The 56474-nt window shown below is 64.1% G+C and carries 55 protein-coding genes, 1 tRNA gene and 1 pseudogene; 38 read left to right on the forward strand and 19 right to left on the reverse strand.

Features of this window, described 5'->3' with window-relative positions:
• The 7 genes and pseudogenes from EYW47_RS41470 to EYW47_RS35805 form a co-directional block, all read right to left on the reverse strand.
• Nucleotides 1-310, reverse strand: a pseudogene (locus EYW47_RS41470) (hypothetical protein); the annotation flags it as partial.
• A 28-nt stretch (nt 311-338) separates the two neighbouring features.
• Nucleotides 339-1370: a glycosyltransferase family 4 protein gene (locus EYW47_RS35780; RefSeq protein ID WP_133199535.1), complete on the reverse strand. Its 1032-nt coding sequence runs from the start codon at nt 1368-1370 to the stop codon at nt 339-341.
• Nucleotides 1371-1429: 59 nt separating this feature from the next.
• Nucleotides 1430-2383 carry a UDP-2,3-diacylglucosamine diphosphatase gene (locus EYW47_RS35785; protein WP_133199536.1) on the reverse strand — a complete coding sequence of 318 codons (954 nt, stop codon included), beginning with the start codon at nt 2381-2383 and terminating at the stop codon, nt 1430-1432.
• Between the two features lie 309 nt (nt 2384-2692).
• Entirely contained in the window at nt 2693-3202 is a 510-nt protein-coding gene (locus tag EYW47_RS35790) for an RDD family protein (protein WP_133199537.1), read from the reverse strand.
• A 327-nt stretch (nt 3203-3529) separates the two neighbouring features.
• On the reverse strand, nt 3530-4345 hold the full coding sequence (locus EYW47_RS35795) for a DUF3106 domain-containing protein (protein WP_133199538.1): 816 nt from the start codon (nt 4343-4345) through the stop codon (nt 3530-3532).
• A gap of 17 nt (nt 4346-4362) precedes the next feature.
• A complete protein-coding gene (locus EYW47_RS35800) occupies nt 4363-4800 on the reverse strand; it encodes a DUF3619 family protein (protein ID WP_133199539.1) in 438 nt (145 codons plus the stop codon).
• Nucleotides 4797-5360: an RNA polymerase sigma factor gene (locus EYW47_RS35805; RefSeq protein WP_133199540.1), complete on the reverse strand. Its 564-nt coding sequence runs from the start codon at nt 5358-5360 to the stop codon at nt 4797-4799. Before EYW47_RS35805 ends, EYW47_RS35800 begins: the two co-directional genes overlap by 4 nt.
• Nucleotides 5361-5817: 457 nt before the next feature.
• Between EYW47_RS35805 and EYW47_RS35810 the strand changes: the two genes are divergently transcribed.
• From EYW47_RS35810 to EYW47_RS35835, 6 genes are all read left to right on the forward strand, one after another.
• The gene (locus EYW47_RS35810; protein WP_133199580.1) at nt 5818-7593 is read left to right on the forward strand and encodes an acetolactate synthase 3 catalytic subunit; all 1776 of its coding nucleotides are present in this window, start codon (nt 5818-5820) and stop codon (nt 7591-7593) included.
• A 115-nt stretch (nt 7594-7708) separates the two neighbouring features.
• Nucleotides 7709-8200 carry an acetolactate synthase small subunit gene (ilvN, locus tag EYW47_RS35815; protein WP_028210418.1) on the forward strand — a complete coding sequence of 164 codons (492 nt, stop codon included), beginning with the start codon at nt 7709-7711 and terminating at the stop codon, nt 8198-8200.
• A gap of 121 nt (nt 8201-8321) precedes the next feature.
• Nucleotides 8322-9338 (forward strand): ketol-acid reductoisomerase, encoded by a 1017-nt coding sequence (ilvC, locus tag EYW47_RS35820; protein WP_133199541.1) that lies wholly within the window; start codon nt 8322-8324, stop codon nt 9336-9338.
• Between the two features lie 139 nt (nt 9339-9477).
• On the forward strand, nt 9478-10131 hold the full coding sequence (locus tag EYW47_RS35825) for a phosphatidylserine decarboxylase (RefSeq protein ID WP_133199542.1): 654 nt from the start codon (nt 9478-9480) through the stop codon (nt 10129-10131).
• 11 nt (nt 10132-10142) lie between these two features.
• Nucleotides 10143-11021 carry a CDP-diacylglycerol--serine O-phosphatidyltransferase gene (gene pssA, locus EYW47_RS35830; protein WP_133199543.1) on the forward strand — a complete coding sequence of 293 codons (879 nt, stop codon included), beginning with the start codon at nt 10143-10145 and terminating at the stop codon, nt 11019-11021.
• Between the two features lie 314 nt (nt 11022-11335).
• Complete coding sequence (locus EYW47_RS35835; protein WP_133199544.1) at nt 11336-12880, forward strand: 2-isopropylmalate synthase; 1545 nt, start codon at nt 11336-11338, stop codon at nt 12878-12880.
• Between the two features lie 134 nt (nt 12881-13014).
• Here the strand turns inward: EYW47_RS35835 and EYW47_RS35840 are convergent, their stop codons facing one another.
• Entirely contained in the window at nt 13015-13485 is a 471-nt protein-coding gene (locus EYW47_RS35840) for a hypothetical protein (RefSeq protein ID WP_133199581.1), read from the reverse strand.
• A gap of 270 nt (nt 13486-13755) precedes the next feature.
• Between EYW47_RS35840 and EYW47_RS35845 the strand changes: the two genes are divergently transcribed.
• From EYW47_RS35845 to EYW47_RS35980, 28 genes are all read left to right on the forward strand, one after another.
• Nucleotides 13756-15060 carry a branched-chain amino acid ABC transporter substrate-binding protein gene (locus tag EYW47_RS35845; protein ID WP_133199545.1) on the forward strand — a complete coding sequence of 435 codons (1305 nt, stop codon included), beginning with the start codon at nt 13756-13758 and terminating at the stop codon, nt 15058-15060.
• 201 nt (nt 15061-15261) lie between these two features.
• Nucleotides 15262-15531, forward strand: coding sequence for a 30S ribosomal protein S15 (gene rpsO, locus EYW47_RS35850; protein WP_027795476.1), 270 nt, complete (start codon nt 15262-15264; stop codon nt 15529-15531).
• A gap of 358 nt (nt 15532-15889) precedes the next feature.
• Nucleotides 15890-18037 carry a polyribonucleotide nucleotidyltransferase gene (gene pnp / locus EYW47_RS35855; protein WP_133199546.1) on the forward strand — a complete coding sequence of 716 codons (2148 nt, stop codon included), beginning with the start codon at nt 15890-15892 and terminating at the stop codon, nt 18035-18037.
• Nucleotides 18038-18161: 124 nt separating this feature from the next.
• Nucleotides 18162-19178 carry an NAD(P)H-quinone oxidoreductase gene (locus tag EYW47_RS35860; RefSeq protein WP_133199547.1) on the forward strand — a complete coding sequence of 339 codons (1017 nt, stop codon included), beginning with the start codon at nt 18162-18164 and terminating at the stop codon, nt 19176-19178.
• 180 nt (nt 19179-19358) lie between these two features.
• Nucleotides 19359-20141 carry a triose-phosphate isomerase gene (gene tpiA / locus EYW47_RS35865; protein ID WP_133199548.1) on the forward strand — a complete coding sequence of 261 codons (783 nt, stop codon included), beginning with the start codon at nt 19359-19361 and terminating at the stop codon, nt 20139-20141.
• A 101-nt stretch (nt 20142-20242) separates the two neighbouring features.
• Complete coding sequence (gene secG, locus EYW47_RS35870; protein WP_133199549.1) at nt 20243-20641, forward strand: preprotein translocase subunit SecG; 399 nt, start codon at nt 20243-20245, stop codon at nt 20639-20641.
• A 111-nt stretch (nt 20642-20752) separates the two neighbouring features.
• Nucleotides 20753-20837 (forward strand) — tRNA-Leu (locus EYW47_RS35875).
• Between the two features lie 161 nt (nt 20838-20998).
• A complete protein-coding gene (locus EYW47_RS35880; RefSeq protein WP_133199550.1) occupies nt 20999-21358 on the forward strand; it encodes an NADH-quinone oxidoreductase subunit A in 360 nt (119 codons plus the stop codon).
• A 72-nt stretch (nt 21359-21430) separates the two neighbouring features.
• Complete coding sequence (locus EYW47_RS35885; RefSeq protein WP_027819582.1) at nt 21431-21910, forward strand: NuoB/complex I 20 kDa subunit family protein; 480 nt, start codon at nt 21431-21433, stop codon at nt 21908-21910.
• A gap of 22 nt (nt 21911-21932) precedes the next feature.
• Complete coding sequence (locus EYW47_RS35890; RefSeq protein ID WP_133199551.1) at nt 21933-22538, forward strand: NADH-quinone oxidoreductase subunit C; 606 nt, start codon at nt 21933-21935, stop codon at nt 22536-22538.
• A gap of 9 nt (nt 22539-22547) precedes the next feature.
• Nucleotides 22548-23801: an NADH-quinone oxidoreductase subunit D gene (locus EYW47_RS35895; RefSeq protein WP_133199552.1), complete on the forward strand. Its 1254-nt coding sequence runs from the start codon at nt 22548-22550 to the stop codon at nt 23799-23801.
• 152 nt (nt 23802-23953) lie between these two features.
• Complete coding sequence (gene nuoE / locus EYW47_RS35900) at nt 23954-24439, forward strand: NADH-quinone oxidoreductase subunit NuoE (RefSeq protein ID WP_028218515.1); 486 nt, start codon at nt 23954-23956, stop codon at nt 24437-24439.
• Nucleotides 24436-25764: an NADH-quinone oxidoreductase subunit NuoF gene (gene nuoF / locus EYW47_RS35905; protein WP_133199553.1), complete on the forward strand. Its 1329-nt coding sequence runs from the start codon at nt 24436-24438 to the stop codon at nt 25762-25764. Before nuoE ends, nuoF begins: the two co-directional genes overlap by 4 nt.
• A 109-nt stretch (nt 25765-25873) precedes the next feature.
• Nucleotides 25874-28207 carry an NADH-quinone oxidoreductase subunit NuoG gene (gene nuoG / locus EYW47_RS35910; RefSeq protein ID WP_133199554.1) on the forward strand — a complete coding sequence of 778 codons (2334 nt, stop codon included), beginning with the start codon at nt 25874-25876 and terminating at the stop codon, nt 28205-28207.
• A complete protein-coding gene (gene nuoH, locus EYW47_RS35915; RefSeq protein ID WP_133199555.1) occupies nt 28208-29272 on the forward strand; it encodes an NADH-quinone oxidoreductase subunit NuoH in 1065 nt (354 codons plus the stop codon).
• 12 nt (nt 29273-29284) lie between these two features.
• On the forward strand, nt 29285-29773 hold the full coding sequence (nuoI, locus tag EYW47_RS35920; RefSeq protein WP_133199556.1) for an NADH-quinone oxidoreductase subunit NuoI: 489 nt from the start codon (nt 29285-29287) through the stop codon (nt 29771-29773).
• A 174-nt stretch (nt 29774-29947) separates the two neighbouring features.
• Entirely contained in the window at nt 29948-30631 is a 684-nt protein-coding gene (locus EYW47_RS35925) for an NADH-quinone oxidoreductase subunit J (protein WP_133199557.1), read from the forward strand.
• Nucleotides 30632-30651: 20 nt separating this feature from the next.
• Nucleotides 30652-30957, forward strand: coding sequence for an NADH-quinone oxidoreductase subunit NuoK (gene nuoK, locus EYW47_RS35930; protein WP_006052894.1), 306 nt, complete (start codon nt 30652-30654; stop codon nt 30955-30957).
• Nucleotides 30958-30969: 12 nt separating this feature from the next.
• Entirely contained in the window at nt 30970-33006 is a 2037-nt protein-coding gene (gene nuoL, locus EYW47_RS35935) for an NADH-quinone oxidoreductase subunit L (protein ID WP_133199558.1), read from the forward strand.
• A 20-nt stretch (nt 33007-33026) separates the two neighbouring features.
• A complete protein-coding gene (locus EYW47_RS35940; protein WP_133199559.1) occupies nt 33027-34526 on the forward strand; it encodes an NADH-quinone oxidoreductase subunit M in 1500 nt (499 codons plus the stop codon).
• Between the two features lie 24 nt (nt 34527-34550).
• The gene (nuoN, locus tag EYW47_RS35945; RefSeq protein WP_133199560.1) at nt 34551-36023 is read left to right on the forward strand and encodes an NADH-quinone oxidoreductase subunit NuoN; all 1473 of its coding nucleotides are present in this window, start codon (nt 34551-34553) and stop codon (nt 36021-36023) included.
• The gene (locus EYW47_RS35950; RefSeq protein WP_028218506.1) at nt 36023-36331 is read left to right on the forward strand and encodes a DUF2818 family protein; all 309 of its coding nucleotides are present in this window, start codon (nt 36023-36025) and stop codon (nt 36329-36331) included. Before nuoN ends, EYW47_RS35950 begins: the two co-directional genes overlap by 1 nt.
• Nucleotides 36332-36425: 94 nt before the next feature.
• Nucleotides 36426-37019 (forward strand): NUDIX domain-containing protein, encoded by a 594-nt coding sequence (locus EYW47_RS35955; RefSeq protein WP_133199561.1) that lies wholly within the window; start codon nt 36426-36428, stop codon nt 37017-37019.
• A 285-nt stretch (nt 37020-37304) separates the two neighbouring features.
• The gene (locus EYW47_RS35960) at nt 37305-37763 is read left to right on the forward strand and encodes a DUF1178 family protein (RefSeq protein ID WP_133199582.1); all 459 of its coding nucleotides are present in this window, start codon (nt 37305-37307) and stop codon (nt 37761-37763) included.
• Nucleotides 37764-37830: 67 nt separating this feature from the next.
• The gene (locus tag EYW47_RS35965) at nt 37831-39027 is read left to right on the forward strand and encodes an acyl-CoA dehydrogenase family protein (protein WP_133199562.1); all 1197 of its coding nucleotides are present in this window, start codon (nt 37831-37833) and stop codon (nt 39025-39027) included.
• A gap of 11 nt (nt 39028-39038) precedes the next feature.
• Nucleotides 39039-40160 carry an acyl-CoA dehydrogenase family protein gene (locus EYW47_RS35970; RefSeq protein WP_133199563.1) on the forward strand — a complete coding sequence of 374 codons (1122 nt, stop codon included), beginning with the start codon at nt 39039-39041 and terminating at the stop codon, nt 40158-40160.
• A 63-nt stretch (nt 40161-40223) separates the two neighbouring features.
• On the forward strand, nt 40224-40712 hold the full coding sequence (locus EYW47_RS35975; RefSeq protein ID WP_133199564.1) for a MaoC family dehydratase: 489 nt from the start codon (nt 40224-40226) through the stop codon (nt 40710-40712).
• Nucleotides 40709-41179, forward strand: a complete 471-nt coding sequence (locus tag EYW47_RS35980; protein ID WP_133199565.1) for a MaoC family dehydratase — start codon at nt 40709-40711, stop codon at nt 41177-41179. Before EYW47_RS35975 ends, EYW47_RS35980 begins: the two co-directional genes overlap by 4 nt.
• A gap of 90 nt (nt 41180-41269) precedes the next feature.
• On the opposite strand, the gene EYW47_RS35985 is transcribed toward EYW47_RS35980, so the two are convergent.
• From EYW47_RS35985 to EYW47_RS36010, 6 genes are all read right to left on the reverse strand, one after another.
• The gene (locus EYW47_RS35985; RefSeq protein WP_133199566.1) at nt 41270-41986 is read right to left on the reverse strand and encodes a glutathione binding-like protein; all 717 of its coding nucleotides are present in this window, start codon (nt 41984-41986) and stop codon (nt 41270-41272) included.
• 172 nt (nt 41987-42158) lie between these two features.
• The gene (locus EYW47_RS35990; protein ID WP_133199567.1) at nt 42159-43418 is read right to left on the reverse strand and encodes an acyl-CoA dehydrogenase family protein; all 1260 of its coding nucleotides are present in this window, start codon (nt 43416-43418) and stop codon (nt 42159-42161) included.
• A gap of 88 nt (nt 43419-43506) precedes the next feature.
• Nucleotides 43507-44622 (reverse strand): phosphotransferase, encoded by a 1116-nt coding sequence (locus EYW47_RS35995; protein ID WP_133199568.1) that lies wholly within the window; start codon nt 44620-44622, stop codon nt 43507-43509.
• Between the two features lie 34 nt (nt 44623-44656).
• Complete coding sequence (locus EYW47_RS36000; protein WP_133199569.1) at nt 44657-45376, reverse strand: histidine phosphatase family protein; 720 nt, start codon at nt 45374-45376, stop codon at nt 44657-44659.
• A complete protein-coding gene (locus EYW47_RS36005; protein WP_133199570.1) occupies nt 45376-46164 on the reverse strand; it encodes an oxepin-CoA hydrolase, alternative type in 789 nt (262 codons plus the stop codon). The genes EYW47_RS36000 and EYW47_RS36005 overlap by 1 nt, the downstream gene beginning before the upstream one ends.
• Nucleotides 46161-47732 (reverse strand): 3-hydroxyacyl-CoA dehydrogenase, encoded by a 1572-nt coding sequence (locus tag EYW47_RS36010; protein ID WP_133199571.1) that lies wholly within the window; start codon nt 47730-47732, stop codon nt 46161-46163. The genes EYW47_RS36005 and EYW47_RS36010 overlap by 4 nt, the downstream gene beginning before the upstream one ends.
• Nucleotides 47733-47840: 108 nt before the next feature.
• Here EYW47_RS36010 and EYW47_RS36015 point away from each other — a divergent pair, with 108 nt between their 5' ends.
• Nucleotides 47841-48482: a glutathione S-transferase family protein gene (locus EYW47_RS36015; protein ID WP_133199572.1), complete on the forward strand. Its 642-nt coding sequence runs from the start codon at nt 47841-47843 to the stop codon at nt 48480-48482.
• 284 nt (nt 48483-48766) lie between these two features.
• On the forward strand, nt 48767-49768 hold the full coding sequence (locus EYW47_RS41475) for a fimbrial protein (protein ID WP_205710213.1): 1002 nt from the start codon (nt 48767-48769) through the stop codon (nt 49766-49768).
• A gap of 3 nt (nt 49769-49771) precedes the next feature.
• Here the strand turns inward: EYW47_RS41475 and EYW47_RS36025 are convergent, their stop codons facing one another.
• Nucleotides 49772-50965: a pyridoxal phosphate-dependent aminotransferase gene (locus EYW47_RS36025; protein WP_133199573.1), complete on the reverse strand. Its 1194-nt coding sequence runs from the start codon at nt 50963-50965 to the stop codon at nt 49772-49774.
• Nucleotides 50966-51113: 148 nt separating this feature from the next.
• Complete coding sequence (locus EYW47_RS36030) at nt 51114-51638, reverse strand: putative toxin-antitoxin system toxin component, PIN family (RefSeq protein ID WP_133199574.1); 525 nt, start codon at nt 51636-51638, stop codon at nt 51114-51116.
• 65 nt (nt 51639-51703) lie between these two features.
• Here EYW47_RS36030 and yaaA point away from each other — a divergent pair, with 65 nt between their 5' ends.
• Both yaaA and EYW47_RS36040 read left to right on the forward strand, forming a co-directional pair.
• Nucleotides 51704-52498 (forward strand): peroxide stress protein YaaA, encoded by a 795-nt coding sequence (gene yaaA / locus EYW47_RS36035; RefSeq protein ID WP_133199575.1) that lies wholly within the window; start codon nt 51704-51706, stop codon nt 52496-52498.
• Nucleotides 52499-52563: 65 nt separating this feature from the next.
• Nucleotides 52564-53727, forward strand: a complete 1164-nt coding sequence (locus EYW47_RS36040; RefSeq protein WP_133199576.1) for a M14 family metallopeptidase — start codon at nt 52564-52566, stop codon at nt 53725-53727.
• Between the two features lie 108 nt (nt 53728-53835).
• Here EYW47_RS36040 and EYW47_RS36045 read toward each other — a convergent pair whose 3' ends face one another.
• The 3 genes from EYW47_RS36045 to EYW47_RS36055 form a co-directional block, all read right to left on the reverse strand.
• A complete protein-coding gene (locus EYW47_RS36045) occupies nt 53836-54579 on the reverse strand; it encodes a BspC domain-containing protein (RefSeq protein WP_133199577.1) in 744 nt (247 codons plus the stop codon).
• A gap of 253 nt (nt 54580-54832) precedes the next feature.
• Nucleotides 54833-55507: an energy-coupling factor ABC transporter permease gene (locus EYW47_RS36050; RefSeq protein WP_133199584.1), complete on the reverse strand. Its 675-nt coding sequence runs from the start codon at nt 55505-55507 to the stop codon at nt 54833-54835.
• 10 nt (nt 55508-55517) lie between these two features.
• Complete coding sequence (locus EYW47_RS36055; protein WP_133199578.1) at nt 55518-56456, reverse strand: LuxR family transcriptional regulator; 939 nt, start codon at nt 56454-56456, stop codon at nt 55518-55520.
• Nucleotides 56457-56474 lie beyond the last annotated feature (18 nt).

Raw genomic sequence — 56474 nt, forward strand, 5'->3', positions numbered from 1 at the left:
CGCTCGCGCGCGGCGCGTTCGCGGCGGCGCCCGCATGCACGGGCGCCGCGCCGTCGCGCGCGTCCTGGCCTGCGCCTGGACGTGCGCTCTGGCGTGCGCTTTGGCGTGGATCGGGGCGAGCGGGTTGTGGCGCGTCGCTATCGCGCGGCGTGGCGGACGCTTTGGAGGATGACGAAGGACGTGGGGCCATAACAATCGGAGTCGATGCCGCAGTATCGCATGCGTCCTGCCCCGCTGCGCGGGGCGTGGCTGCAAGCGTCTGGCCGCCTTCGTCTTCGTCGGTGCCGGGTGCGGAGGTGGGGCGTGTCATCGGCTTCGTTGCGGGCCGCAAGCCGCGCTCAGGCGGTTGCACCCGATTCCTGCATCGTCGCGCTCGAGCGCGGCTTCAGGTGCGACGCGAACTGCTCGGAGGCAGCCGTCCACGAAAAGCGCTCGGCCCATGCGCGCGCCGTGGCGCGGTCGATCTTGAGCGCTTCGAGGCAGGCTTCGCGCAGGTCCTCGTTCATCGCGCCCGCGCTGCCCGTGCCGAGCACGTCGATCGGACCCGTGACGGGGTAGGCGGCCACCGGCGTGCCGCAGGCGAGCGCCTCGAGCAGCACGAGGCCGAACGTGTCGGTGCGGCTCGGGAACACGAACACGTCCGCGGCGGCATAGACCTTGGCGAGCTCGGGCTGGCTCAGCACGCCCAGGTAGTTGGCCTGGGGGTAGCGCGACTTGAGCTCGGCGAGCGCGGGGCCTTCGCCGCAGACCCACTTCGAGCCCGGCAGATCGAGCTTGAGGAAGGCTTCGACGTTCTTCTCCACGGCGACGCGCCCCACATAGAGGAAGATCGGGCGCGCGGTGTTGAGCACCTTCGACTCCATCGGCTCGAAGATCTCGAGATCGACGCCGCGCGTCCACAGCACGACGTTCGTGAAGCCGAACTTCTCGAGGTCGGTCTTCACGACGGGCGTGGGCGCCATCACCGCGAGCGAGGGCTTGTGGAACCAGCGCAGGAAGCGGTAGGTGGCCGAGAGCGGAATGCCGAAGCGCGCCTGCACGTATTCGGGAAAGCGCGTGTGATAGGCGGTCGTGAACGGCAGGTCGTGGTCGATCGCGTAGCGGCGCGCGGCGAGCCCGAGCGGGCCTTCGGTGGCGATGTGGATCGCGTCGGGGCGAAAGGCGTCGATGCGCGTGTGCAGATGGCGCTTCGGCAACAGGGAGAGTCTGATTTCCGGGTACGTCGGGCAGGGTATGGTGCGGAACTCGAGCGGCGTGAGCAGTTCGACCTGATGCCCGAGCGCGATGAGCTCGCGCGTGGTGTTCTTCAGTGTTCGTACCACGCCGTTGACTTGCGGCTCCCATGCATCGGTCACGATCATGACTTTCATCGGTCGTCGGCCCTCGGGTTGTGTGTGTTGGGATGGCTCGCGCTGTTCACTCAGGCGGCTCAGGCCGCGCTCACGCGCGTCTTGCGTGTCACGCCCTGCGCCTCGGGGGCTTGCATCACCGTCCAGTAGACGATGCGCAGCTCCCCCTCGAAGGTTTCGACGAGCGCCGAGAGGCTTTCCACCCAGTCGCCGTCGTTGCAGTAGAGCATGCCGTCGATCTCGCGGATCTCGGCTTTGTGGATATGGCCGCAGACCACGCCGTCGCAGCCGCGGCGGCGCGCTTCGTCGGTCATCACGCGCTCGAACGACGAGATGAAGTTCACGGCGTTCTTGACCTGGTGCTTGAGGTACTGGGAGAGCGACCAGTACTGGAATCCCAGCTTCGCGCGCACCCGGTTGAACCAGCGGTTCAGCACGAGGATCACCGTGTAGGCGGAGTCGCCGAGATAAGCGAGCCACTTCGCGTGCTGGATCACGCCGTCGAACAGATCGCCGTGCACGACCCACAGGCGCTTGCCGGCGAGCGTCGTATGGAACGCTTCCTCGCGCACGTGGATGTCGCCGAACGCGAGGTTGCAGAACTGGCGCGCGCCTTCGTCGTGGTTGCCGGGGATGTAGGTCACCTGGGTGCCCTTGCGCGCCTTGCGCAGGATCTTTTGCACGACGTCGTTATGCGCCTGCGGCCAGTTCCAGCCCTTGCGCAACTGCCAGCCGTCGATGATGTCGCCCACCAGATACAGATACTCCGACTCGTTGTGGCGCAGGAAGTCGAGCAGATAGTTCGCCTGGCAGCCGTTGGTGCCGAGATGAATGTCGGAGAGCCAGATCGTGCGGTAACGATGCGGGGCGGGATGATCGTCGTCGTGGGCACTCGGAGAAGGCGCGCCATTCAGGGGCAAGGGCAGGGGCATGGTGGGCGTCGCGGCGCCCGGACCGGGATGGAAGGCGGCGGGTTCGGCGCCCGGACCGGTGGTCTGCCGGAGTAGTGGGGTCGCGGACGTCTTCTGGGCCATGGCTCACGCGGCAGGTTGCAATACGCGCATTGCGCCATGGGGGCATGACGTCGCCGTGACAGTCACAAGAAGGTCTTGTTACGCAGTCCTTGCGAGATGCGAGCGGGGCGCGCGAAGCCGCGTGGGGGCGGGCGGCTGCGCGATTGCCGCGCGCGAGCGGTGGCGCTCTCGCGCTGTGCAGTGACGGTTTGATGACGTGGCGGCGCGCCGACACTCGACTGCGTTCGACTGCGCGCGATTGCGTGTGAGTGCGCTTGATTGCCCTTGATTGCGCGCGGCGATCTGTGCTGGCCCTGCGGCTCTCCTTGCTTACCTCGGCGCGGCGACGATGCGCGTCCCGGCGATACGGTCGTGCAGGAACTGGCGCCCGGGTGCGAAGCGCGCGCTGGCGGTCCACACCACGAACCATACGGCCTCGAGCACGAGCGTGTGCGGCACCGTGAGATTCAGGAGCGGGTGCAGCGCGAGCGGCGGCAGGAACCACAGCCAGGCAGCGAGGTAGCGCAGCGTGGCGCGGGCGACCGAGGGCGGGGCGCCGTCGGGGCCGACTACGCGCAGGCGCCACGTCTTCATCGGCAGCGTCTGCCCGCCGCGATGCCACAAGCCGACGAAATAGATACCGGCCACGAGGGCGATCCATGCGGCCATCAGCCGATGGTGGGTGTAGCCGTTGCGTTGCTGCAGGACGAGGCTGAACGTGAGGCCCGCGACAAAGATCACGCCGAACAGCAGCACGCTCTCGTAGAGGAGCGCGGCGAGCCTGCGGCGCACGGTGACGGGCGGTAAGGCTGAAGCGGGTGTTTCGGCTGGCGCTCGCAAGCCGTGCTCTGCGCACGCGAGCGGCGATGCATCAGGCGGCGCTCCATTTGCGGATGGCGAGCGTCGCGCAAGGCTCGCGGCGGGCTCGGTGGCACTGACGTGTTCGGTCACGGGGCGGCGTCGCACTGGCAGAAAGGCGATAAGGGACGGGACACCGTGAGGATAACCGCAAGTGGCGGCCACCGCGAAGGGCAGCGGCGAGGATCGCGGGAAAGTGCGGGAAAGCGCGGGAAAACACGCAGGGAGCGGTGCGAGAGACGATGTGCGCGGGCGAGCCCGAAAACACGCAAGCGCAACGCGCGCCGGGAAGCGCCGCGAGAATTGCGCTCAGGACCCCTTGAATGCCGCGGGCGCTTCGGCGGGCGACACGGGCACGGGAATGGCCGGCTCGAAGCTGCCTGCCCCGGGGATGCTGGCCGCGAATGCCGAGGCGGGCGGCGTGGCGAGCTGTCCGGAGGTGCCGGGCTGACCCGGCATTGCGGGCGCGGACGAGGGCACGCCGGGCGCGCCCGATGCGCCGGAAGCCGTGCGCGCACGCACCCGGTGCTCGCGTTCGTTCACGAGCCGCTCGATGTCGCGGATTTCGCTCTTGTTGCCGCTCGGCGGCGCGCTGACCACGGTGCGGCGCTTGCGCTCGCTGGCCGCGAGGCGCTCTTTCTGTTCTTCGGAGAGTTGCTGGTAGGCCTTCCAGGCGCGCTGCCGCGCCTGCGCGGTCAGCTCCTTGGACACCTGATAGTTCTCGCGCGCGACGCGCCGTTGCTCGGGCGTCATGCGGACCCATTCGGTCATGCGTTCCTGCAGGCGCTTTTGCTCTTCAGGCGACATCTTCGGGTAACGCGCGGCGATCCTCAGCCATTTGCGCTTGCGCGCGTCGCTGAAGGTGTCCCATTCGCTGGCAAAGGGCGCGAGTGCGGCGCGCTGGGCGTCCGAGAGGCGCGCCCAGGAGAGCGGACTGCCATTGCCTGGCAACGGTGCAGCCGCTGTGGTTTCTGCGGTGGGGGCAGGGGATTGCAAGGGCGCCGCCACCGCCGCAGGGGCCTCGGCAGCCGGCTCGGGATGAAAGCGCGGATACGTCGCCACATACGACACGAGTGCCGCGACCACAGATCCAATGACAACGGCCAGGCCGCGCTTGTAACTCACCCCGTGAATCTCCCGCTTCAGTGCGCGCGTGACAGGTACGCGTTAAACCCATGATCGAGGTAGGCCGTGAGCGGCAAGTCATCGCTCAGCATGGCCGCGTCGATATCGGCGAGTTCCGCGGTGCGTTGTTGGTCTTCGAAATACGCAATGGCGAACAGGCCCGCCACGAGTGCCGCGAGCGGCCAGGCAAGCGCGAAGCGCGCGAGCGCCGAGCGCCGGCGCGGCACCTCGAGCCCGCCCTGCATGGCGCCTGGGAGCGTGCCCACACCCGCCGCGGCGAACGACGGCACGCGCACGAACACAGGCTGCTCGGCCTTCTTGCGAGCAAGCGCGGCCTTGCGGGCGCCGGCGAGACGGTCAGTGGTGGCAGCGGGCAGGCTCGCGGCGCTCTCGTCGAGCGCGCGGCGCATCGCCTGCACGAACTCTAAATCTTTATTTTCGAGGGCGGAGCTCATAGCGTGATTCCTTTGGCCTTGAGCGCTTGAGCCAGCGTGTGGGTGGCCCGCGAACAGTGCGTTTTCACGCTCCCTTCGGAACAACCCATGGCGGCGGCGGTTTCGGCGACATCCATATCTTCCCAGTAACGCATGAGAAACGCCTCCCGTTGACGTGCCGGTAATTTCTGGATCTCCGCGTCGATCAGGTTGAGCACCTGCGCGCGCTCGATCTGCTGCTCACTGCTTTCCGCGCCCGCCGATCCCGACTCCGCCTCGAAGGTCTCCAGCAGGTCGAATTCCTCGTCCTCCGAGTTGCCAAGCGAGGAAAAGAGGCTCACCCATGTATTGCGTACTTTCTGCCGACGAAAATAGTCGTGCATCGTATTTTGCAGAATACGCTGGAAGAGGAGGGGGAGTTCGGCGGGGGGGCGGTCTCCGTATTTTTCCGCGAGCTTGATCATCGCGTCCTGCACGATATCGAGCGATGCGTCGTCGTCGCGCACGGCGTAAACCGTTTGCTTGAACGCGCGTCTTTCGACGCCCGCCAGAAAATCGGCGAGTTCCTTGTCTGATGCCATCCGTTGCAGGGTGCCGCCAAGCGGTACGCGTAATCGTTTGAAAAATGTCGTAAAACTCGCGGATCCTAGCAAATTTTCACGTCACAGGGGTAGCCGGCGACATGTGCGCTACATCAAGCCGCCGTGCCGGAAGCCGTGCGACAGCCGCTGGCACGGGCTGTTGCGGGCCTGGCTTGCGCAAGTCGGCGAGCGGAAAGAGCGCCGGTTGGGCGCGAATTGGGCACGAATTGGGCATATACGCAACGTTTATGCCCGCTGCTCCGAAAAGCGGCAATAATCGCTTGACCGAACCATGCTGAAACGATATCTTCGATGGTTCGCAACATAAGTGACTTGTCTCAATTCAGGTGTGGCCCATGAGGCTCATCTGTCAACTGGACGCGCCGCTTGAACCCGAGCCACAAGCCCGGCAGAGAGCACCCGATCAATTTTTTGCCGAAAATTCGAAAGGTGAATGATGAATATGCCCAGCGCGGAATTCTCCACGTCGGTCCCCTCTTCGCAAGAATCTGACCCCCAAGCTCATACCTCCATCGGCGGAACCGTGCTGATGAAGGCGCTCGCTGACGAGCAGGTCGAATTCATCTGGGGTTATCCCGGCGGCTCGGTACTCTACATCTACGACGAGCTGTACAAGCAGGACAAAATTCAGCACGTCCTCGTGCGCCACGAACAGGCAGCCGTGCACGCGGCCGATGCCTACTCGCGCTCGACCGGCAAGGTCGGCGTGTGTCTCGTGACCTCGGGGCCTGGCGTCACCAATGCGGTGACGGGCATCGCGACGGCCTACATGGACTCGATCCCGATGGTGATCATCAGCGGCCAGGTGCCTACCGCCGCGATTGGTCAGGACGCCTTCCAGGAGTGCGATACGGTCGGCATCACGCGTCCTTGCGTGAAGCACAACTTCCTCGTGAAGGACGTGCGCGATCTCGCCGCCACCGTCAAAAAAGCTTTCTACATTGCGCGCACCGGCCGTCCCGGCCCCGTGCTGATCGACATTCCGAAGGACGTGTCGAAGACGCCGTGCGCGTATGAGCCGGTCAAGAGCGTAACGCTGCGCTCGTACAACCCGGTCACCAAGGGCCATTCGGGGCAGATCCGCAAGGCGGTCTCGCTGCTCCTCTCGGCCAAGCGCCCGTACATCTACACCGGCGGCGGCATCATCCTCGCGGATGCGTCGCGCGAGCTGAACCAGTTCGCCGACCTGCTCGGCTATCCGGTCACGAACACGCTGATGGGGCTGGGCGGCTACCGCGCGAGCGACCGCAAGTTCCTCGGCATGCTCGGCATGCACGGCACGTACGAAGCCAACATGGCGATGCAGCACTGCGACGTGCTGATCGCGATCGGCGCGCGCTTTGACGACCGCGTGATCGGCGACCCGCATCACTTCGCCTCGCGTCCGCGCAAGATCATTCACATCGACATCGACCCGTCGTCGATCTCGAAGCGCGTGAAGGTGGATATCCCCATCGTCGGCGACGTGAAGGAAGTGCTCAAGGAGCTCATCGAGCAGCTCCAGCACGCCGAGCACGGCCCCGATACGGCAGCGCTCGCCGAGTGGTGGAAGGACATCGAAGGCTGGCGCGAGAAGAACTGCCTGAAGTTCGACCGCGGCAGCGAGATCATCAAGCCGCAGTACGTGGTGGAAAAGGCGTGGGAGCTCACGGGCGGCAACGCGTTCGTGTGCTCGGACGTGGGTCAGCACCAGATGTGGGCCGCACAGTTCTATCGCTTCAACGAGCCGCGCCGCTGGATCAACTCCGGTGGCCTCGGCACGATGGGCTTCGGCCTGCCGGCGGCGATGGGCGTGAAGATGGCGCACCCCGACGACGACGTGCTGTGCATCACGGGCGAAGGCTCGATCCAGATGTGCATTCAGGAGCTGTCGACCTGCAAGCAGTACGACACGCCCGTGAAGATCATTTCGCTGAACAACCGCTACCTCGGCATGGTCCGCCAGTGGCAGCAGATCGAATACAGCAAGCGCTATTCGCATTCGTACATGGATGCGCTGCCCGACTTCGTGAAGCTCGCCGAAGCGTATGGCCACGTTGGCATGCGGATCGAAAAGACGGCGGACGTCGAGCCGGCGCTCAAGGAAGCGCTGCGCCTGAAGGACCGCACGGTGTTCCTCGATTTCCAGACCGACCCTTCCGAGAATGTCTGGCCGATGGTACAGGCCGGCAAGGGCATCACCGAGATGCTGCTCGGCTCGGAAGACCTGTAACGGTATTTGCACGGCGCCGCTCCAACCTCGCGCGGCACGCGTCCACACAACGGGCGCGCGGGTTCGCGGGGAAGGGCGGCAGCCTCGTCAAACTGGATAAATCGCGGAACCCATCATGAGACACATTATTTCCGTTTTGCTGGAAAACGAGCCGGGCGCACTCTCGCGCGTGGTCGGCCTCTTCTCCGCACGCGGCTACAACATTGAAACCTTGACGGTGGCGCCGACCGAAGACCGTTCGCTGTCGCGCATGACCATCGTTTCCATTGGCTCGGACGACGTGATCGAACAGATCACGAAGCATCTGAACCGCCTGATCGAGGTGGTGAAAGTGGTCGACCTTACCGAGGGCGCCCACATCGAACGCGAGCTGATGCTGATCAAGGTAAGGGCGGTCGGCAAGGAACGTGAGGAGATGAAGCGGATGGCGGACATTTTCCGCGGCCGCATCATCGACGTCACCGAAAAGACTTATACGATCGAGCTGACGGGGGCGAGCGACAAGCTCGACGCGTTCATCGAAGCGCTCGACGCCACCGCGATTCTCGAAACCGTCCGCACGGGCAGTTCGGGCATCGGGCGCGGAGAGCGCATTCTGAAGGTGTGACCCGGCCACAGTCGATCTTGCACCGGAACTTGACCGGATGCTGCGCCCCCGGGCGATGCATCCGGTTCAGCAAAGCTAATAGCAGTAACGAATTCACCCAGTATCTCGCCAAGGAACCAACATGAAAGTTTTCTACGACAAGGACGCCGATCTCTCCCTCATCAAGGGCAAGCAGGTCACGATCATCGGTTACGGCTCGCAAGGCCACGCCCACGCGCTGAACCTGAAGGACAGCGGCGTGAACGTGACGGTCGGTCTGCGCAAGAACGGCGCATCGTGGAGCAAGGCTGAGAACGCCGGCCTGCAGGTCAAGGAAGTGGCCGAAGCGGTGAAGAACGCCGACGTCGTCATGATGCTGCTGCCCGACGAGCAGATCGCCGATGTCTACGCGAAGGAAGTCCACGCGAACATCAAGAACGGCGCAGCGCTCGCGTTCGCGCACGGCTTCAACGTCCACTACGGCGCGGTGATCCCGCGTGCGGATCTGGACGTCATCATGATCGCCCCGAAGGCCCCGGGCCACACGGTGCGCGGCACCTACTCGCAAGGCGGCGGCGTGCCCCACCTGATCGCTGTCCACCAGGACAAGTCGGGCGCAGCGCGTGACATCGCGCTGTCGTACGCTGCGGCAAACGGCGGCGGCCGTGCCGGCATCATCGAAACGAACTTCCGTGAAGAAACCGAAACCGATCTGTTCGGCGAACAAGCCGTGCTGTGCGGCGGTACGGTCGAGCTGATCAAGGCCGGCTTCGAAACGCTGGTCGAGGCAGGCTACGCGCCGGAAATGGCTTACTTCGAGTGCCTGCACGAACTGAAGCTGATCGTCGACCTGATCTACGAAGGCGGCATCGCCAACATGAACTACTCGATCTCGAACAACGCCGAGTACGGCGAGTACGTGACGGGCCCGCGCGTCGTCACGGCAGAGACGAAGAAGGTCATGAAGGACGTCCTGAAGGACATCCAGACCGGCGAATACGCGAAGAGCTTCATCCTCGAGAACAAGGCCGGCGCACCGACGCTGCAATCGCGCCGCCGCCTGGGCGCCGAGCACCAGATCGAAACGGTCGGTGCGAAGCTGCGCGCGATGATGCCGTGGATCGCCGCGAACAAGCTCGTCGACCAGTCGAAGAACTAATCTGACGGTGCCGTTCTGGCGCGTGCGTGCGGGTTTATCCCGGCGCACGGCGCTCAGTATCAAAGAAAGCCGCCCAGGTGGGATGAACCCTGGGCGGCTTTTGCTATCCTACGGTTTTTAAAATAACAGCGAAGCCACCATGAATTACCCTCATCCGATCATCGCGCGCGAAGGCTGGCCGTTCATCGCCATTGCGGCCGTCGTCGCGCTCCTGATCCATGCGGTCGCGGGCTTCGGGCTTGCATGGCCGTTCTGGCTGATCCTGGTCTTCGTCGTCCAGTTCTTCCGCGATCCGCCGCGCCCGATTCCCACGCAGGCCAACGCCGTGCTGTGCCCGGCCGACGGCCGCATCGTTGCAGTCGAAACCGCGCACGACCCGTATGCCAACCGTGAAGCGCTCAAGATCAGCGTGTTCATGAACGTGTTCAACGTGCACTCGCAGCGCTCGCCCGTGGACGGCGCCGTCGCGAAGGTCGAATACTTTCCGGGTGCCTACCTGAACGCCGCCATCGACAAGGCCTCGACCGAGAACGAGCGCAACGCCGTCGTGCTCACGATGGCCGACGGCACGGCCGTCACCTCGGTGCAGATCGCGGGCCTGATCGCGCGCCGCATTCTCTGCTATGTGCGCGCAGGCGAGCCGCTCTCGCGCGGCCAGCGCTACGGCTTCATCCGCTTCGGCTCGCGCGTGGACGTCTATCTGCCCGTGGGCAGCCGCCCGCGCGTGTCGATTGGCGAAAAGGTGTCCGCTTCGTCGACGATCCTCGCCGAACTGCCGACGCAGTCCGCATAAGGAGGGCCCCGATGGCCGGACTCAAACCGCGTCGACCCCGCAATCCCGCCGGCGGGCCGCTGCCGCGCCCGTTTCGCCGCAACAAGGCGGGGATTCAGGATCCCGTGGGCGTTGCCGCGAGCCGCCGCGCCGCGCGCCAGGACTTCCTGAAGAAGCGCGGCATCTACCTGCTGCCCAATGCGTTTACCACCGCGGCGCTGTTCTGCGGCTTTTTCGCGGTCGTGCAGGCCATGAACGTGCGCTTCGAGGTGGCGGCCATCGCCATTTTCGTGGCGATGGTGCTCGACGGCATGGACGGGCGCGTCGCGCGCATGACGCATTCGCAGAGCGCGTTCGGCGAGCAGTTCGACAGCCTTTCGGACATGGTCTCGTTCGGCGTCGCGCCCGCGCTCGTGATGTACGAGTGGGTGCTCAAGGACCTCGGGCGCTGGGGGTGGCTTGCGGCCTTCGTCTACTGCTCGGGCGCGGCGCTGCGCCTCGCGCGCTTTAACACCAACATCGGCGTGGTGGACAAGCGCTTCTTCCAGGGCCTGCCGAGTCCGGCCGCGGCGGCGCTGATCGCCGGCTTCGTCTGGCTCGCCACCGACAACCGCGTGCCCGTGAAGCTCTCGTGGTTGCCGTGGGTGGCCTTCGTGCTGACGATCTACGCGGGCGTGACGATGGTCTCGAACGCGCCGTTCTATAGCGGCAAGGCGCTCGATGTGCGGCACCGCGTGCCGTTCGCGGCCACGTTGCTCGTGGTGGTGGCGTTCGTGCTCGTGTCGTCCGATCCGCCGCTGATGCTGTTCGGCCTGTTCGTGCTCTACGGCCTCTCGGGCTATGTGTTCTGGGCCTGGCAGGGCGTGCGCGGGCGCACGAACCCGGCGCGCTCCTTGCCGCGCGAGCGGTAGGGCGCCGACGTCAGGCAAACGGATGAAGGGCCGCGCGCGAGCGCGGCCCTTTTTAATTTCGCTTGTGCGAGTGCAGGTCTGCGCCAATTGCGCTATCGGCGGATTCCGGCTATAGTCGGCCGCATGGACACCATCCAGTTCCCCCTCTTTTCCCTTCAAGCCGGCGCGCATCTAAGCACGCTAGCGCTAGCGCGCCTGCCGCGCTGATCTCGCTCGCCCTCCGTAAGCTTCGTTCATTGTCAGCGTCGCCATCGGTGGCGCGAACACCCAAAATCCGTTTTTAGACACTGAACAAGTCCCCCTGGAGACCCGAAATGGCAGCAGACAAGCTCATCATTTTCGATACGACGTTGCGTGACGGCGAGCAATCGCCCGGCGCGTCGATGACGAAGGAAGAGAAGATCCGCATCGCGAAGCAACTCGAGCGCATGAAGGTCGACATCATCGAAGCGGGCTTCGCGGCCAGCTCGAACGGCGACTTCGACGCGATCCACACGATCGCCGGCATGATCAAGGACAGCACGATCTGCTCGCTCGCCCGCGCGAACGACAAGGACATTCAGCGCGCCGCCGACGCGCTCAAGCCCGCCGACCATTTCCGGATCCACACGTTCATCGCCACCTCGGCGCTGCACATGGAGAAGAAGCTGCGCATGTCGCCCGAGCAGGTGCTCGAGCAGGCCAAGCTGGCCGTGCGTTACGCGCGCAAGTTCACCAACGACGTGGAGTTCTCGCCCGAAGACGGCAGCCGGTCGGACATGGACTTCCTGTGCCGCGTGCTGGAAGCCGTGATCAACGAAGGCGCGACCACGATCAACATCGCCGATACGGTCGGCTACGGCATTCCGGAGCTCTACGGCAACCTCGTGAAGACGCTGCGCGAGCGCATCCCGAACTCGGACAAGGCCGTGTTCTCGGTGCATTGCCATAACGACCTCGGCATGGCGGTCGCGAACTCGCTGGCCGGCGTGCAGATCGGCGGCGCGCGTCAAGTGGAGTGCACCATCAACGGTCTCGGCGAGCGCGCGGGCAATACGTCGCTCGAAGAGATCGTCATGGCCGTGAAGACCCGCAAGGACTACTTCGGCCTCGAGCTCGGCATCGACACCACGCAGATCGTGCCGGCCTCGAAGCTCGTCTCGCAGATCACAGGCTTCGTCGTGCAGCCGAACAAGGCGGTGGTGGGCGCGAACGCGTTCGCGCACGCGTCGGGCATCCACCAGGACGGCGTGCTCAAGGCGCGCGACACCTACGAGATCATGCGCGCGGAAGACGTGGGCTGGAGCGCGAACAAGATCGTGCTCGGCAAGCTCTCGGGCCGCAACGCGTTCAAGCAGCGCCTGCAGGAACTCGGTATTCAGCTCGACAGCGAAGGCGAACTGAACCAGGCGTTTGCGCGCTTCAAGGAACTGGCCGACCGCAAGGCCGAAATCTTCGACGAAGACATCATCGCGATCGTGACGGAAGAGTCGGCCGAGGCGCAGGAGAAGGAGCACTTCAAGTTCGTCTCGCTCGCGCAGCACTCGGAGACGGGCGAGCGTCCGCACGCACGCGTCGTATTCTCGGCTGACGGCAAGGAAGTGACGGGCGAAGCGGCGGGCAATGGCCCGGTGGACGCCACGCTCAACGCCATCGAAACCGAGGTGGGCAGCGGCTCGGAACTGCTGCTGTACTCGGTGAACGCGATCACGACGGGCACCCAGGCGCAGGGCGAAGTGACGGTGCGTCTGTCGAAGGCGGGCCGCATCGTCAACGGCGTGGGTACCGATCCGGATATCGTCGCGGCTTCGGCGAAGGCGTATATCTCGGCGCTCAACAAGCTCTACTCGGGCGACAAGCTCAATCCGCAGCGCTCGTAAGCAGCGGCTGGGCAGCGCGGCGCTTCGCTCTGCTGCCCAGTTTCGCGCCGATCAAATGAAAAGCCCCCGTGCTCGCGAGAGCGCGGGGGCTTTGTCTTGTCTGGCTGGCGATGCGTTGCGAATGCCTTTGGAGCTCAGAAAATGCTGCGCCGGTCGGGATCGTGCAGCGGGTCAGGCGTCTTTTGCGTGAGCCGCAGGATGCCCTGGTCGTCGAAATAGAAGCTGTAGAGCATGTACCAGACGCCGTCTTCGAGGTAGCGATAGGTCCAGGCCTCGCGCTTCATCAGCGGGAAATAGGCGGTCTCTTCCGGGCGGCCGAAGTTCACGAGCACGTCGGTGCGCGTCCATTTGCCGATCTCGGCCTTGTAGAACTCGTTGGGCTGCAGCACCTGGCGCACGCTGACGACTTTGCCGCTGCCGTCGATGTCGGCGGCGACGGTGGTTTCGCCCATCGGCTGGGTGGGCCACATCAGGCGCTTGCCGCCATTGGGCAGGTCGTAGACCTCGCGCGGCTGGCCGAAGCGGGCGACCACGGCCTGGGCGTCGTCGCCTGCATGGAATTGCTGCCACGGCTGCACGCAGCCGGCCAGGGCGAGTGCGCCCATGCCGGCGACGAGCGCCCGGCGCGTGGCGCGCGGCAGGCGCGTCGCGATGGCGGATGAAAGACGGTTGAGCATGAAGTCCCCCCGATTGCACGTATGTGCACGTGTGCGATGGGCGCCGTGCGGATTCGAAGCTGGGTCCGAAGTGCCTGGAACCCTCTCTGGAACCGTTATTTTGACACGTCGGGATGGCGACGGCTTGCGGCCGTGCGCATGGACGTCCTATGATCCGCGCTTCATACGATGCGGCTCACACAGTAGAGGAACAGGCCCATGAAGGGACGATTGACGCGCGCGGCGATGATCTTGCTGGCGGCGACAGGATTCGGCGCGGCACTGACGGCCGGCGGCGCGCACGCCGCGAGCACGCAGGCGAGCGCGGGCAAGCCGATCCAGCTCGCGCTGATCGAGGGCATGTCCGGGCCGTTCGCGGACGCGGGCGCGGCCGTCGAACGCAATCTGCGTTTCGGCGTGGAGCGCGTGAACGCGCGCGGCGGCGTGACGCTGGCGGACGGCCGCCATCCGCTCGAACTGGTCGTGCTCGACAGCAAAGGCAGCACCGAGGCGGCGCTGATGCAACTGCGCGCGGCTGCCGACCGCCACATCGGCTTCATCTTGCAGGGCAACAGCTCGGCGGTGGCGGCGGCGCTAGTGGCGGCCATCGATCGGCAGAACGCGCGCGAGCCGGAGAACCGCGAGGTGTTCCTCAACTATTCGGCGGACGACCCGGCGCTCACCAACGCGAACTGCAGCTTCTGGCATTTCCGCTTCGACGCGCACGCGGGCATGCGTATGGACGCGCTCGCCGATGTGATCGCCGCCGATCAGTCCATCAAAAAGGTCTACCTGCTCAATCAGGACTACAGCTTCGGCCACGACGTGAGCACGCTCGCGCGCGCGGCGCTGGCGAAAGATCGGCCAGACATTGCCGTGGTGGGCGATGAATTCCATCCGATCGGCCGCGTGAAGGATTTCGCGCCGTATATCGCCAAGATTCGCGCGGCGGGCGCGGACGCCGTCATCACCGGCAACTGGGGCAACGACCTCACGCTGCTCGTGAAGGCCGCGCGCGAACAGGGCCTCGACACCAAGTTCTACACGTTTTACGGCAACAGCCTCGGCGCGCCGGCGGCGCTCGGCGAGGCGGGCGTCAAGCGCGTGATCGCCGTGGCCGACTGGCATCCGAACGTGGGCGGCGCAGCCTCCGACGCCTGGTACGCGGCGTTCCGCGCCCGCTACCCGGCGGCGCAGGACGACTATCCGGTGCTGCGCATGGAGATGCTCGTCGAGATGCTCGCCCAGGCCATCACGAAGGCTGGCTCGGCGCAACCCGAGGCCGTCGCGAGGGCGCTTGAGGGTATGCACTTCAAGGGTGACGAAAGTGACTTCCATCCGATGTGGATGCGCGCCGACGACCATCAGGTAATCCAACCCCTTTACGTGATGCAGATGGACAAGCAGGGCACGTCCGGAGTGCGCTACGACAACGAAGGCTCGGGCTATGGCTTTCGCACGGTGCTGGCTCTGCCGGCGCAGCGCACGGCGCCGGCGACCGTCTGCAAGATGAAGCGGCCCTGAGCGTGGTCGTGAGCGCGGCCCGGGTGGGGCCGGCGGTGGCCCCTGTGGCGCCCCGCGAACCGGCGCGCACAGGCCGGGTTCGCGGCGAATTTGGCCTGTGCTACAATACGCCCCTTGTCGTGATCCACGGCAAGTCAGCAACAACCAACCACGGCACGGCCGTTCTTCCGTGACCGCTTGTTTGTATTAAAGGAAAAGCAAATGTCCGTAGCAGATATCAAGAAGTCCGACATCGTCGCGCAATTCGCGCGCGGCACCGGTGACACGGGTTCGCCCGAAGTTCAGGTTGCACTCCTGACGTCGCGTATCAATGAACTGACTGGTCACTTCAAGTCGCACGCGAAGGATCACCACAGCCGCCGCGGTCTGCTGCGCATGGTGAGCCGCCGCCGCAAGCTGCTCGACTACCTGAAGGGTAAGGACGCAGATCGTTACCGCGCACTGATCGAGAAGCTGGGTCTGCGCAAGTAATCGCAAGGTCTTGCAGAAAGATGCCTGTGTCAGTTCCACTGATGCAGGCATTTTGTTTTTTGAACGGTGCGCTTCATGCGATGCGTGCCGCATGGCAGTACAAGCAGCAAAGAACGCAGTAAACATTCAGTAGAAGCGTGCAGTAAGAGCAGCAGGACCGGGCCTCGGGGCAGAGCTTTGTGTCATTCCATCGAATCGCGCGCGACAACAAGTCACGTGCGTGCCGCGTCATCGTCGCAGCCGCGCGATCCGCTGGAATGGCATAACACTCCTCTACCTGCGCGGTGCCGGATTCTGTCTTGCCGTGTCGCTCGCGCGTGCGGGCGGCGCATAACAAATGAGTAAGGAGTGAGTGACCATGACCATGTTCAATAAAGTCGCGAAGGAATTCAAATGGGGCCAGCACAACGTGCGCCTCGAAACGGGTGAGATCGCTCGTCAGGCCGGTGGCGCTGTCATCGTCGACGTCGAGGACACCGTCGTGCTCGCGACCGTCGTCGGCGCGAAGACCGCCAAGCCGGGTCAGGACTTCTTCCCGCTCACCGTCGACTACATCGAAAAGACCTATTCGGCCGGCAAGATCCCGGGCGGCTTCTTCCGTCGCGAAGGCCGTCCGTCGGAAGGCGAGACGCTGATCTCGCGCCTGATCGACCGCCCGCTGCGTCCGCTCTTCCCGGAAGGCTTCTACAACGAAGTCCAGGTCGTGATTCACGTCCTGTCGATCAACCCGGACGTCCCGGCTGACATCCCCGCGCTGATCGGCGCGTCGGCTGCGCTGGCGATCTCGGGTCTGCCGTTCAACGGCCCGGTGGGTGCGGCACGCGTCGCCTACATCAACAACGAGTACGTGCTCAACCCGACGCGCGCGCAGATCAAGGAATCGCGCCTCGACCTCGTCGTGGCCGGTACGGAGCGCGCGGTGCTGATGGTGGAATCGGAAGCCGACCAGCTGCCCGAAGACGTGATGCTCGGCGCGGTCGTGTTCGGCCACGAGCAGATGCAAACGGCCATCGACGCAATCCACGAGCTCGTTCGTGACGGCGGCAAGCCCGAGTGGGACTGGCAGCCGGCGGCGAAGGACGAAGCGCTGATCGCGCGCGTCACGGACATCGCTCACGGCAACCTCCACGCCGCTTACCAGCTGCGTGACAAGCAGCAACGCTCGACCAAGCTGAAGGAAGTCTACGCGTCGACCTCGGCCAAGCTCGAAGAAGAAGCGGCTGCGGCCGGCACGACGGCGGCCGACAAGGCCTCGGTCGGCAACATCCTGTTCGACCTCGAAGCGAAGATCGTCCGCTCGCAGATCCTGAACGGCGAGCCGCGTATCGACGGCCGCGACACGCGCACCGTGCGTCCGATCGAGATCCGTACGGGCGTGCTGCCGCGCACCCACGGCTCGGCGCTGTTCACGCGCGGCGAGACGCAGGCGCTGGTGGTGGCGACGCTCGGCACCAAGGGCGACGAGCAGATCATCGACGCGCTCGAAGGCGAGTACCGCGACCGCTTCATGCTCCACTACAACATGCCCCCGTTCGCGACCGGCGAAACGGGCCGCGTGGGCTCGCCCAAGCGCCGTGAAATCGGCCACGGCCGTCTCGCCAAGCGCGCGCTTGTCGCGTGCCTGCCGAGCGCCGAAGAGTTCGGCTACTCGATCCGTGTGGTCTCGGAAATCACCGAGTCGAACGGTTCGTCGTCGATGGCTTCGGTCTGCGGCGGCTGCCTCGCACTGATGGACGCAGGCGTGCCGATGAAGGCGCACGTCGCGGGCATCGCGATGGGCCTGATCCTCGAAGGCAACAAGTTCGCCGTGCTGACCGACATCCTCGGCGACGAAGATCACCTCGGCGACATGGACTTCAAGGTGGCGGGCACGGAAGCTGGCGTGACCGCGCTGCAGATGGACATCAAGATCCAGGGCATCACCAAGGAAATCATGCAGGTCGCGCTCGCGCAGGCGAAGGAAGGCCGCATGCACATCCTCGGCAAGATGACCTCGGCGGTCTCGGGCGTGAACACGGAACTGTCGGCGTACGCACCGCGCATGATCACCATCAAGATCAATCCGGAAAAGATCCGCGACGTGATCGGCAAGGGTGGTTCGGTGATCCGCGCGCTGACCGAAGAAACCGGCACGACCATCGACATTTCGGACGACGGCGTCGTGACCATCGCGAGCACGTCGAGCGAAGGCATGGCCGAAGCGAAGAAGCGCATCGAGAACATCACGGCCGAAGTGGAAGTGGGCCAGGTGTACGAAGGCGCGGTCCTCAAGCTGCTCGACTTCGGCGCGATCGTGAACCTGCTGCCGGGCAAGGACGGCCTGCTGCACATCTCCGAAATCGCCAACGAGCGCATCAAGGACATCAACGACTACCTGAAGGAAGGCCAGATCGTTAAGGTCAAGGTCATCCAGACGGACGAGAAGGGCCGCGTGCGCCTGTCCGCCAAGGCGCTGCTCAACGAAGCAGCCGCTAACGGCGCACCGCAGGGCGAGCCGCAGCAGTAAGGCGGTTCACAGAAACGGCCGGCACGCGATGAGCGCGCCGGCCGTTTTTTTATGAGAATGTGGGATTGAGCCAGGTGTAACTGAACGCAACTGAAGGCAACTGAAGGCCCTACGGAGACGTGAGATGAAGGCTGTTGAGATTACCGAATTCGGTGCGCCGGACGTGCTCAAGCTGACCGAACGCCCGATGCCCGAGCCGAAGGCCGGCGAGGTGCTGATCAAGGTGAGCGCCTCGGGCGTGAATCGTCCCGACGTGTTCCAGCGCAAGGGGTCGTACGCGCCGCCGCCAGGCATTTCCGACCTGCCGGGGCTCGAGGTGGCGGGCGAGATCGTCGGCGGGACGATCGACGAAAAGAACAATCCGTTCGGGCTGAAGCTCGGCGATCGCGTGTGCGCGCTGATAGCGGGCGGCGGCTACGCAGAGTATGCAGTTGCGCCGCTCGGTCAGTGCCTGCCGGTGCCGAAGGGCCTTACCGACATCGAAGCGGCTTCGTTGCCCGAGACCTTTTTCACGGTGTGGAGCAACGTGTTCCAGCGCGCCCTGCTTGGCAAGGGCGAGGGCGGTGAGAACGAAACCCTGCTCGTGCAGGGCGGATCGAGCGGGATCGGTGTGACGGCGATCCAGATCGCGCATGCGCTCGGCTTTCGCGTCTTCGCGACCGCGGGGTCGGACGACAAGTGCCGGGCCTGCGAGCAACTGGGCGCGGAACGTGCGATCAACTATCGCACCGAAGACTTCGTGGAAGTCGTCAAAGCGCTCACCAATGACCGCGGCGTGGACGTGATCCTCGACATGGTCGCGGGCGGCTATGTGCCGCGCGAGCTCTCAGCGCTCGCCACCGGCGGCCGTATCGTGCTGATCGCGACGCTCGGCGGCTCGAAGGCCGAGGTCAACATGGGTGAGATCCTGCGCCGGCGCCTGACGATTACCGGTTCGACCCTGCGCGCACGCTCGGTCGAGTTCAAGGCGCAGATCGCGCAGGAACTGAAGGCGAAAGTTTGGCCGCTACTCGAAGAGGGCCGGATCAAACCGGTCGTATTCCGCGTCTTTCCCGCTGCCCAGGCCGCCGAGGCGCACGCGTTGATGGAAAGCAGCGAGCACGTCGGCAAAATCATGCTCGATTGGGGGCAGGCGGCCTGATGACGCTGCTAGCCAAGCCCGCTGTACGCCGGTCGTACGGTTCAGCAGCAGGTTCATGCTTGATTTTTCGGGCTTTTTTGCCGCCTTTTTTGCGTGTTCTGAGCGGGCCGGTTTGACCCACTTCGATTTCACGCAGTAAAATTCTCCGTTTTGCGTCCGCTTTTAACAGCAACCGGAACAATGACGAATCAACGATCGAAGCTCGTAGTCGGAAACTGGAAGATGCATGGCCGCCTCGCGGCCAATGCTGCATTGCTCGAAGGCGTCGCGCAGGGCGCGCAGGCGCTGCCGTCGGATGTGCGTGTTGGCGTGTGCGTGCCGTTTCCGTATCTTGCGCAGGCTCAGGCTCTGCTTGGCGGCAGCCGGGTGGTCTGGGGCGCGCAGGACGTGTCAGCGCACGAGCAGGGCGCCTGGACGGGCGAAGTCGCTGCGGGCATGATCGCCGACTTCGAAGCAGGTCTCGCTATCGTCGGTCACTCGGAGCGTCGCGCTTACCACGGCGAAAGCTCCGAGCTCGTCGCGCTGAAGGCGCAGCGCGCGCTCGCGGCCGGCCTTACGCCGATCGTCTGCGTGGGCGAGACGCTGGAAGAGCGTGAAAGCGGCGCGACCGAGCAGGTGGTCGGCGCGCAGCTCGACGCGGTGCTGGCGGCGTTGTCGGTTCAAGAGGCGGCGCGCATCGTCGTCGCGTACGAGCCGGTCTGGGCGATCGGCACGGGCAAGAGCGCGACTTCGGAGCAGGCGCAGCAGGTTCACGCTTTCCTGCGTGCGCGGCTTGCCGCGAAGGGCGCGCAGGTGGCTAACGTGCCGCTGCTGTACGGCGGCAGCGTGAAGCCGGAGAATGCGGCGGAGCTCTTCCGTCAGGCCGATATCGATGGCGGCCTGATCGGTGGTGCGGCGCTGAAGGCAGGGGATTTCCTCGCGATTTGCGTGGCCGCTGCGGCGGGCGCGAGCGTCGCTGGATAAAAACAAGGCATGGGCATGGCGCCTCGCGCGAGGCCTGTGCCCGGCCGCATATGCGCATGCCTCCTGGGAGGCTGTGCTCAACAAGGACTCAGGTGAGTGTGATGCTGTATTTGAAAACGTTGATTATCGTCGTCCAGATTCTGTCGGCGCTCGGGGTGATCGGCCTCGTTTTGCTGCAGCACGGCAAGGGCGCCGATATGGGTGCCGCGTTCGGCAGCGGTGCGTCCGGCAGCCTGTTCGGCGCGAGCGGCTCCGCGAACTTCCTGTCGCGGACCACTGCAGCCCTCGCAACGGTGTTTTTCGTCTCGACGCTTGCATTAACTTACTTGGGGTCGTATCATTCGAAGCCTTCGGCGGGCTTGCTTGGCGCTACGGCTGCGGCTCCGGTCGTTGCTTCGGCTGCAGTTGCTGCATCGGTTCCTGCGGTTTCCACGGCAAGCGCTCCGGCGGCAGCGCCGGCCGCGGCGGCATCGAACCCCGGCAACGACGTGCCGAAATAATTCTGAAAAACTTGTTTTTGTGCATTGAACAAACAGCGGGAACAAGTTAGAATTTAAGTCTTGAAGCGATTCGCGGGTTTCAATAAATTGTTGTCCCGGATTGCATGTAGTGCCGACGTGGTGAAATTGGTAGACACGCTATCTTGAGGGGGTAGTGGCGAAAGCTGTGCGAGTTCGAGTCTCGCCGTCGGCACCAATGTTATCTAAAAAATGCCAGCCGCTTGCTTCAGCTTCGGCTGGCATTTTTGCTTTATACGTCGTGTTCGTTTCGATCGCAGCGCGAAGTACGTAAAGTGATTCCCGCAGAGCGACTTGAAGTTCCTGCGGAACCTCAGAACCAACCGATAGAGGATAGCCTTGAATCTCGCTACCTATTACCCCGTCCTGTTGTTCCTTCTCGTAGGTATTGGTCTGGGCGTAGCGCTGGTCTCAATTGGCAAGATCCTCGGTCCCAACCGGCCCAACAGCGAAAAAGATTCACCGTACGAGTGCGGCTTTGAAGCGTTCGAAGACGCGCGCATGAAGTTCGATGTACGGTACTACCTCGTGGCCATTCTCTTCATCATCTTCGACCTCGAAACGGCGTTCCTGTTTCCGTGGGGCGTTGCCCTGCGCGATATCGGCTGGCCCGGTTTCCTGTCGATGATGCTGTTTCTGCTCGAATTCCTGCTGGGCTTTGCCTACATCTGGAAGAAGGGCGGTCTCGACTGGGAATAAGGGGTTAATCGCCGGATAGCATGGGCGGCACTGCGGGCACCCTGCAGGCCGTCCGTCTGGAGTGGAAAGCACATGAGTATCGAAGGGGTCTTGAAGGAAGGGTTTGTCACCACCACGGCTGACAAGCTGATCAACTGGACGCGCACTGGCTCGCTGTGGCCAATGACGTTCGGTCTTGCGTGTTGCGCGGTCGAGATGATGCACGCGGGCGCGGCCCGCTACGACCTCGACCGTTTCGGTGTGGTGTTCCGCCCGAGCCCGCGCCAGTCCGACGTGATGATCGTGGCCGGCACGCTGTGCAACAAGATGGCGCCCGCGCTGCGCAAGGTCTACGACCAGATGGCCGAGCCGCGCTGGGTGATCTCGATGGGGTCGTGCGCCAACGGCGGCGGCTACTACCACTATTCGTATTCGGTCGTGCGCGGTTGTGATCGCATCGTGCCGGTCGACGTCTATGTGCCGGGTTGCCCGCCGACAGCGGAAGCCCTGGTGTACGGGGTGATCCAGCTGCAGGCGAAGATTCGCCGCACCAGCACCATCGCCCGTCAATAAAGGCCGAGCGCCTCCCCAGAATATGGCAAGCAAACTCGAGACCCTGAAAGCGAACCTCGAAGCGGCCCTCGGTGCTCGCGTCGTCAGCCTCACCGAAGCGCTTGGTGAGTTGACCTTGGTCATAAAATCAGTAGATTACCTCAGCGTGGCCACGGAGCTCCGCGACAATCCGTCGCTTCGCTTCGAGCAGTTGATCGACCTGTGCGGCGTCGACTATCAGACGTTCGGCGACGGCGCGTGGGAAGGCCCGCGCTTCGCGGCGGTGTCGCATCTGCTCTCGATTACGAACAACTGGCGCCTGCGCCTGCGCGTGTTCGCGCCGGACGACGACGTGCCCATCGTCGCCTCGCTCGTCGAGATCTGGAATTCGGCCAACTGGTATGAGCGCGAGGCGTTCGACCTGTTCGGCATCGTCTTCGAAGGCCACCCCGACCTGCGCCGCATCCTGACCGACTACGGTTTCATCGGCCATCCGTTCCGCAAGGACTTCCCGATCTCGGGCTACGTCGAAATGCGTTACGACCCGGAGCAGAAGCGCGTGGTCTATCAGCCGGTCACGATCGAGCCGCGCGAAATCACGCCGCGCGTGATCCGCGAGGATCGCTACGGTGGTCTGAGGAAACACTAAGAGGGTCGCATGTCAGAGATCAAGAACTACACGCTCAACTTCGGCCCGCAGCACCCGGCAGCGCACGGTGTGCTGCGCCTCGTGCTCGAGCTCGACGGCGAGGTGATCCAGCGCGCCGATCCGCACATCGGCCTGCTGCATCGCGCGACGGAAAAGCTCGCCGAGAACAAGACGTTCATCCAGTCGGTGCCGTACATGGACCGTCTCGACTACGTGTCGATGATGGTCAACGAGCACGGCTATGTGCTCGCGATCGAGAAGCTGCTCGGCATCGAGGTGCCGGTGCGCGCGAAGTACATCCGCGTGCTGTTCGACGAAATCACGCGCGTTCTCAATCACCTGATGTGGATCGGCTCGCACGCGCTCGACGTGGGCGCGATGGCGGTGTTCCTCTACGCGTTCCGCGAGCGCGAAGACCTGATGGACGTCTATGAGGCGGTCTCGGGCGCGCGCATGCATGCGGCCTACTATCGTCCGGGCGGCGTGTACCGCGACTTGCCCGACGCCATGCCGCAATACAAGGCTTCGAAGATCCACAACGAGAAGGCGCTCGCCAGGATGAACGAGGCGCGCCAGGGCTCGCTGCTGGACTTCATCGACGACTTCTTCACGCGCTTCCCCGGTTGCGTCGACGAGTACGAAACGCTCCTCACCGACAACCGCATCTGGAAGCAGCGTCTCGTGGGCATAGGCGTGGTGAGCCCGGAGCGCGCCATGCAGCTGGGCCTGACCGGCGCGATGCTGCGTGGCTCGGGCATCGAGTGGGACCTGCGCAAGAAGCAGCCCTACGAGGTCTACGACCAAATGGATTTCGACATCCCGGTGGGCGTGAACGGCGACTGCTACGACCGTTATCTCGTGCGCGTCGAGGAAATGCGTCAATCCACTCGCATTGCGAAACAGTGCATTGAGTGGCTGCGCAAGAATCCCGGCCCCGTGATGATCGACAATCACAAGGTTGCGCCGCCGTCGCGAGTGAACATGAAGTCGAACATGGAAGAGCTGATTCACCACTTCAAGCTCTTCACCGAAGGTTTCCACGTGCCCGAAGGCGAGGCCTACGCAGCCGTGGAGCATCCGAAGGGTGAATTCGGCATCTACCTGGTGTCGGATGGCGCGAACAAGCCGTATCGTCTGAAGATTCGCGCGCCGGGTTACGCCCATCTGTCCGCGCTCGATGAAATGGCGCGCGGTCACATGATTGCCGACGCGGTCACGATCATCGGCACGCAGGACATCGTGTTCGGCGAAATCGACCGCTAAGCAGCAAGCTGCCTGTGCGCCCGGTCAACAAGGGTGCACGGCGAAATACCGGGAACGCCACGTCTGTCGCAGCGAGCAGGTAGGCTAACGCGCGGTGGGTGTTTGTGTGGCGGGAATTGCAACGGTAGGAAATGAAAGAGTCGTGTCTGAAAATGATCTCAGCTGAAGGCCTGAAAGAAATCGATCGCGCGTTGACGAAGTACCCCGCCGATCAGAAACAGTCCGCCGTGATGGCGGCTTTGGCCGTGGCTCAGGAAGAGCATGGCTGGCTGTCGCCCGAACTCATGCAGTTCGTGGCCGACTACCTCGGCATGCCGCCTGTCGCGGTCCAGGAAGTCGCCACCTTCTATACGATGTTCGAGACCCGCCCGGTCGGCAAGTACAAGATCACGCTCTGCACGAATCTGCCGTGCCAGCTCGGCCCGGATGGCGGCGCGGAAGCTACCGCCGACTATCTGAAGCAGAAGCTCGGTATCGACTTCGGCGAAACCACGCCCGACGGCAAATTCACACTGAAAGAAGGCGAGTGCATGGGGGCATGCGGTGACGCGTCGGTGCTGCTCGTGAACAACCATCGCATGTGCAGCTTCATGAGCCGCGAGAAGATCGACCAGTTGCTCGAGGAGCTTTCGAAATGACTTCGTTGCACGACCGTCACATCAAACCCCTGATTCTCGCGGGCCTGAACGGCGAGAACTGGCATCTCGAAGATTACGTCGCGCGTGGCGGCTACAAGCAGCTGCGCCGCATCCTCGAAGAGAAGATCACGCCCGAGCAGGTCATTGCCGACGTGAAGGCTGGCGGCCTGCGTGGCCGCGGCGGCGCGGGCTTCCCGACGGGCCTGAAGTGGAGCTTCATGCCGCGTCAGTTCCCGGGCCAGAAGTACCTCGTCTGCAACTCGGACGAAGGCGAGCCGGGCACGTTCAAGGACCGCGACATCCTGCGCTGGAATCCGCATTCGGTGATCGAAGGCATGGCCATCGGCGCGTACGCGATGGGTATCACCGTGGGCTACAACTACATCCACGGCGAGATTTTCGAGGTCTATCGCCGCTTTGAGGCGGCGCTTGAAGAAGCGCGCCAGGCGGGCTATCTCGGCGACAACATTCTCGGCACGGACTTCTCGTTCCAGCTGCACGCGCACCACGGTTATGGCGCGTACATCTGCGGCGAAGAAACGGCGCTGCTCGAGTCGCTCGAGGGCAAGAAGGGCCAGCCGCGCTTCAAGCCGCCGTTCCCGGCGAGCTTCGGCGTGTACGGCAAGCCCACCACGATCAACAACACCGAGACCTTTGCCGCGGTGCCGTTCCTGTTGAGCGTCGGTCCGCAGACGTACATGGAGCTCGGCAAGCCGAACAACGGCGGCACCAAGATCTTCTCGATCTCGGGTGACGTGGAGCGTCCGGGCAACTACGAAATTCCGCTCGGCACGCCGTTCGCCACGCTCATGGAGCTGGCCGGCGGTGTGCGTGGCGGCAAGAAGCTCAAGGCCGTGATTCCGGGTGGATCGTCGGCGCCGGTCATTCCGGGCGACCTGATGATGCAGACCGACATGGACTATGACTCCATCGCCAAGCAGGGCTCGATGCTCGGCTCGGGCGCGGTCATCGTCATGGACGAGACACGCTGCATGGTGCGCTCGCTGCTGCGCCTGTCGTACTTCTACTATGAAGAGTCGTGCGGCCAGTGCACGCCGTGCCGCGAAGGCACGGGCTGGCTGTATCGCGTCGTGAACCGCATCGAGCACGGCGAGGGCCGCCAGGAAGACCTGGATCTGCTGAACTCGGTGGCGGGCAACATCATGGGCCGGACGATCTGCGCGCTCGGCGACGCGGCGGCCATGCCGGTGCGCGGCATGCTCAAGCATTACTGGGACGAATTTGAATATCACGTGCACAACAAGCGTTGCCTCGTCGGCGGACATGCCGGCTCGCACGCGGCCTCGGAAACGGTGGCCGCCTGACGGGCGGGTTGCAAGGTAACGGCGTGTTGGGCGCGAACCGCGTGGCGGAACGCAACGGGGTAGACCGCTGTGAAATTGAGCGGTAACAGGTTAGGGACGATTAACCATCATGGTTGAACTTGAAATAGACGGCAAGAAGGTGCAGGTGCCCGAGGGCAGCATGGTGATCCAGGCTGCGCAGCGGGTCGACACGTACATTCCGCACTTCTGCTATCACAAGAAGCTGTCCATCGCGGCCAACTGCCGGATGTGTCTCGTCGACGTCGAGAAGATGCCGAAGGCCGTGCCCGCGTGCGCGACGCCGGTGTCGCAAGGCATGGTCGTGCGCACGATGTCGGACAAGGCCGTGCAGGGCCAGCAAGCCGTGATGGAATTCCTGCTGATCAACCATCCGCTCGACTGCCCGATCTGCGATCAGGGCGGCGAATGCCAGCTGCAGGATCTGGCGGTCGGCTACGGCAAGTCGGCGTCGCGCTACAGCGAAGAAAAGCGCGTCGTCTTCCACAAGAATGTCGGTCCGCTCATCTCGATGGAAGAGATGACGCGCTGCATTCACTGCACGCGCTGTGTGCGCTTCGGCGACGAAATCGCCGGCGTGATGGAGCTCGGCATGCTCGGCCGCGGCCAGCATTCGGAAATCACTTCGTTCGTCGGCAAGACGGTGGACTCGGAGCTCTCGGGCAACATGATCGACCTGTGCCCGGTCGGTGCGCTCACGAGCAAGCCGTTCCGCTTCTCCGCGCGCACGTGGGAACTCTCGCGCCGCAAGTCGGTGAGCCCGCACGACTCGACGGGTGCGAACCTCGTCGTGCAGGTGAAGAACAACCGCGTGATGCGCGTGCTGCCGTTCGAGAACGAAGCCATCAACGAGTGCTGGATCTCGGACAAGGACCGCTTCTCGTACGAAGGCCTGAATGCCGAAGACCGCCTCACGCGCCCGATGATCAAGCAGGGCGGCCAGTGGGTCGAGACCGACTGGCAGACCGCGCTCGAGTACGTGGTGAAGGGCATCAAGGGCATCAGCGACGAGCACGGCGAGAACCAGCTCGCGCTGCTCGCGAGCCCGCACAGCACGGCCGAAGAGCTCTATCTCGCGAAGCAGTTCGCGGACGCGATCGGCACGCCGAACGTGGACTTCCGCCTGCGTCAGAACGACTTCTCGGCGCCGCTCGAGGGTGCGCCGTGGCTCGGCGCCAAGATCGCCGAGCTCTCGTATGCCGACTCGGCGTTCGTGATCGGCTCGTTCTTGCGCCGCGATCACGCGCTGCTCGCCGCGCGTCTGCGCCAGGCTGCCAAGGGCGGCGCGCAGGTCTCGTTCCTGCAGGCGTCGGCTGACGGCTCGCTGATCCCGAATGCACAACGCATCGTCGCCGCGCCGTCGGCATGGCTCGACGAGCTTGCTTTGATCGCCGCCGCTGCCGCCGCGGCGAAGGGTGTCGCGCTGCCGGAAGGTTTCGCGGGCGCACAGGCGAACGACGCAGCGAAGCAGGTGGCCGCATCGCTGGCGAATGGAGAGCGCCGCTTCGTGCTGCTCGGCAACGGCGCCGTCCAGCATCCGGAATTCTCGCGTCTGCACGCCGCAGCGCAGTTCATTGCGGAAACGACGGGTGCCACGCTTGGCTTCCTCACGGAAGCCGCCAACACGGTCGGCGCACACCTCGTGGGCGCACTGCCTGGTCGCGACGGCCTGAACGCTCGCGAAGTGTTCGACCAGCCGCGCAAGGGTTATCTGCTGTTCAACATCGAGCCTGAATTCGACACGGCCAACCCGGCCGCCGCGCGCGCCGCGCTCGCGCAGGCCGAGATGGTCGCCGTGTTCTCGCCGTTCAAGACGGGCCTCGACTACGCCGACGTGCTGCTGCCCATCGCGCCGTTCACGGAAACCTCGGGCACGTTCGTCAACGCCGAAGGCACGGCGCAGACGTTCAACGGCGTCGTGCGTCCGTTCGGCGAGACGCGTCCGGCCTGGAAGGTCCTGCGCGTGCTCGGCACGCTGCTCGGTGCGCAGGGCTTCGAGTACGAGACGTCGGAAGACGTGCGCCGCAAGGCGCTCGGCGACGGCAGCTTCGCAGCGCGTCTGTCGAACAAGGTCGCGGCGCAAGTCACGCGCGGCAATCTCGCGAAGGCCGCCGATGGCCGCTTCGAGCGCATCTCCGACGTGCCCATCTATCGCGCCGATCAACTCGTGCGCCGCGGCGAAGCGCTGCAGCTCACGACGGCGGCCCGCGTGGCGAACGCCATCGGCCTGCCGGCTGCGCTCTTCGACCAACTCGGCCTGAAGGAAGGCGACGCCGTGCGCGTGCGCCAGGGCGAGCTGTCGGTGAGCGCGCCCGCGACGCGCGATGCGAATCTTGCGCCGACGGTGGTGCGCGTGTCGGCGGCAACGCCGGCCGCTGCACAGCTCGGCAGCCTGTTCGGTGAACTGCTGGTGGAGAAGGCGTAAATGAGCTTGTTCGATACGATCAATGCAGGCGGCAGCCAGTTGCTCGGCGTGGCGTGGCCCACCGTCTGGGCGCTGGTGCGTATTCTCGTCGTCGCGGTGGTGATCCTGCTGTGCGTGGCGTACCTGATCCTGTGGGAGCGCAAGCTGATCGGCTGGATGCACGTGCGTCTCGGCCCGAACCGCGTCGGCCCCGCGGGGCTGTTGCAGCCGATCGCCGACGTGCTGAAGCTGCTGCTCAAGGAAGTCATCCAGCCGACCCAGGCGAGCCGCTGGGTCTACATGGTCGCGCCGATCATGGTGGTGGTGCCGGCCTTCGCGGTCTGGGCGGTGATTCCGTTCCAGGCGGGCGCGGTGCTCGGCAACATCAACGCGGGTCTGCTCTACGTGATGGCGATTTCGTCCTTCGGCGTGTACGGCGTGATTCTCGCGGGCTGGGCATCGAACTCGAAATACGCGTTCCTCGGTGCGATGCGCGCTGCGGCGCAGATGGTCTCGTATGAAATCGCGATGGGCTTCGCGCTCGTCGTGGTGCTGATGGTTTCGGGCAGCCTGAACCTCTCGGACATCGTCGAAGGGCAGATGCGCGGCATGTTTGCGAACTGGGGCATCACGTTCCTCTCGTGGAACTGGCTGCCGCTCTTGCCGATGTTCGTCGTCTACTTCATCTCGGGCATCGCCGAAACGAACCGCCACCCGTTCGACGTGGTGGAAGGGGAGTCGGAGATCGTCGCGGGCCACATGGTCGATTACTCGGGTATGGGCTTCGCGCTCTTCTTCCTCGCCGAGTACATCAACATGATCGTGATCTCGGCGCTGGCTTCCGTGCTGTTCCTCGGCGGCTGGAGTGCACCGTTTGGCTTCCTCGATTTCATCCCGGGAGTATTCTGGCTGGTGCTGAAGGTTTTCTGTCTCCTGTCGGTGTTCATCTGGGCGCGTGCGACGTTCCCGCGCTACCGCTATGACCAGATCATGCGTCTTGGCTGGAAGATATTCATTCCGGTGTGCGTCGTGTGGCTGATCGTGATCGGCTTCTGGTATATGTCGCCGCTGAGCATCTGGAAATAAGGGGGCGACGAAATGACCGCTATCCAAAACTTCTTCAAGACGTTCTTCCTGACCGAGCTGCTCAAGGGCCTCGCGCTGACTGGCCGTTACGCCTTCAAGCGCAAGTTCACGGTGCAGTTCCCGGAAGAGAAGACCCCGATCTCGCCGCGCTTTCGTGGCCTGCACGCGCTGCGCCGCTACGAAAACGGCGAAGAGCGCTGCATCGCGTGCAAGCTGTGCGAGGCCGTGTGCCCCGCGCTCGCCATCACGATCGAGTCGGAAGTGCGCGAAGACAACACGCGCCGCACGACGCGCTACGACATCGACCTGACCAAGTGCATTTTCTGCGGTTTTTGCGAAGAGAGCTGCCCGGTCGACTCGATTGTCGAGACGCACATTCTCGAGTATCACGGCGAGAAGCGCGGCGATCTGTATTTCACGAAGGAAATGCTGCTGGCCGTGGGCGACCGCTACGAAGCGCAGATCGCGGCAAACAAGGCAGCAGATGCACCGTACCGTTGATCTTCAGTTTGACGCTGCATCGGCCCGCGGTTCGGGCCGGCTGCGGGGAACGCGTGTGCCTGAAAACACCGCGAAGCCGCAGCCTGTGAACCGCGGCGCGACGCTCCCTGGTCTGGCCGCCAGTCTGTGCCGCGCAATCCGCCTTACGATGGCCTCAACGATGAACCAGTAATCATGGAATTCACGACCGTCCTGTTCTACATCTTCGCGCTGTTGCTCACGCTATCAGGGCTGAAGGTGATCACCTCGCGCAATCCTGTCTCGTCCGCGCTCTTCCTCGTGCTCGCGTTCTTCAACGCGGCCGCGGTGTGGATGCTGCTCGAGGCCGAATTCCTTGCGATCCTGCTGGTGCTCGTCTACGTGGGCGCGGTGATGGTGCTGTTCCTGTTCGTGGTGATGATGCTGGACATCAACATCGACGTGCTGAGCCGCGACTTCAAGCGCTTCATTCCGGTGGCGACCATCGTGGGCGCGATCATCGTGCTCGAGACCGCGTTGATCCTGTGGCACGGCTACGGCGCGACCACCTCGCCGGTGCCGGACACCTCGGCCGCGGCTGTCGCATCGGTGTCGAATACGCACCTGATCGGCAAGATCATCTATACCGACTACATCTTCGCATTCGAAATTGCCGGCCTCGTGCTGCTGGTGGCGATCGTCGCGGCCATTTCGCTGACGGTGCGCGAGCCCAAGGATGCGAAGCGTCAGAACGTTTCGAAGCAGGTCCGCGTGCGTCGTGAGGACCGCGTGCGCCTCGTGAAGATGCAAGCCGTCGTGGAAGTGCCGGAAACGCCCGAGGCCGTGGAGGCCGAAGCGGCTCCCGCCGCACCAGGCGCCACGCCGGCGGCGAAGAGCTAAGCGCGAAGGAGCGAATCGACATGTTGACCCTGGCCCATTATCTCGTCCTCGGCGCGATCCTCTTTGCGATCTCGATCGTTGGCATTTTTCTCAATCGGCGCAACGTCATCATCATCCTGATGGCGATTGAGCTGATGTTGTTAGCGGTGAACACGAACTTCGTCGCGTTCTCGCATTACCTCGGTGACGTTCACGGACAGATTTTCGTGTTCTTCGTGCTAACTGTTGCGGCAGCGGAAGCCGCGATTGGTCTGGCTATTCTTGTGACTCTGTTCCGCAGCCTCGACACGATCAATGTCGAGGACCTCGATCAGCTCAAAGGCTAAGGCAGGCTGTATATGGCAACGACACTCAACGAAACCTTATTGCTGGCGGTACCGCTGGCCCCTCTCGCCGGTTCTCTCATTGCCGGTTTGTTTGGCAAGACGGTGGGGCGCGCGGGCGCGCATACGGTCACCATTCTTGGCGTCGCGATTGCGTTCGTGCTCTCGTGCATTACGCTGTTCGACGTGATGAACGGCGCGAGCTTCAACGCGACCGTCTACGAATGGATGTCGGTTGGCGGCCTGAAGTTCGAAGTCGGCTTCCTGATCGACTCGTTGACGGCGCTCATGATGGTCATCGTGACCTTCGTGTCCCTGATGGTGCACATCTACACGATCGGCTACATGGCGGACGAAGAGGGCTACCAGCGCTTCTTCTCGTACATCGCGCTCTTCACGTTCTCGATGCTGATGCTCGTGATGAGCAACAACTTCCTGCAGCTGTTCTTCGGCTGGGAAGCGGTGGGCCTCGTCTCGTACCTGCTGATCGGCTTCTACTTCAAGCGTGAAAGCGCCATCTACGCGAACATGAAGGCGTTCCTCGTGAACCGCGTGGGTGACTTCGGCTTCCTGCTGGGCATTGGTCTTTTGCTCGCGTACGGCGGCTCGCTCAACTACAACGACGTGTTCGCGAAGGGCCACGAAATCGCGGCGCTGACGTTCCCGGGCACCTCGTGGAACCTGCTCACGGTGGCGTGCATCTGCTTGTTCATCGGCGCGATGGGCAAGTCGGCGCAGTTCCCGCTGCACGTCTGGCTGCCGGACTCGATGGAAGGCCCGACGCCGATCTCGGCACTGATCCACGCCGCCACCATGGTGACGGCCGGTATCTTCATGGTCGCGCGCATGTCGCCGCTGTTCGAGCTCTCGGACGCCGCGCTCTCGTTCATCGTCGTGATTGGCGCGATTACCGCGCTCTTCATGGGCTTCCTTGGCGTCGTGCAGAACGACATCAAGCGTGTGGTCGCATACTCCACGCTCTCGCAGCTCGGCTACATGACCGTGGCGCTCGGCGTCTCGGCCTATCCGGTCGCGATCTTCCACCTGATGACGCACGCGTTCTTCAAGGCGCTGCTGTTCCTCGGCGCGGGCTCGGTCATCATCGGCATGCACCATGATCAGGACATGCGCAACATGGGTGGCCTGCGCAAGTACATGCCCATCACGTGGATCACGTCGCTCGTCGGCTCGCTCGCGCTGATCGGCACGCCGTTCTTCTCGGGCTTCTACTCGAAGGACTCGATCATCGAGGCGGTGAAGGCCTCGCACCTGGCCGGTTCGGGTTTCGCTTATTTCGCCGTGGTCGCGAGCGTTTTCGTGACGGCCCTGTACTCGTTCCGCATGTACTTCCTCGTGTTCCACGGTGAAGAGCGCTTCCGCGGTCCGAAGCATCCCGACTCGCCGATGGGCGCGGAAGCCGCGTCGCATCACGGCCACGACGAGCACCATGTGCATGTGCCGCACGAGTCGCCGTGGGTGATCTGGGTGCCGCTGGTCCTGCTCGCGATTCCTTCGGTGATTGCCGGTGCATACGCGATCCAGCCGTTGCTTTACGGTGGTTTCTTCTCGCACGGCGTGGCGTTCCAGGACGTCATCTTCATCGGCCAGAACCATCCGGCGGTGGCCGAGATCGGCGAAGAATTCCATGGCTGGGCCGCGATGGGCGCGCATGCGCTCTCGGGTCTGCCGGTGTGGCTCGCACTCGCGGGTGTGATCGTGGCGTGGTTCTTCTACATGAAGCGCCCGGATCTGCCGGCTGTCGTGTCGCGCACGTTTTCGCCAGTCTACAAGCTGCTGGCAAACGCGTATTACCTCGACAAGATCAACGAAATCGTCTTCGCGCGCGGAGCCGTTGCTATCGGTCGTGGTCTGTGGAAGGAAGGTGATGTCGTCGTGATCGACGGCGTCGTCAACGGGAGCGCCAAGTTTATCGGCTGGTTTGCAACGGTGATTCGTTTCCTGCAATCCGGCTATATCTACCACTACGCATTTGCCATGATCATTGGCATGCTTGGCCTCCTTACCCTGTTTGTAACGCTCGGCGGCAAATAAGAAGGCGAGGAAAAAAACGCATGCACGCAACTCCGATTCTCAGTCTTGCGATCTGGATGCCAATTGTTTTCGGCATCATCGTTCTTGTAGTGGGTTCCCTGCGGAGCTCGAGCGCGGACCGCTGGATCGCGCTCATCGGTTCGGTGCTTAGTTTCCTCGTCACCCTTCCGCTCGTTTCGGGCTTCGACACCACCACGGCTGCGCTGCAGTACGAGGAGAAGTCGGTCTGGATCGAGCGGTTCAATATTTCGTATCATCTCGGCATCGACGGCATCTCGTTGTGGCTCGTGGTGCTCACGGCGCTCATCACCGTGATCGTCGTGATCGCGGGCTGGCAGGTCATCCAGAAGAACGTCGCGCAGTATTATTCGGCGTTCCTCATCCTGTCGGGCCTGATGATCGGCGTCTTTTGCGCCGCCGACGGTCTGCTGTTCTACGTGTTCTTCGAAGCCACACTCATTCCGATGTACATCATCATCGGCGTGTGGGGCGGACCGAACCGCGTGTACGCAGCGTTCAAGTTCTTTCTCTATACGCTGGCCGGCTCGCTGCTGATGCTGGTCGCGTTGCTGTATCTCTACCGCGAGACCGGGACCTTCGACCTCGCCACCTGGCAGAACGCCAAGCTTGCGATGACGCCGCAGATCCTGCTGTTCATTGCGTTCTTCTTCGCGTTCGCCGTCAAGGTGCCGATGTGGCCGGTCCACACGTGGTTGCCGGACGCGCACGTCGAAGCGCCCACGGGCGGCTCGGTGGTGCTGGCCGCCATCATGCTGAAGCTGGGCGCATACGGTTTCCTGCGTTTCTCGCTGCCGGTCACGCCGGACGCGAGTCATTACCTGGCGCCGGTCATCATCACGCTGTCGTTGATCGCGGTGATCTACATCGGCCTCGTGGCGATGGTGCAGTCCGACATGAAAAAGCTGGTCGCGTACTCGTCGATTGCCCACATGGGCTTCGTCACGCTCGGCTTCTTTATGTTCGGCCCGTCGAGCCAGCTGGCCATGGAAGGCGCGATCATCCAGATGATCTCGCACGGCTTCGTCTCGGGCGCCATGTTCCTTTGCATCGGCGTGCTGTATGACCGCATGCACACGCGCGACATCGCCGACTACGGCGGCGTCGTCAACACGATGCCGAAATTCGCGGCGCTGGCCATGCTGTTCGCGATGGCCAACTGCGGCCTGCCGGGCACCTCGGGATTCGTCGGCGAATTCATGGTGATTCTGGCGGCAGTGAAGTTCAACTTCTGGATTGCTTTCGGGGCGGCGTTCACGCTGATCCTGGGCGCGGCCTATACGTTGTGGATGTACAAGCGCGTGTACTTCGGCGCCGTCGCGAACGATCATGTTCGCGAGCTGAAGGACATCAGCAGCCGCGAATACCTCATTCTTGGGGTGCTCGCGCTGCTCACGCTTTTCATGGGCGTCTACCCGAAGCCCTTTACCGATGTGATGCACGTTTCCGTGGAAAACCTCCTCTCCCACGTCGCAGTGTCGAAACTGCCGCTGTCACAGTAATACCGAGCGGAGGACTAATAGATCATGCCAAACGCCCCTTTGAACGCTCTGCTACCCGACGCGCTGCTTATGGCCGGTACCGTCGTTGCGTGGCTCAACGACACGTTCACCGGTCCTTCGGGCCGGCGCACGACCTATTTCATCGCGCTGCTGACGGCGCTCGCAGCCGGCATCTGGTTCGCGGTAATCGCGTTCGATCCACACGTGTACTACTACTTCACGCGCATGTACGTGGTGGACGCGTTCGCGAGCGCCATGAAGGCGGTGGTCACGCTCGGCTACGCGGTCACGATCGTGTACTCGCGCAAGTACCTCGAAGACCGGGACATGTTCAGGGGCGAGTTCTTCCTGCTTGGCATGTTCTCGTTGCTCGGCCAGATCGTGATGATCTCGGGCAACAACTTCCTTACGCTGTACCTTGGCCTCGAGCTGATGTCGCTCTCGCTCTACGCGGTCATCGCACTGCGCCGTGACGCGACGCAGTCGAACGAAGCGGCCATGAAGTACTACGTGCTGGGCGCGCTGGCATCGGGCTTCCTGCTCTACGGCATCTCCATGCTGTACGGCGCGACCGGCTCGCTCGACTTGGGCGACGTGTTCAAGGCCGTGGCTTCGGGCCACATCAACGACATCGTCCTGTTGTTCGGCGTGGTGTTCATCGTCGCGGGCGTGGCGTTCAAGATGGGCGCGGTGCCGTTCCACATGTGGGTGCCCGACGTCTATCAGGGCGCGCCTACGGCCATGACGCTGCTCACCGGCGGCGGACCGAAGGTCGCGGCGTTTGCGTGGGCCGTGCGCTTCCTCGTCATGGGTCTGCTGCCGCTCGCCGTGGACTGGCAGGAAATGCTGATCATCCTGGCCGCGCTCTCGATGATCGTCGGCAACATCACGGGTATCGTCCAGCGCAACGTCAAGCGCATGCTCGCGTACTCGGCCATCTCGAACATGGGCTTCGTGCTGCTCGGCCTGCTCGCCGGCATCGTCGATAACAAGGCGACCGGTGCGGCCAGCGCGTACAGCTCGGCGATGTTCTACAGCATCGTCTACCTGATTACGACGCTTGGCGCGTTCGGCGTGGTCATGCTGCTCGCCCGCCGCGACTTCGAGGCGGAAACGCTCGACGACTTCAAGGGCCTGAACCAGCGCAGCCCGGTGTTCGCATTCGTCATGATGCTCATGATGTTCTCGCTCGCCGGCATTCCGCCGACGGTCGGCTTCTACGCGAAGCTCGCCGTGCTCGAAGCGACCATGAACGCCGGCCTCACGTGGCTTGCCGTGCTTGCCGTCATTACGTCGCTGTTCGGCGCGTTCTACTACCTGCGCATCGTCAAGCTGATGTACTTCGATGCGCCGCAGGACACCGCACCGATCGAGGGCCACGCATTCAACCGTGCGCTGCTGACGGTCAACGGCGTGGCTGTGCTGGTGCTCGGCATCATCCCGGGGCCGCTGATGTCGCTCTGCCTGCAGGCCGTCTCGCATACGCTGCCGCTGTAATGTCGGCAGCAGGGTGGTTTATCGTGTTGTTGGCGCTCGCGGGCGCCAACTTGCCGTTTCTCAATCAACGGTTGTTCGGCATCGTGCCGTTGCCGCTGCGTGCACCGAAGAAGAGCGCGTGGATTCGCATTGCCGAAATGATCGTGCTGTATTTTGTGGTCGGTGCGTTCGGCTTCATGCTGGAGGCGCGCGCCGGCAACCGCTTTGACCAGGGCTGGCAGTTCTACGCCATCACGTTCAGTCTCTTTGTCGTGTTCGCGTTTCCTGGCTTCACCTGGCAATATCTCTTCAAACGCCGTCCGGCGTGATGCATACGCCTCGTCCTCGACGAGGCGTATGCCATTCGATCACATCGCGGCTTTCCCGCGACTTCTCCGTACAGGCGCTCCCCAGAGGTAGAACATGGCTGCTGAACATCAAAAACACGACCCGGCACTCGCCGAGACGTGTGTGGAGAGCACGACGCTCCACGCAGGCAAATTCCTTACGCTCAAATGCGACACGGTCGCCTTGCCGGATGGCAAGCACGCAACGCGCGAGTACGTCCAGCATCCGGGCGCGGTGATGGTGATTCCGCTCTTCGACGACGGCCGCGTGCTGATGGAGCGCCAATACCGCTATCCGCTTTCGCGCGTGATGACCGAATTTCCGGCTGGCAAGCTCGATCCGCAGGAAGGCGCGCTGGCCTGCGCGATCCGCGAACTGAAGGAAGAGACGGGCTATACGGCGCGCGAGTACATCTATCTCGCGCAGATCCATCCGGTGATCTCGTACTCGACCGAATTCATCGACATTTACCTTGCGCGCGGCTTGACTTCCGGCGAGGCGAAGCTCGACGAAGGCGAGTTCCTCGAGACCTTCACGGCGACACTGCCCGAGCTGCTCGAGTGGGTGCGTACCGGCAAGATCACCGACGTGAAGACGATTATCGGCACGTTCTGGCTCGAAAAGGCGCTCTCCGGCGCCTGGCCGCTCGCACAACCCGAGCGGGGCTGAACACCGCGGTGCGGCACTGCGGCGATGGTCGCGGGAAAAAGTGCCGGATCAGAGAAGCAGCGCATTGAAATACGGCGGCCCGCGAGGCCGCCGTATTCACTTGGGGCGTGGCATTTTTGCGTCGAGCGGCCAGCGGCGTGCGGCGCTACAATCGACCACCGGCTAGTCGGCCGTCCGGTGCCACGGTGGCGCTCGAAAACCAGCTGCCGAGCCCATCAAAAAATTTACGAACGGTCGTTCACAAATTTCCGTTTTGCGATACACTCAACGCAAGCCTCGATTCCCATGAAGGTCCTCGATTTACAGTGCCCAGACGGCCATCGGTTTGAAGGCTGGTTCGCTTCCGCTGACGACTTCGAGTCGCAGCTTTCGCGCAAGCTGGTCGAATGCCCGATGTGCGGCGCCACTAATGTGAGCCGCGTGCCGTCCGCGCCCCGACTGAATCTGTCGGGTGCGAGCGAAGCGCAGTCCACTGCCGGTCAGGCGTCACAGGCCGGCCAGATGGCACAGGCAGCGGCGCAATGGCAGGCGCATGCCATGCGCGTGATGCGCGAGGTCCTGGAGAAGACTGAGAACGTAGGCGACCGTTTCGCCGAGGAGGCGCGGCGCATTCACTACAACGAAGCGCCGGCGCGCAACATCCGCGGAGTGGCATCCGCGGAAGATGCGCAAGCTCTCGTCGAAGAAGGCATCGATGTGATGCCGCTGCCGGTTCCGGCCGCGTTGAAGGGTCCGCTGCAATAACGCCAGGCGGGTCTTCGTTGCGGCTTGGGTTCGTTCCCAACCAGCCGCGGCCAGGAGACAAACCCGCATGGATCTCGATTACACCCCCACCGACGACGCGTTTCGCGCCGAAGTCCGCGCCTGGCTCGAGGCCAATCTGCCTCAAGCCGTGCGCGAGAAAGTTCTCAATCACAAACGCCTCAGCCGCGACGACATCGCCGGCTGGCACAAGCTGCTCGGTCAGCGCGGCTGGTCGGCGCCTGCCTGGCCGACCGAATATGGCGGCCCCGGCTGGAGCGAAACGCAACGCCACATCTGGGACGAGGAGTGCGGCCGCATTGGCGCGCCGCCGGTCTTGCCGTTCGGCGTTTCGATGGTCGCGCCGGTGATCATGAAGTACGGCAACGAGGCGCAAAAGCGCCGCTACTTGCCGCGCATCCTTTCCGGCGAAGACTGGTGGTGCCAGGGCTATTCCGAGCCGGGCTCGGGCTCGGATCTCGCCTCGCTGCGCACGCGTGCCGTTCGTGAAGGCGACCACTATGTGGTGAACGGCCAGAAGACCTGGACCACGCTCGGCCAGCACGCCGACATGATGTTCTGTCTCGTGCGCACCGACCCCGCCGCCAAGAAGCAGGAGGGCATCTCGTTCCTGCTCATCGACATGAAGACGCCCGGCATCACGGTGCGCCCGATCATCACGCTCGACGAAGACCACGAGGTCAACGAGGTGTTCCTCGAGGACGTGAAGGTGCCGCTCGAGAACCTCGTCGGCGAAGAAAACCGTGGCTGGACCTACGCGAAATATCTGCTCGGCCATGAGCGCACGGGCATCGCCCGCGTGGGCGCGTCCAAGCGCGAGCTCGAGTTCCTCAAGCATGTCGCACTCGAACAGAAGAAGCACGGCAAGCCGCTTCTGCTCGATCCGGTTTTCGCGGCGCGCGTGGCCGCAGTCGAAATCGAGCTGATGGCGCTCGAGGTGACGGCCGAGCGCGTGATCGCGAGCAGCGGCCACGGTCGCGGTCCCGGGCCTGAGGCGTCGATGCTCAAGATCAAGGGCACCGAAATCCAGCAGGCGCTCACCGAGCTGATGGTCGATGCGGTCGGCCCGCTTGCCGCGCCGTTCGATCCGGCATTCCTCGAGGGCGAGCGCGCACACGCGGCCGGTGGCGACGACGATGCAGCACCGCTCGCGGCTTACTACTTCAACTATCGCAAGACGTCGATTTACGGCGGGTCGAACGAAATCCAGAAGAACATCATCGCGCAGATGATTCTGGGGATTTGAGGAGCGACGCAATGGACTTCAATTTCACCGAAGAGCAACAGCAACTCGCCGACGCGCTGCGTCGCTATCTCGACAAGAATTACGGCTTCGAAGCGCGCCAGGCGATCGTGAAGACGCCTGAGGGCGTATCGGGCGAACACTGGAAGGCGTTCGTCGAGCTCGGGCTCACCGCGCTGCCGGTGCCGGCGGAGCAGGGCGGCTTCGACGGCTCGCCGTTCGACATGCTCGTGGTCATGCAGGAGCTGGGCCGCGCACTCGTGATCGAGCCGTACTGGGCGAGCGCGGTGGGCGTCGAGGCGCTCAAGCTCGCGGGGGCGGATAGCGCCGAAAACGCGCAACTGCTCGAGCGCGTGGCGGTGGGCGAGATCAAGCTCGCCGTGGCGTTTCACGAGCCCCAGGCACGCTACGACCTGTTCGCGCTCGAAACGCTCGCAAAGGAAACTGGCGACGGCTTCGCGCTCACGGGCAGCAAGTCGGTCGTGCAGCACGGCGCGCAAGCGGACTACTGGATCGTGCCGGCGCGCCTCGCGGGCGAAGTCGCGCTGTTCGTGGTGGCGCGCGATGCGAAGGGCGTCGAGGTGAGCGACTACCGCACGATCGACGGCCAGCGCGCCGCCACGCTCAAGTTCGACGGTGCGCACGCGCGCCGTCTTGGCGATGCGGGTGCGGCCACGTGGGAGCAGATCGCCGATTACGCCACCTTCCTGCTGTGCGCGGAAGCCGTGGGCGCCATCGACGCGCTCAATCACGCGAGCGTCGAGTACACGAAGACGCGCCAGCAGTTCGGCGTGCCGATTGCACGCTTCCAGGCGCTCCAGCACCGTATGGCCGAGATGCTGATCCATGGCGAGCAGGCTCGTTCGCTCACGTACCTTGCGGCTGCGCGCTACAGTGGCGCTTCGCCCGATGAGCGGCGCCGCGCCATCTCGGCGGCCAAGGTGCGCGTGGGGCAGGCGGCGCGCTATGTCGGCCAGCAGGCCGTGCAGTTGCACGGCGGCATGGGTGTGACCAACGAAGTCGCGGCGGCACACCTGTTCAAGCGTCTCGCTATCATCGAGACTACGCTCGGAGACGTCGATTACCATCTCGAACGTTTCGCGGCGCTGCCGGGGTTTGCGCAGGCAGCGGCCTGAGGCGCGCGCCGGCAGGTGCGTCCCGCGGCGCGTTGTGAAGCAATTCGAAACGGAGAGTCATCGATGGGAGTGAGTTACGAAGATCTCGAAGTGGGCAAGTCGTATGAAATCGGCTCGCACACGTTCGGGCGCGAAGAGATCGTCCAGTTCGCGAAGCAGTACGATCCGCAGCCGTTTCATTTGAGCGAGGCGGCTGGCGAGGCGTCGCATTTCGGCGGCCTTGTCGCGAGCGGCTGGCATACGTGCTCGGTCATGATGGGCATGCTCGTGCGCAATTTTCTCGATGGCTCCACATCGATGGGCTCGCCCGGCATCGACGAGATCCGCTGGATCAAGCCCGTGCGCGTTGGCGACACGCTCGCGATGACCAACTTCGTCGTGAGCAAGCGCGTTTCGGAGAGCAAGCCGGATCGCGGTATCGTCCAGACGCGCTGGGAAGGCCGCAATCAGCACGGCGAGCTCGTAGTGACGGTGACCTCGAAGGGGCTGTTTGGGCTGGCCCATGCCGGGCTGGCCCATACCGGGCTGCGCCAGCCGGGAGGCGCATCATGAGCGAGGCCGATGTGGTTGAAATTGCAGACGTCGCCGCCTTGCGCGCGCTCGTGGGCGCCGAGCCGTTCGTGAGCGCCTGGCGCGCGGTGAGCGAGGCGAGTGTGCTGGAGTTCGCCGACGCGACCGGCGATCATCAATGGATTCACGTCGACGCGGAGCGTGCGCGGCGCGAGTCGCCGTTCGGCGGCCCGATCGCCCACGGCTTTCTTACGCTCTCGCTCGTGCCGGCGCTGCTCGCGGCAACCGTCACGATGCGCCAGCGCATGGGCGTGAACTATGGGCTCAACCGGGTGCGCTTCACGTCGCCGGTGCCTGTGGGGGCGAGGGTGCGCGCGCGCATCGGTGTGAAGGAAGTGACCGACGTGGAAGGCGGTGGCGCGCAGGTCGTCTGGAACATCGGCATCGAATGCGAGGGCAGCGAGCGGCCCGCGTGCGTGGCCGAATTCATTTCGCGGCACTACTTCTGAATCGCCGCGCGCGTTTGCGCATTCAGAATGTGAGAGGGGCGTCCGGCCAAGAGCCGCACGCCCCTCGTTTATTCCATCTGGCGTCGTTCGTCAGGCGGCCTTCGAGGTGTGCTTCTCGTACTGCGTCGCGCCAAACAGCATCTCCTTCGCCTTCTCGTCCATGAGCGGCTTGCGCGCGTTCGCCAGCACCTCGACGCCGCGCTTGACCGCCGGGCGCGCCGCGATCGCCTCGTGCCAGCGCTTCACGTTGGGCAGCGCATCGAGTTCGATGCCCTGGTTCTGCCAGGATCGCGTCCACGGGAACGCGGCAATATCGGCGATGGTGTAGTCGTCGCCGGCCAGGTACTCGGTCTTTTCGAGCTGCGCCTCCATCACGTTGTAGAGGCGCTTCGCCTCGTTCGTGTAGCGCTTCACGGCGTAGTCGATCTTCTCGGGCGCGTAAATGCGGAAGTGGTGCGCCTGGCCAAGCATGGGGCCAAGGCCGCCCATCTGGAACATCACCCACTGCAGCACGTCGTAGCGCGCAGCGAGGTCTTCGGGCATGAACTTGCCCGTCTTCGCGGCCAGATAGATCAGGATCGCGCCCGACTCGAACAGCGAGAACGGCTTGCCGTCGGCACGCGCCGGGCCTTCGGAGTCCGTGATGGCGGGGATCTTGTTGTTCGGGCTGATATCGAGGAACTCGGGCTTGAACTGGTCGCCGGCCCCGATATCGATGGGATGCACGCGATACTCGAGGCCCGTTTCCTCGAGCATGATATGGACTTTGTGGCCGTTGGGCGTGGCCCAGCTGTAGACGTCGATCATCGTGGCTCCTTGGTACCTGGACGAAGGCGCCGTCCGGTGTTTTCAGATGTTCCGCGGCGCCTGAACTGGCGCAAATTAGCATAGTTCGCCGGGCGGCGCAGAGGGCCCACGAGCGCCCCTGCTGCGCTTGTGGGCTTGTGGCCTGCGACGGGCCCGCAGCGGTGCCGCTCGCTTACGAGCGCGTGACCGGCATCTCCACGCGCGAGGCCGCCGTCGCGTCCGGGTAGCGCGCGAGCTCGAGCTTGGCGATGGCGTTGCGGTGGACCTCGTCGGGGCCGTCGGCGAACCGCAGCGTGCGTGCCTGCGCGTAGGCATAGGCGAGCGGGAAGTCACCGCTCACGCCGCCGCCGCCGTGCACCTGGATCGCCCAGTCGAGCACCTGGCAGGCCATGTTCGGCGCGACCACCTTGATCATTGCGATTTCGCCGCGCGCGCCCTTGTTGCCGACGGTGTCCATCATGTAAGCGGTCTTGAGCGTGAGCAGGCGCGCCTGCTCGATCATGCAGCGCGCTTCTGCAATGCGCTCCTGCGTGACCGTTTGCTGCGCGATGGTCTTGCCGAACGCGGTGCGCGCGAGTGCGCGCTTCGACATGAACTCGAGCGCACGCTCGGCGAGGCCGATCAGGCGCATGCAATGGTGGATGCGGCCCGGCCCGAGGCGCCCCTGGGCGATTTCGAAGCCGCGGCCTTCTCCCAGCAGGATGTTCGACGCCGGCACGCGCACGTTCTCGAGCTTGATCTCCATGTGGCCGTGCGGCGCGTCGTCGTAGCCGAACACCGTGAGCGGGCGCTTGACCGTGATGCCCGCCGCGTCGGCCGGCACGAGGATCATCGACTGCTGTGCATGGCGCGGCGCATCGGGATCGGTCTTGCCCATCACGATATAGACCGCGCAGCGCGGATCGCCCGCGCCCGATGACCACCACTTGGTGCCGTTGATCACATAGTCGTCGCCGTCACGCTCGATGCGCGTCTGGATGTTGGTTGCATCCGATGAGGCGACCTCGGGCTCCGTCATCAGGAAGGCCGAGCGAATCTGGCCTTCCAGCAGCGGTGCCAGCCACTGGCGCTTGTGTTCCTCAGTGCCGTAGCGCTCGATGGTTTCCATGTTGCCGGTGTCCGGCGCGCTGCAGTTGAACACCTCGGGCGCCCAGATCACGCGGCCCATGATCTCGCACAGTGGCGCGTATTCGAGGTTGGTGAGCCCTGCGCCGCGCGTCGAGTCGGGCAGGAACAGGTTCCAGAGGCCCGCTTCGCGCGCCTTCACCTTGAGCTGCTCGACGATCTGCGTGGGCACCCACGGGTTGCCGTTGGCGCGGTTGCGCTCGACTTCTTCGTGATAGACGGTCTCGTTCGGGTAGATGTGTTCGTCGAAGAACGCGAGCAGTTTCTCGCGCAGCGCCTGCACTTTCGGGGAGTAGTCGAAATTCATCCGGGACCTCGCAAATAAAGAGCACTGCGTAAGGATCGAGTGCTGATGGAATGCTGATCGATGCGATGCGATGCGACGCGATGCGGCGCTAGCGCACTTTTTGCGCGTATTGCCAGGCGAGCTCGGCCATGGGCTTCGCGCGCCGCCCCGCGTCGGCCGCCTGGGCGCTCGCGGCCGTGCCGTCGACTACGCGCTTCATGATGCCCTGCAAGATGGCTGCGATGCGGAACATGTTGTAGGCGAGATAGAAGTTCCAGTCGCCGCGGATCTCGAGGCCCGTGCGCTCGCAGTAACGCCGCACGTATTGCTGCTCGTCCGGTATGCCGAGTGTCTTCCAGTCGAGCCCGCCGATGCCGCGGAACTGGCCAGGCTCCACGTGCCAGGCCATGCAGTGGTACGAAAAATCGGCAAGCGGATCGCCAAGCGTCGAGAGCTCCCAGTCGAGCACCGCGAGCACGCGCGGCTCGGTGGGGTGGAAGATCAGGTTGTCGAGGCGGTAGTCGCCGTGCACGACCGAGACGCGCGAGCCAGTGTCATCGGGCAGGTGCTGCGGCAGCCACTCGATCAGGCGGTTCATCGCGTCGATCGACTCCGTTTCCGAAGCCTGATACTGCCGGCTCCAGCGATCGATCTGGCGTGCGAAGTAATTGCCGGGCTTGCCGTAATCGGCGAGGCCGATGGCGTCGGGCTTCACGTTGTGGAGCGCGGCGATCACGCGGTTCATCTCCTCGTAGATCGCGCCGCGCTCCTCGCGCGTCACGCCGGGCAGCGCCTGGTCCCACAGCACGCGGCCCTCGACGAACTCCATCACGTAGAACGCCCGGCCGATCACGGCCTCGTCTTCGCAGAGCGCAAGCATCTTCGCGACGGGCACGTCGGTGGCGCCGAGCGCATCCATCACGCGGTATTCGCGCTCGATCGCGTGCGCCGAGGGCAGCAGCTTCGCCTTCGGGCCGGGCTTTGCGCGCATCACATAGCTGCGCCTGGGCGTGACGAGCTTGAAGGTGGGGTTCGACTGGCCGCCTGCGAACTGCTCGACCGTGAGCGGTCCTTCGAAACCGTCGACTTGCGCGGCGAGCCACGCGGCGAGCGCCCCGGTGTCAAAGCGCTGACGCTCGGCAACGGGGCGCGTGCCCTCGAACGCCGAAAAATCGGTCGAGCTATCGGCGTTCGTTTTGTCTCCATCCGGGTTGGCGTGCGCCATGTTCGTCTCCCTCCTCGTATAGGCTTTGCGTGAGCTAGCGTTGCGGGCGATAGCGCAGATATTGCGCGTACAGCATCTCCATCGTCGTGTTGCGCACGTCGCGGTGCAGTGGCGAGGGCGGCGCGTAGTTGAGCATGCGCACGACCCAGTCGTGGGGCGCTGCGCCCACGTCGAGCGCGTTGATGCAGCCCGTGGTTTGCGCGAGATGGCCGAAGAACATGCGGCCGCCGGCCGTGATCGCGTGCGAGAGAATCGCGCGGTTCACGCCGCCATGGAGGACCAGCAGCGCCGTGTCCCATGACGTGTCGGCGCGCAGTGCGGCGAGCGCGGGCAGCACACGGTCGAGCAGTTCGCCGATGCTCTCGCCGCCGAGAAAGCGCGTCTGTTCGGGCACGACGCCGTCGAAGATGCGCAGAAACGCGTCCTCGACTTGCTCGGGTGGAATCGCGCCGAGGCTGCCACCGCGGATTTCCTCCCACGCAGCCTGCACCTCGAGCTCGATGCGCTGGCCCGTGGCGTCGAGCACGCGCTGCGCGGTTTCGACCGTACGCCGCAGGCCACTCACGATCACGCGGTCAAAGCGCACGCCTTGCTGCGCGAATGCTTCGCCCGCGGCCGTGGCCTGGGTCCGGCCGTGCTCGTTGAGCGGCACGGTGTCGGGATCGATGGCGCGCCCCGAGTCGTCGAAGTAGGTGACGTCGCCGTGGCGCATCAGATAGAGGCGCCGGCGCGAGGGCAACTTGAATTCGCTCATCATTTGTAGACCGGTTGACGTTTTTCGAGGAACGCGGTGATGCCTTCGAGCCCGTCGCGGTGATGCAGCGAGGTCACGAAGCTCTCACGTTCCGCGATGAGCTGGTCGTCGAGCGATTGCATACCTGCCGCGTTCGTCAGCCCCTTGATGCGCGCGGCCGCGTTCGGCGAGATTTTCGCGAGATCGGCGGCCCAGGCGAGCGCCGTATCGAGCGCCGTTTGCGGTTTGGCGACGCGGTTCACGACGCCCAGGTCGGCAAGCCGTTGCGCGCCGATCGGCTTGCCCTCGACCATCACCTCGAACGCGAGCGCGCGCGGCAGCGAGCGTGCGAGGAACCACGAGCCGCCGCCATCGGGTGTGAGCCCCACGCGCGAATAAGCCATCACGAATTTCGCGTCGTCGGCGGCGACCAGCAGGTCGGCGGCGAGCGCGAGCGAGAAGCCCGCGCCCGCGGCGGCGCCCTCGACGGCGGCCATCACGATCTTGCTCGACTGGCGCATCGCGGTGGCCCATTGCGCGAGCATGTCGATGCTGGCGGCCTGCACCGAGGGATCCTTGGAACGGTTTTCGAGCAGACGGTTCAGGTTGCCGCCCGCGCAGAAAAAGTTGTCGGCGCCCGTGAGGATGATCGCGCGCAGCGAGTTATCGCGCTCGGCGGCATCGAATGCCGCGATCGCCGCGGCGTACATGTCGGGGTGCAGCGCGTTGCGTGCGCCGGGGTTCGACAGCGTCAGCACGAGCGTCGATTCGTGGTTTTGCGGGCGGGTGCTGCGGAGTTCGGCGCTCATTGCGGTGCCTCGTTCGATGCGTTGGAAAGACCGGCGTCTGCCGCGTCGGGTTGCGTGAGAGAAATGCCGAGCTGTGCGCGGCGCGCGAGCCACGGCGACGGGCGATAGCGCGGGTCGCCGAGCACCGCGTGGATGTTGCGCAGGATCGTGAGGATCGTGCGTGCACCGAGTGCGTCGCCTAGTGCGAGCGGTCCATGCGGATAGCCGAGGCCGAGCGTCACGGCCAGATCGATGTCGCGCGGCGAGGCGATTTGCTTCTGCGCGATGTCGCAGCCGATGTTCACGATCGTCGCGACGATGCGCTGCGCGACGAAACCCGTGGAATCGCGGATCACAGTGACTGGCACACCGTCGGCGGCGAACAGCGCGTGGCCCGCGTCTCGTGCGGCGCGCGTGGTGGCGGGCGTCGTCATCAGCGTGCGGCGCTTTGTGGCTGCAAGCGGGAACAGCGTGTCGATGGCGACGACGCGGCTCGCGTCGAGCTGCTCTTCGAGCGCGGCGGTGGTGGCGTCGAGGCCGAGCGGCGTAACTACGACGAGCGAATCGGCACCGGGCACGTCGCCTTCGTCGATCGCGACGCCCGCTTTGGCGGCAAGCGCGAGCACAGCCTCGCGCGCTTCGGCATGGCGGCGACTCACCCAAACGCGCGCGGGGAGCGTCGTGGGCGCGGCGGGTTCTTCCGGCACCTGCTGCTTGCCATCGACATAGCGATAGAAGCCTTCGCCGCTCTTGCGGCCGACGAGCCCGCCCGCGAGCCGCACACCGGTGATGGGCGAGGGCGTGAAGCGCGGCTCCTCGTAGAACTGGTGATAGATCGACTCCATCACCGGATGCGAGACATCGAGCGCGGTGAGGTCGAGCAGCTCGAAGGGCCCGAGGCGGAAGCCCGCCTGCTCGCGCATGATGCGGTCGATGTCGGCGAAGCTCGCCACGCCTTCGCCGGCCACGCGCAGTCCTTCGGTATTCATGCCGCGGCCCGCGTGGTTGACGATGAAGCCCGGCATGTCCTTCGCGCGCACCGGCGTGTGGCCCATGCGGCGCGCGAGCGCCATGAGCGCGTCGCCGGCGGCGGGGTCGCTGCGCAGGCCGTCGATCACTTCGACCACCTTCATCAGCGGCACGGGGTTGAAGAAGTGGTAGCCTGCGACGCGCGTGGGGTCGCTGCAGGCGGCGGCGATCGCCGTGATCGACAGCGACGAGGTGTTCGAGGCGAGCAGGCACTTGCCGCTCACCACGGTTTCGAGTTCGCGAAAGAGGATGCACTTGGCGTCCAGGTTCTCGACGATCGCTTCGACCACGAGATCGCAGCCCGCGAGGCCGTCGATCGTATTCACGCCCGTGACGAGCTCGAACGCGGCTTTGGCGTCGGCCTCGCTGAGCTTGCCTTTTGCGGCGAGTTTCGCGAAGGTGTCGGCGAGGTACGCGCTCGCGGCAGCGACCGCCTGCGCGTTGGTATCGTAGAGGCGGACCGCCAGGCCCGACTGGGCGGCGATCTGGGCGATGCCGCGGCCCATTGCGCCGGTCCCGACGATGCCGATTGTCTCAATATTGAAATGATGTGAAGTCATTGGAAGCCTGGCTCCATGATTGGCCTAGAATAGCACGGTCGTACAATTTAATGAAAACGGTTGGGCGGGTTCAATACGGATACCGCCGCTCGCAAGGAGGCGATGAGAATGATCAAGCTGCATGGTTTTGCGCTCTCGAACTACTACAACAAGGTCAAGTTCGTGCTGCTCGAGTATGGCATTCCGTTCGAAGAGGTCGAGGAGAAGCCGAATCAGTCGCCCGAGTTTCTCGCACACTCGCCGCTCGGCAAGGTGCCGTATCTGGAGACGGAGCACGGCGATCTGTGCGAATCGCAGACGATCGTCGAGTATCTGGCCGCGCGCTTTCCCGACAAAGGGATTTTTTCCGCCGACCCGTGGGAAGCGGCGAAGCAGCGTGAGCTGATCATGTTCGTCGACGTGCACCTCGAACTGACGGCACGCAATCTGTATAAGCAGGCGTTCTTCGGCGGCACCGTCACCGACGAGACCAAAGCGCGGACCGAAAAACTCCTCGTCCATCATATCGCCGGCTTCCAGAGGCTCGCAAAATTCGCTCCTTATCTGCGCGGCGAGCGTTTCACAGTGGCCGATACGGCGGGATACGCGAGCCTGCCGCTGGTGGCGCTGGCGACCAGGGCAATCTATGGGCGCGACTTCCTGAGCGACGCGGGCATCGACTGGAAGGGCTACGTGAAGACGATTGAAGAGCGGCCCGCCGCAGCGCGCGTGAGTGCCGACCGTAAGGCGGTGATTGTTAAAGGGATTTGACTGTTGCGTGCGCTACGTCAAAACAGCTGAGAATTATTTGATCATAAGTTGATCAATGACACGTGCGCTGGAGCGGTGATCGCTTTGGGCTGCAACCGCGCACGGTACGATAGTGGATCGTAAGCGTTTTGTCGGCAGTATTCCTGTAAAGCCTCATTGGCCTTCAAAAATCTCGCCGTCCGAAGACGTGAGCGGGTCCGGCGTGCGGCTCAGACCCGGCAAGCAAACGCACTCAGGCTTCGCCGGTCCGCATTACATTGCAAGTCTGTCGCCCTCATCGCGCAATGGAAATCAACGGTGCCCAGTGCACCTGGAAGGGGAAGGCTATGTCTGTTTTGCGGAAATTGGCGGTCCTGGCGGGTGTGCTGTGCTTCGGCGGGCTGTCCGTGCCGGCCTACGCGGGCTGCGATTTCAGCTCGGGAGGCAGTGAGCAGACCATCGTCATGGCGGTGCCTGCTTCATTGACCGTGAGCCGCAACGCGGCCAACGGCACCCTGTACACATCACCCAACGTCTCGCCATCGGGGAGCGCGTACATCACCTGTACAACGTCGTCACCGTCGGGCATCTTGAACAATATCGGCCCCCAGCCTGCAACCGGCGCGAACCAGTATCCGATATACGTCAATGGCAGCGACACGGGACTGGCGTTTCAGTGGATCTACAACGGCACGCCCGCGACTTCCTATGGGACCTACCCATATAGCGGTTCGGGCTCGCCCTACAACACGCCGCATGCTTTCCGTCTGATCAAGACCGGATCGCTCGGCGCCGGAACGGTCATACCGGGTGGCACTGTGATCGCTTACGGCTCCATCGGCGGATTGAACGTGGTCGATATGGTGCTTGCGAGCGACATTGCCATGAAGGCTGCCGCGTGCACTACGCCCGACGTGACGATTCCCCTTGGAGATCACCTGCAATCGGAGTTCACTGGCATCAACTCTTTTTCGTCTTCGACATCCTTCAACGTCGCATTGACCAACTGCCCGGCGGGCATGAAGAGCATCACCTATCGGATCGATCCGACAACTACCGTTCTCATTGCCGCGAAATCCGTGGTGGCGCTCGACGGAAGCTCGACCGCGACAGGCGTCGGCGTGCAGTTGCTCGATGGGGGCGGGGCGGTGTTCCCGCTCAGCGCGGTGAAGACCTTTAGTGGCTACGTCACGAGCACGGGTGGCAGCTATACCATTCCGTTCAGGGCGCGCTATTACCAGACCGCGGCGGCAATCACACCCGGTCCGGCGAATACCTCGATGACCGTGACGATGCAGTATCTGTAATCCCTACAGACGCGCGAGGCGCTCGAGCGCGGTCGCGAGCGTGCTTTCCTGCTTGGCGAAGCAGAACCGCACGACGCCCGATTCGTGCGGCTCGTGATAGAACGCCGACACCGGAATGGCCGCCACGCCGATCTCCGCCGTGAGCCACTTCGAGAATTCGGCTTCCGGCAGGTCGCTGATCGCCGAATAATCCACGCACTGGAAATACGTGCCCTCGCACGGCAGCAGCTTGAAGCGCGAATTCGCGAGGCCGGCGCGGAAGAAGTCGCGCTTGTTCTGATAGAACGCGGGCAACTCCAGGTACGGCTTGGGATCGCGCAGGTATTGCGCGAGACCCATCTGCATCGGCGTGTTCACGGTGAACACGTTGAACTGGTGCACCTTGCGGAATTCGGCAGTGAGTGGCGCGGGCGCCGCCACGTAGCCGATCTTCCAGCCCGTCACGTGAAATGTCTTGCCAAAGCTCGACACGATGAAGCTGCGCGCGGCGAGCTCCGGATAGCGCGCGACGCTCTCGTGTGGCTGGCCGTCGTAGACCATGTGTTCGTAGACTTCGTCGGAGAGGATCAGCACGTTGGTGCCGCGCACGATCTCTTCGAGCTTGCGCATGTCCTCGGCGCGCCAGACCGTGCCCGTGGGGTTGTGCGGCGTATTGATGAGGATCAGGCGCGTTTTCGGCGTGATGGCCGCGGCGAGGCGGTCGAACGGAATCGCATAGTCGGGCGCTTCGAGCGTGACGAACACGGGCTTGCCGCCCGCGAGTTCGATCGACGGCAGATAGCTGTCGTAGGTCGGCTCCACCACGATCACTTCGTCGCCGGGATGGACCGTACAGAGGATCGCCGTGAGCAGCGCCTGGGTGGCGCCCGCCGTCACGGTGATCTCGGTATTGGCGTCGTAGCGCCGGCCGTAGACATTCGCGATCTTCTCCGAGATGGCCTCGCGCAGCGCGGGCACGCCGGCCATCGGCGGGTATTGGTTGTGGCCGTCGCGCATAGCCTGCGCAACCGCGTCGACGATGCGCGAGTCGCAGTTGAAGTCGGGGAAGCCCTGGCCCAGGTTCACTGCGCCCTTTTCCGCGGCGAGCGCGCTCATGACCGTGAAGATCGTCGTGCCGACGTCGGGCAGGCGCGAGGGAAAAGAGGGTGAGAGCAGCGGGGTTTGCGACGGATCTTGCGAGGGATGCGGTGCGTTCATGGCGCTGGCGGAAGGAAATCGGGGGAACGGGAAAGCTTGATTGTAGGCAAATCGTGCGGGCCGCGGGCGCTCGGACCGCACGTAGCCGGGCTTCGGGCGCCAGGGCCGCCGGCCTGCCGGCTACGCGCCCGGCGCTCGGGCCGTGGAGCTAGGCAGCCGAGGTCTCGGCAGCGGCAAGCCCGCATTGCGCGACGAAAGCGTCGGGCGTGCCGATACGAAAGCCGAAATCGCGCGCAATGCGCTTCGCGAGCTTGAGCACCGCACGGTCCTTCGATACGAGCCATGCAGCGCCGCTTGCGCGCGCAAGCTCCAGAAACTTCTGGTCGTCGCGATCGCGGCATTGGGGCAGCGCACGGGCGTCGGCGGGCGGCGCCGGTGGTTCGATCTGTTGCACGAGCGTTGTCAGCGCGGCAAGCGCAGCTGCTTTGTCGGTGCCGCGGCCCTGGAATTGCGGGTAGTCCAGCACGTGCGCGAGCTCGGCGTGGCAGCGCGAGTCGATCAGCGCCGCGAGCGCGCCGCGTTCGAGCGCGGCACGAATGGGGCGCGTATGCGGATCGTCGAACACGAGAATGTCGAGCCACACGTTCGAGTCGAGCACCACGGTGAGCGCATCTTGCGCGGGTGTCGCGCGGGAATCGGCAGGGGCGTTGTCTGGGGGCGTAAAACCGGTCATTCGTGAATTCGCTACAATCGGGCTTTCGCCTTTGAATATCGGCACTCTGGTGCCTGCAAGCCTCTATGATAATCGTTCTGTCGCCGGCCAAATCGCTCGACTATGACACGCCGGCGCACATCGAAACCCACACGATCCCCGATTTCGTCGACGACGCAGCCGAGCTGATCGACGGCCTGCGCCGTCTTTCGCCCCAGCAGATCGGCACGCTCATGAGCATCTCAGACCCGCTCGCGCGCCTGAACTTCCAGCGCTACGCCGACTGGTCGCAGCACTTTAGCCAAACCAACGCGAAGCAGGCCGTGCTCGCGTTCAACGGCGACGTGTACGAGGGCTTTGACGCGAAATCGCTGACCCACGCCGATCTCGACTACGCGCAACAGCACGTGCGCGTGCTTTCGGGCCTGTACGGCGTGCTGCGCCCGCTCGATCTGCTGCAGCCGTATCGGCTGGAAATGGGCACGCGCTTCGAAAATGCGCGCGGCAAGGACCTGTACGCTTTCTGGGGTGAGCGCATCACGCACGCGCTCAACGCGCAACTCGCACTCAACCACGAAAAAGCGATGAAGGGTGCGCGCGTGCTGGTGAACTGCGCATCGAACGAGTACTTCAAGGCCGTGAAGCCGAAGCAGCTCGCGGCGCCCATCATCACGCCCGTCTTCGAAGACTGGAAGGGCGGCCGCTACAAGATCATCAGTTTCCACGCGAAGCGTGCGCGCGGCTTGATGGCGCGCTATGCGGTCGAGAACCGCATAGCCGAGCCCGAGGCGCTCAAGGCCTTCGATACCGAAGGCTACGCGTTCGATGCAGAGGCATCGAACGATTCGACCTATGTATTCCGCCGGCGCCTGGCCGATTAAGCGGCGCTTGTGCCGCACGTGCCGCGCGTGCCGTGCGGATTGCTGACCCAGCGAAGGACACCAACATGACGATTTCCATTTCCAGCCATTTCGACGCAGGCGCGATCGAAGTGCTCTCGTGCGAGCAAGCCGACGACATCCGTCTGCGCGTGCGCGCCGACAATCAATCCGATTTCGCGCAGTGGTTCTATTTCCGCCTCACGGGCGGGCGCGGAGAGCGTTGCGTGATGACATTCGAGAACGCCTCGGCATGCGCATTCCCCGAGGGCTGGCGCGACTACCAGGCCGCGGCGAGCTACGACCGCGTGAACTGGTTCCGCGTGCCGACCTCTTACGACGGCAAGGCGCTCACCATCGACCATACGCCCGACTTCGACAGCATCTACTACGCGTATTTCGAGCCGTACAGCGAGGAGCGCCATTCCGAATTTCTCGGCGCGCTGCAGCAGCTGCCGCATGCGACGCTCAGCGAACTCGGCCAGACGGTCGAGGGGCGGCCGATGACGCTGCTCTCGCTCGGCATGCCGGGCGACACCACGCCCGAAGGCCAGCCCAAGAAGACGGTCTGGATCATCGCGCGCCAGCATCCGGGCGAGTCGATGGCCGAGTGGTTCGTCGAAGGGCTCGTGAAGCGTCTGGCAGGCTGGGGCGACTGGGCAGGCGATCCGGTCGCGCGCAAGCTGCTCGACCGCGTCATTTTTCATATCGTGCCGAACATGAACCCGGACGGCAGCGTGCACGGCAACCTGCGCACCAACGCGGCGGGCGCGAACCTGAACCGCGAATGGATGCAACCGGATGCGCAGCGCAGTCCCGAGGTGCTCGTCGTGCGCGACGCGATCGAGGCAACCGGCTGCGATTTGTTCTTCGACATCCACGGTGACGAGACGCTGCCGTATGTGTTCGTGGCGGGCTCGGAGATGCTGCCGGGCTTCACCGAGCAGCAGCGCACCGAGCAGACGGCGTTCATCGAAGCGTTCAAGATTGCGAGCCCGGATTTCCAGGACAAGCATGGCTACGAAGCGAGCCGCTATCGTGAGGACGCGCTCAAGCTCGCGTCGAAGTACATCGGGCATCGCTACGGCTGCCTGTCGCTCACGCTCGAAATGCCGTTCAAGGACAACGCGAACCTGCCCGACGAGCGTGTGGGCTGGAACGGCGAGCGCAGCGCGGCGCTGGGCGCCGCGATGCTGCAAGCCATCTTGCGCCACGTCGAAACGTTCGCCTGACGCAAAGCCGCGGGCCTTTGCGGCGACGGCATGAAAAAGGGGGAAGCGGTGTGAGCCGCTTCCCCCTTTGTCATGTGTGCCGCATTCCGCGTGTGCGGCACCATGGCGTCATTGCGTCGTCGACTTCTTTTTCGTAGTCGTCTTCTTTGCCGTTGAATTCGTTGTCGACCTGGTCGTTGCTTTGGCCGTCGACTTGGTGCCGCTCTTCGTGCTCGCCGCCGAAGACTTGTGGCTCGATTTGCCCGAAGTTGCCTTCTTGTGGCCCTTGCCGCTGCCTTTCTTCGACTTCGCGCCGTGCTTGCCGCTCACATGGGCCGTGGTACCTCCCGTCGTGGCGCGAGGCTCGCTGCGCGCACGCAATGGCGGCACCGGATCGTTCCACGTGAACGCGAGGATCTGCTGGCCCACGTAGCCGCAGCGGAACTTCAGATCGTACGGCGCGTGGCTACTGTCCTTCGGAATGCCGATGCCATCGACGGTGACGATCGTGTCGACCTTCACGCGCTGTTTGCCTTCGTCGAACGAGTCGTTCCAGGGCGTCACGGTGGCATGCGCGCTATCGAAGGAGCTGGGCGGAAACTCGACATGATCGAGCGCATCCGACGTGCTCGCGATGAAGTTGCCATGCGCGGCGCAACTGGCGACCAGCGGATCGGCATGCATCTGGGCAACGAAGGTGTTGGCGAGATCGCCTTGCTTGCTGGCAAGATCTGCTGGCTGATCAATCTGATCGATCGGGTCGACCTGATCGGCTTGTGCGGGCGGCGTGCAAATGAATGTGAGGCTCACGGCGCAGGCAGCCAGTCGGCCAAATACAGTCAGCAACTGGCGAGATGCGTTGTTGCGGTCCATCTGATTATTCTGGGTGAGGGGTGGGACGTCAGGCACCGTAAGATGCTGCGTCGCATGGATGAGTTCCAGTGCCGAACAAATATTTCGCGCAGCCAGATGGCGGGATCGTTTTCTGGCAAGGCTGGCGGGTATGCTGCGGCTTGTGGCCGCGGCATGCTCTGGCGCCGGGTCATTCTAGCGCACGGCTACTGCGTGGCGACCGAGGAAACAGTCGACTATGCGTCACCCACACGTGTCGCGCGCCAAGGGCCGCTCAGGTGCGCGGACCGCCCAGCCGATAGCGCCGCACGTCATAGGTCGTGACCCATGCGGGGCGATAGACAGCGATCAGCGCCGTAGCCATGCCAGTAAACCAGGCCTCACCGGACGCCAGCAGGAACACGCTGAAGGCATAGCCCGCAGGCACGGTGAGCATTGATCCCCCGTTGATCGCGACGTGGGTGCCGAGTGCCAGATAGGCTGCCGCGCAGACTGCGATGGCGGGTGATACGAAGCCCTGGCCGACGATGAACATGAAGAGATTGCGGGGCAGCCACGCAGCGCAAGCGCGCTGCAGCAATGCCGAGACTGCCACCGGAAAGGCACCGAACACGAGGAAGGTGAGTGCGACGCCGTCCCACGGCGCGTCGAAGACTACGGCGGCCAGCGCAACGACCACCGCCATGGCGATGAGCGCGAGCCCCCAATCGAATAGTGTGACCACGAGGGTGGCGCCGAGCAGATGCAGCACGGTGCCGTCCTCGAGCCACGCATTGCTCGCCCACAGCACGGAGACGGCCACGATGATGGCGAGCCACACGTGCTGGAGCGTCGCGTCTTGCAGACGCTTGAAGGGGTTGTTCCACAACGCGAGCGCGAGCAGGCCCCCGGCTGCAATCCATGCACCGACGATGACCCACAGCGGAAGCGGCGTATACAGGAACCCCATATGCTTCATATTACTCGTTGGAACGCAAAAGGTGTGCGCAGCTGGGCGGCACTTCCTGTTCTTCGCTGTTCGAGTCGGCTTCGGCGCGTGGCGCAACTGGGGCTGGCGCCGCGCCGCCGTAGGGCACGGTGGGCTCCGCGGCGATCGGTAGTGCCTCCGCAGTGTCGTCTTGTCGCAACGGATAGCGGAAGGACCGCTCATCACGCGAGCGTAGAGGCACCTGACCATGTTCGCCGTACGCCGGCTTCGGCGCGCTCTCACGACGCGTGCGCAGGACTTGTAGCTGATTGGCCAGCAAGCCGTTGTAGATCGCCACGGCAGCGGCACGGTTGGGGGCGCCGAGTTGTTGGAAGATGCTCGCCAGATGGACTTTGACTGTGCCCTCGCTGATGCCGAGCGCCCGGGCGATCATCTTGTTTGTGCTGCCCATGTGGACGCAGCGGAGGATCTGCTCTTGGCGCGGCGAAAGGCTCACCTTGAGGTGGGCCTTGGATATATGCGCGGCGCTCTTGCCGTTGCGACGCTGAGGCACCGGCCACGAACCCGGCGGGCAGAACGATGGACCGAATACGTCGGCGGGCAGATGATCGCCACCGAGCAGGATGAGCTCGAGCAGCTTGACGATGAGGATCGAGTCGGTGGTGCGCCGGATGATGCCGCGTGCACCCTCGGAAAGCACCGCGCGTACCGCGTGGGGCGGCTCGGTGCGGTCTACGAGTACGGCGACGGGCAGCGTCTGATGCCGGTTCGCGAAATTGCGCAGCTCGCCCGGACGGATGCCGTCGTGCCAGTCGATCACAAGCAGGTTCGGTGTGAAGCGCTGCATCGCGCGTTCGGCGCTGCGCCAGTCCGGCGCGTCGTTAAAGCGCGCGCGCCGGTCGATTTGTCGTAACAGCGCCTTGAGCCCCTCGCGCCGTTCGGCGTCCGGATTGAATACCGCAAACCGCATAGCCAAGCCCTCCTGTTG

Source organism: Paraburkholderia silviterrae (assembly GCF_004353915.1).
In the GTDB taxonomy this organism is placed as follows: Bacteria; Pseudomonadota; Gammaproteobacteria; order Burkholderiales; family Burkholderiaceae; genus Paraburkholderia; species Paraburkholderia silviterrae.

Bases quoted from the DNA above. Each gene is read 5' to 3' on its own strand.
- nuoK (WP_006052894.1), top strand. From the start codon at position 30,652: ATGTTGACCCTGGCCCATTATCTCGTCCTCGGCGCGATCCTCTTTGCG.
- pnp (WP_133199546.1), top strand. From the start codon at position 15,890: ATGACCATGTTCAATAAAGTCGCGAAGGAATTCAAATGGGGCCAGCAC.
- EYW47_RS36000 (WP_133199569.1), bottom strand. From the start codon at position 45,376: ATGAGCGAATTCAAGTTGCCCTCGCGCCGGCGCCTCTATCTGATGCGC.
- nuoN (WP_133199560.1), top strand. From the start codon at position 34,551: ATGCCAAACGCCCCTTTGAACGCTCTGCTACCCGACGCGCTGCTTATG.
- EYW47_RS35965 (WP_133199562.1), top strand. From the start codon at position 37,831: ATGGATCTCGATTACACCCCCACCGACGACGCGTTTCGCGCCGAAGTC.
- tpiA (WP_133199548.1), top strand. From the start codon at position 19,359: ATGACGAATCAACGATCGAAGCTCGTAGTCGGAAACTGGAAGATGCAT.
- EYW47_RS36025 (WP_133199573.1), bottom strand. From the start codon at position 50,965: ATGAACGCACCGCATCCCTCGCAAGATCCGTCGCAAACCCCGCTGCTC.
- EYW47_RS36050 (WP_133199584.1), bottom strand. From the start codon at position 55,507: ATGGGGTTCCTGTATACGCCGCTTCCGCTGTGGGTCATCGTCGGTGCA.
- EYW47_RS35975 (WP_133199564.1), top strand. From the start codon at position 40,224: ATGGGAGTGAGTTACGAAGATCTCGAAGTGGGCAAGTCGTATGAAATC.
- secG (WP_133199549.1), top strand. From the start codon at position 20,243: ATGCTGTATTTGAAAACGTTGATTATCGTCGTCCAGATTCTGTCGGCG.
- EYW47_RS36040 (WP_133199576.1), top strand. From the start codon at position 52,564: ATGACGATTTCCATTTCCAGCCATTTCGACGCAGGCGCGATCGAAGTG.
- EYW47_RS35980 (WP_133199565.1), top strand. From the start codon at position 40,709: ATGAGCGAGGCCGATGTGGTTGAAATTGCAGACGTCGCCGCCTTGCGC.
- EYW47_RS35780 (WP_133199535.1), bottom strand. From the start codon at position 1,370: ATGAAAGTCATGATCGTGACCGATGCATGGGAGCCGCAAGTCAACGGC.
- rpsO (WP_027795476.1), top strand. From the start codon at position 15,262: ATGTCCGTAGCAGATATCAAGAAGTCCGACATCGTCGCGCAATTCGCG.
- nuoH (WP_133199555.1), top strand. From the start codon at position 28,208: ATGAGCTTGTTCGATACGATCAATGCAGGCGGCAGCCAGTTGCTCGGC.
- EYW47_RS35985 (WP_133199566.1), bottom strand. From the start codon at position 41,986: ATGATCGACGTCTACAGCTGGGCCACGCCCAACGGCCACAAAGTCCAT.
- EYW47_RS36015 (WP_133199572.1), top strand. From the start codon at position 47,841: ATGATCAAGCTGCATGGTTTTGCGCTCTCGAACTACTACAACAAGGTC.
- EYW47_RS35940 (WP_133199559.1), top strand. From the start codon at position 33,027: ATGCACGCAACTCCGATTCTCAGTCTTGCGATCTGGATGCCAATTGTT.
- EYW47_RS35925 (WP_133199557.1), top strand. From the start codon at position 29,948: ATGGAATTCACGACCGTCCTGTTCTACATCTTCGCGCTGTTGCTCACG.
- EYW47_RS35950 (WP_028218506.1), top strand. From the start codon at position 36,023: ATGTCGGCAGCAGGGTGGTTTATCGTGTTGTTGGCGCTCGCGGGCGCC.
- EYW47_RS36005 (WP_133199570.1), bottom strand. From the start codon at position 46,164: ATGAGCGCCGAACTCCGCAGCACCCGCCCGCAAAACCACGAATCGACG.
- ilvC (WP_133199541.1), top strand. From the start codon at position 8,322: ATGAAAGTTTTCTACGACAAGGACGCCGATCTCTCCCTCATCAAGGGC.
- EYW47_RS36045 (WP_133199577.1), bottom strand. From the start codon at position 54,579: ATGGACCGCAACAACGCATCTCGCCAGTTGCTGACTGTATTTGGCCGA.
- nuoG (WP_133199554.1), top strand. From the start codon at position 25,874: ATGGTTGAACTTGAAATAGACGGCAAGAAGGTGCAGGTGCCCGAGGGC.
- EYW47_RS35895 (WP_133199552.1), top strand. From the start codon at position 22,548: ATGTCAGAGATCAAGAACTACACGCTCAACTTCGGCCCGCAGCACCCG.
- nuoE (WP_028218515.1), top strand. From the start codon at position 23,954: ATGATCTCAGCTGAAGGCCTGAAAGAAATCGATCGCGCGTTGACGAAG.
- EYW47_RS35835 (WP_133199544.1), top strand. From the start codon at position 11,336: ATGGCAGCAGACAAGCTCATCATTTTCGATACGACGTTGCGTGACGGC.
- EYW47_RS36055 (WP_133199578.1), bottom strand. From the start codon at position 56,456: ATGCGGTTTGCGGTATTCAATCCGGACGCCGAACGGCGCGAGGGGCTC.
- EYW47_RS35890 (WP_133199551.1), top strand. From the start codon at position 21,933: ATGGCAAGCAAACTCGAGACCCTGAAAGCGAACCTCGAAGCGGCCCTC.
- EYW47_RS35955 (WP_133199561.1), top strand. From the start codon at position 36,426: ATGGCTGCTGAACATCAAAAACACGACCCGGCACTCGCCGAGACGTGT.
- EYW47_RS35805 (WP_133199540.1), bottom strand. From the start codon at position 5,360: ATGGCATCAGACAAGGAACTCGCCGATTTTCTGGCGGGCGTCGAAAGA.
- EYW47_RS35885 (WP_027819582.1), top strand. From the start codon at position 21,431: ATGAGTATCGAAGGGGTCTTGAAGGAAGGGTTTGTCACCACCACGGCT.
- EYW47_RS35810 (WP_133199580.1), top strand. From the start codon at position 5,818: ATGAATATGCCCAGCGCGGAATTCTCCACGTCGGTCCCCTCTTCGCAA.
- EYW47_RS41475 (WP_205710213.1), top strand. From the start codon at position 48,767: ATGGAAATCAACGGTGCCCAGTGCACCTGGAAGGGGAAGGCTATGTCT.
- yaaA (WP_133199575.1), top strand. From the start codon at position 51,704: ATGATAATCGTTCTGTCGCCGGCCAAATCGCTCGACTATGACACGCCG.
- EYW47_RS36030 (WP_133199574.1), bottom strand. From the start codon at position 51,638: ATGACCGGTTTTACGCCCCCAGACAACGCCCCTGCCGATTCCCGCGCG.
- ilvN (WP_028210418.1), top strand. From the start codon at position 7,709: ATGAGACACATTATTTCCGTTTTGCTGGAAAACGAGCCGGGCGCACTC.
- EYW47_RS36010 (WP_133199571.1), bottom strand. From the start codon at position 47,732: ATGACTTCACATCATTTCAATATTGAGACAATCGGCATCGTCGGGACC.
- EYW47_RS35960 (WP_133199582.1), top strand. From the start codon at position 37,305: ATGAAGGTCCTCGATTTACAGTGCCCAGACGGCCATCGGTTTGAAGGC.
- EYW47_RS35990 (WP_133199567.1), bottom strand. From the start codon at position 43,418: ATGAATTTCGACTACTCCCCGAAAGTGCAGGCGCTGCGCGAGAAACTG.
- EYW47_RS35845 (WP_133199545.1), top strand. From the start codon at position 13,756: ATGAAGGGACGATTGACGCGCGCGGCGATGATCTTGCTGGCGGCGACA.
- EYW47_RS35840 (WP_133199581.1), bottom strand. From the start codon at position 13,485: ATGGGCGCACTCGCCCTGGCCGGCTGCGTGCAGCCGTGGCAGCAATTC.
- EYW47_RS35800 (WP_133199539.1), bottom strand. From the start codon at position 4,800: ATGAGCTCCGCCCTCGAAAATAAAGATTTAGAGTTCGTGCAGGCGATG.
- EYW47_RS35995 (WP_133199568.1), bottom strand. From the start codon at position 44,622: ATGGCGCACGCCAACCCGGATGGAGACAAAACGAACGCCGATAGCTCG.
- EYW47_RS35970 (WP_133199563.1), top strand. From the start codon at position 39,039: ATGGACTTCAATTTCACCGAAGAGCAACAGCAACTCGCCGACGCGCTG.
- EYW47_RS35785 (WP_133199536.1), bottom strand. From the start codon at position 2,383: ATGGCCCAGAAGACGTCCGCGACCCCACTACTCCGGCAGACCACCGGT.
- nuoI (WP_133199556.1), top strand. From the start codon at position 29,285: ATGACCGCTATCCAAAACTTCTTCAAGACGTTCTTCCTGACCGAGCTG.
- nuoF (WP_133199553.1), top strand. From the start codon at position 24,436: ATGACTTCGTTGCACGACCGTCACATCAAACCCCTGATTCTCGCGGGC.
- nuoL (WP_133199558.1), top strand. From the start codon at position 30,970: ATGGCAACGACACTCAACGAAACCTTATTGCTGGCGGTACCGCTGGCC.
- pssA (WP_133199543.1), top strand. From the start codon at position 10,143: ATGGCCGGACTCAAACCGCGTCGACCCCGCAATCCCGCCGGCGGGCCG.
- EYW47_RS35825 (WP_133199542.1), top strand. From the start codon at position 9,478: ATGAATTACCCTCATCCGATCATCGCGCGCGAAGGCTGGCCGTTCATC.
- EYW47_RS35860 (WP_133199547.1), top strand. From the start codon at position 18,162: ATGAAGGCTGTTGAGATTACCGAATTCGGTGCGCCGGACGTGCTCAAG.